This is a genomic window from Ewingella americana ATCC 33852 (genome assembly GCF_000735345.1).
In the GTDB taxonomy this organism is placed as follows: Bacteria; Pseudomonadota; Gammaproteobacteria; order Enterobacterales; family Enterobacteriaceae; genus Ewingella; species Ewingella americana.
This window is the reverse complement of sequence record NZ_JMPJ01000056.1, coordinates 57,672-99,719: the sequence shown is the minus strand read 5'-3', so window position 1 is coordinate 99,719 and position 42,048 is coordinate 57,672. Positions and strand designations below refer to the sequence as shown.

At 55.1% G+C, this 42,048-nt stretch carries 18 protein-coding genes (1 of these 18 cut by a window edge); 8 read left to right on the top strand and 10 right to left on the bottom strand.

Translation table 11 applies throughout. The features are described 5' to 3' along the window. Positions 1-71: 71 nt before the first annotated feature. The 4 genes from yfaE to ubiG all read right to left on the bottom strand — a co-directional run bounded on the left by yfaE (position 72) and on the right by ubiG (position 5,049). Complete coding sequence (gene yfaE, locus GEAM_RS11865) at positions 72-332, bottom strand: class I ribonucleotide reductase maintenance protein YfaE (RefSeq protein WP_034791706.1); 261 nt, start codon at positions 330-332, stop codon at positions 72-74. A gap of 1 nt (position 333) precedes the next feature. Next, on the bottom strand, positions 334-1,464 hold the full coding sequence (gene nrdB, locus GEAM_RS11860; RefSeq protein ID WP_034791704.1) for a class Ia ribonucleoside-diphosphate reductase subunit beta: 1,131 nt from the start codon (positions 1,462-1,464) through the stop codon (positions 334-336). A 73-nt stretch (positions 1,465-1,537) separates the two neighbouring features. Continuing rightward, positions 1,538-3,820 (bottom strand): class 1a ribonucleoside-diphosphate reductase subunit alpha, encoded by a 2,283-nt coding sequence (gene nrdA, locus GEAM_RS11855; RefSeq protein ID WP_034791702.1) that lies wholly within the window; start codon positions 3,818-3,820, stop codon positions 1,538-1,540. Positions 3,821-4,311: 491 nt separating this feature from the next. Next, positions 4,312-5,049, bottom strand: coding sequence for a bifunctional 2-polyprenyl-6-hydroxyphenol methylase/3-demethylubiquinol 3-O-methyltransferase UbiG (gene ubiG / locus GEAM_RS11850; protein WP_034791700.1), 738 nt, complete (start codon positions 5,047-5,049; stop codon positions 4,312-4,314). 281 nt (positions 5,050-5,330) lie between these two features. On the opposite strand from ubiG, the gene gyrA reads away from it, so the two are divergent. Together gyrA and rcsC are read left to right on the top strand one after the other, a co-directional pair. Next, a complete protein-coding gene (gene gyrA, locus GEAM_RS11845) occupies positions 5,331-8,006 on the top strand; it encodes a DNA topoisomerase (ATP-hydrolyzing) subunit A (protein WP_034791698.1) in 2,676 nt (891 codons plus the stop codon). Positions 8,007-8,140: 134 nt separating this feature from the next. Then, positions 8,141-11,011: a two-component system sensor histidine kinase RcsC gene (rcsC, locus tag GEAM_RS11840; protein ID WP_034791696.1), complete on the top strand. Its 2,871-nt coding sequence runs from the start codon at positions 8,141-8,143 to the stop codon at positions 11,009-11,011. Positions 11,012-11,110: 99 nt separating this feature from the next. Here rcsC and rcsB read toward each other — a convergent pair whose 3' ends face one another. From rcsB to GEAM_RS11825, 3 genes are read right to left on the bottom strand one after another with little or no spacing between them, the layout of a single operon-like run. Next, positions 11,111-11,761, bottom strand: a complete 651-nt coding sequence (rcsB, locus tag GEAM_RS11835) for a response regulator transcription factor RcsB (protein ID WP_034791695.1) — start codon at positions 11,759-11,761, stop codon at positions 11,111-11,113. Between the two features lie 4 nt (positions 11,762-11,765). Then, a complete protein-coding gene (gene rcsD, locus GEAM_RS11830; protein ID WP_034791693.1) occupies positions 11,766-14,459 on the bottom strand; it encodes a phosphotransferase RcsD in 2,694 nt (897 codons plus the stop codon). A 21-nt stretch (positions 14,460-14,480) separates the two neighbouring features. Next, positions 14,481-15,656 carry an MFS transporter gene (locus GEAM_RS11825; protein WP_051899492.1) on the bottom strand — a complete coding sequence of 392 codons (1,176 nt, stop codon included), beginning with the start codon at positions 15,654-15,656 and terminating at the stop codon, positions 14,481-14,483. Positions 15,657-16,335: 679 nt separating this feature from the next. Here GEAM_RS11825 and GEAM_RS11820 point away from each other — a divergent pair. The 4 genes from GEAM_RS11820 to GEAM_RS11805 all read left to right on the top strand — a co-directional run bounded on the left by GEAM_RS11820 (position 16,336) and on the right by GEAM_RS11805 (position 36,482). After that, positions 16,336-31,518 (top strand): Ig-like domain-containing protein, encoded by a 15,183-nt coding sequence (locus GEAM_RS11820; RefSeq protein WP_051899491.1) that lies wholly within the window; start codon positions 16,336-16,338, stop codon positions 31,516-31,518. 129 nt (positions 31,519-31,647) lie between these two features. Next, positions 31,648-33,030: a TolC family outer membrane protein gene (locus tag GEAM_RS11815; RefSeq protein ID WP_034791689.1), complete on the top strand. Its 1,383-nt coding sequence runs from the start codon at positions 31,648-31,650 to the stop codon at positions 33,028-33,030. A gap of 48 nt (positions 33,031-33,078) precedes the next feature. Then, the gene (locus tag GEAM_RS11810; RefSeq protein ID WP_072009896.1) at positions 33,079-35,295 is read left to right on the top strand and encodes a type I secretion system permease/ATPase; all 2,217 of its coding nucleotides are present in this window, start codon (positions 33,079-33,081) and stop codon (positions 35,293-35,295) included. Positions 35,296-35,312: 17 nt separating this feature from the next. Continuing rightward, positions 35,313-36,482, top strand: coding sequence for a beta-barrel domain-containing protein (locus tag GEAM_RS11805; RefSeq protein WP_034791687.1), 1,170 nt, complete (start codon positions 35,313-35,315; stop codon positions 36,480-36,482). A gap of 61 nt (positions 36,483-36,543) precedes the next feature. Here the strand turns inward: GEAM_RS11805 and GEAM_RS11800 are convergent, their stop codons facing one another. Then, positions 36,544-38,529 carry a DUF4034 domain-containing protein gene (locus GEAM_RS11800; RefSeq protein WP_034791685.1) on the bottom strand — a complete coding sequence of 662 codons (1,986 nt, stop codon included), beginning with the start codon at positions 38,527-38,529 and terminating at the stop codon, positions 36,544-36,546. 861 nt (positions 38,530-39,390) lie between these two features. Between GEAM_RS11800 and ompC the strand changes: the two genes are divergently transcribed. Beyond that, the gene (gene ompC, locus GEAM_RS11795) at positions 39,391-40,512 is read left to right on the top strand and encodes a porin OmpC (RefSeq protein ID WP_034791683.1); all 1,122 of its coding nucleotides are present in this window, start codon (positions 39,391-39,393) and stop codon (positions 40,510-40,512) included. A 102-nt stretch (positions 40,513-40,614) separates the two neighbouring features. Here ompC and GEAM_RS11790 read toward each other — a convergent pair whose 3' ends face one another. Next, positions 40,615-41,202, bottom strand: coding sequence for a TetR/AcrR family transcriptional regulator (locus tag GEAM_RS11790; RefSeq protein ID WP_034791681.1), 588 nt, complete (start codon positions 41,200-41,202; stop codon positions 40,615-40,617). 125 nt (positions 41,203-41,327) lie between these two features. On the opposite strand from GEAM_RS11790, the gene GEAM_RS11785 reads away from it, so the two are divergent. Beyond that, on the top strand, positions 41,328-41,795 hold the full coding sequence (locus GEAM_RS11785) for a nuclear transport factor 2 family protein (RefSeq protein ID WP_034791680.1): 468 nt from the start codon (positions 41,328-41,330) through the stop codon (positions 41,793-41,795). 8 nt (positions 41,796-41,803) lie between these two features. Here GEAM_RS11785 and GEAM_RS11780 read toward each other — a convergent pair whose 3' ends face one another. Further along, positions 41,804-42,048: the 3' portion of a helix-turn-helix domain-containing protein gene (locus tag GEAM_RS11780; RefSeq protein ID WP_034791678.1), read on the bottom strand. The gene runs 142 nt beyond the window's last position; 245 of the gene's 387 nt are visible here — the last part of the coding sequence; its start codon lies off the right edge, out of view; its stop codon occupies positions 41,804-41,806.

The following is a 42,048-nucleotide window of genomic DNA, read 5'->3' as shown; positions in this document are numbered from 1 at the left end:
TTTGAAGTTGAAGTTGAAGTTGAAGTTGAAGTTGAATTTAAAGCGGCAAAGTGGGGGCCGCAACCCCCACATCAAAACTCCAGTTCAACGTCCCCCACCGGCAGGCAACAACAGGGTAGGACGTCGCCCTCCAGCAGGAATGCCAGAGGTTTCTCACTGTAGGTCACTTCACCGCTGACCAGCCGCATGCGACATGAACCGCAGTAGCCTTCACGGCATTGGTACTCGACTTGAACGTCATGATGCTCGAACACTTCCAGCAGGTTTTTGTGGCCGGCCAGACAGGCCAGCCGCTTACCGTTGGCTGAAAGCGTTACGGTTGACTGACTCATCTTAGAACTCGAAATCGCTCAGGTCGTCAGCATTCATTTCTGAATCAATCTGACCGACCAGATAGGAGCTGACTTCAACTTCTTGTGGCGCAACCTGCACGTTGTCAGACACCAGCCATGCGTTGATCCATGGGATTGGGTTTGTGCGCGTTTTGAAAGGCGCAGTCAGGCCAACCGCTTGCATACGGATGTTGGTGATGTACTCGACGTACTGGCACAGGATGTCTTTGTTCAGGCCAATCATTGAGCCGTCGCGGAACAGATATTCTGCCCAATCCTTCTCTTGTTGCGCCGCCAGCACGAACAGGTCGTGGCACTCTTGCTCGCACTCTTTGGCGATTTCCGCCATTTCTGGGTCATCACTGCCAGAGCGCAGCAGGTTCAGCGCGTGCTGGGTGCCGGTCAGGTGCAAGGCTTCGTCACGGGCGATCATCTTGATGATTTTCGCGTTACCTTCCATCAGTTCGCGCTCGGCGAAGGCGAAGGAGCAGGCGAAGCTGACGTAGAAACGCACGGCTTCCAGCGCGTTCACGCTCATCAGGCAGACGTAGAGTTTCTTCTTCAGCTCACGCAGATTGACCACCACGGTTTTACCATTGACCTGATGGGTGCCTTCGCCCAGCAGGTGGTAGTAGCTGGTCATTTCAATCAGCGTGTCGTAGTAGCCAGAGATGTCTTTGGCGCGTTTCAAGATCTCTTCGTTGGTGACGATGTCGTCGAACACCAGCGCCGGGTCATTCACGATGTTACGGATGATGTGGGTGTAAGAGCGCGAGTGGATGGTTTCAGAGAACGCCCAGGTTTCAACCCAAGTTTCCAATTCTGGAATTGAGATCAGTGGCAGCAGGGCGACGTTCGGGCTGCGGCCTTGAATGGAGTCCAGCAGGGTCTGGTATTTCAGGTTGCTGAGGAAGATGTGCTTCTCATGCTCTGGCAGCGCCTGAAAGTCGATACGGTCGCGAGAAACGTCAATCTCTTCAGGACGCCAGAAGAAGGAGAGCTGCTTTTCGATCAGCTTTTCAAAAATCTCATGCTTCTGCTGGTCGAAACGCGCGACGTTAACAGACTGACCGAAGAACATCGGCTCAAGAAGTTGGTTATTTTTGTTCTGGGAGAAAGTGCTATAGGCCATAACGTCCTCTGAATTCTCAGTAAAAACCCCCTGACGGGGGTTTTAAATAAATTATTTAATTAAAAACAGACAATTAGATTTTGCAGGCGCCGCTTTCACAATCGTCCGCAGCTTCGGCTTTCATGTCTTCCTGCACGTCGTCAGCACCGTCACGGGTGTTCTGGTAGTACAGGGTTTTCACGCCGAACTTATAGGCGGTCAGCAGGTCTTTCAGCAACTGTTTCATCGGCACTTTGCTGTTCGGGAAGCGCGCCGGGTCGTAGTTGGTGTTAGACGAAATCGCCTGATCGATAAATTTCTGCATCAAACCTACCAACTGCAGGTAGCCGTCGTTGTTCGGCATATCCCACAGCAGTTCGTACTGGTCTTTCAGGGTTTCGTACTCAGGAACAACCTGACGCAGAATCCCGTCTTTCGACGCTTTGATGCTGATGTGGCCGCGTGGTGGCTCAATACCGTTGGTGGCGTTAGAGATCTGCGAAGAGGTCTCAGACGGCATCAGGGCAGACAGCGTGGAGTTACGCAGGCCGTGCTCTTTAATGTCATTACGCAGCGCGTCCCAGTCTAAGTGCAGTGGCTCATCACAAATGGCATCGAGATCCTTTTTATAGGTATCGATAGGCATGATGCCCTGTGCATAAGTGGTTTCGTTGAACCACGGGCAGGCACCTTGCTCTTTCGCCAAGTTGTTAGAGGCTTTCAGCAGGTAGTACTGAATCGCTTCGAAGGTTTTGTGCGTCAGGTTGTTCGCACTGCCGTCGGAGTAGCGCACGCCGTTCTTCGCCAGATAGTAAGCGAAGTTAATGACGCCAATACCCAGAGTACGGCGGCCCATCGCGCCACGGTTTGCGGCTTTGATTGGGTAATCTTGATAGTCGAGCAGGGCGTCGAGCGCACGAACCGCCAGCGTTGCCAGCTCTTCCAAATCGTCGAGGCTGTTAATAGCGCCGAGGTTGAAAGCAGACAGCGTACAGAGCGCGATTTCACCGTTTTCGTCGTTAACATCGTCCAGCGGTTTGGTTGGCAGGGCGATTTCCAGACACAGGTTAGACTGGCGAACTGGCGCGATAGCCGGGTCAAACGGGCTGTGGGTGTTGCAGTGGTCAACGTGCTGAATGTAGATACGGCCAGTGGAGGCGCGCTCTTGCATCATCAGGGAGAACAGCTCAACGGCTTTCACTTTCTGCTTACGGATGCTCTCGTCTTGCTCGTATTTCTCGTACAGGCGCTCGAATTCATCTTGGTCTGCGAAGAACGCATCGTACAGGCCCGGCACGTCAGACGGGCTGAACAGGGTGATGTCGCCGCCTTTCACCAAACGCTGATACATCAGTTTGTTGATCTGCACGCCGTAGTCCATGTGACGAACGCGGTTGCCTTCGACGCCACGGTTGTTTTTCAGCACCAACAGGCTTTCAACTTCCAAGTGCCACATTGGGTAGAACAGAGTGGCAGCACCACCGCGCACGCCGCCCTGAGAACAGGATTTCACCGCAGTCTGGAAGTGCTTGTAGAAAGGAATACAGCCAGTGTGGAAAGCTTCGCCGCCGCGAATTGGGCTACCCAGCGCACGGATGCGACCTGCGTTGATCCCGATACCTGCGCGCTGAGAAACGTATTTCACAATGGCGCTGGAGGTGGCGTTGATAGAGTCGAGGCTGTCGCCACATTCGATCAGTACGCAAGAGCTGAACTGGCGCGTAGGGGTACGCACGCCGGACATGATTGGCGTTGGCAGCGAGATCTTGAAGGTCGAAATAGCGTCGTAGAAACGCTTAACGTAGTCCAGGCGGGTTTCGCGCGGGTAGCCAGAGAACAGGCAAGCGGCGACCAGAATGTAGAGGAACTGAGCACTTTCATAAATTTCGCCAGTCACACGGTTTTGCGCCAGGTATTTACCTTCCAGCTGTTTAACCGCGGCATAGGAGAAATTCATATCACGCCAGTGATCAATAAAACTGTCCATCTGCTCGAACTCTTCAGCCGTGTAGTCTTCCAGCAGATGTTTGTCATATTTCCCCATATCGACCATACGATTGACCTGATCGATAAGTTTTGGCGGCTCAAATTGACCGTAAGCTTTTTTACGCAGGTGGAACACAGCCAGACGCGCAGCCAGATATTGGTAATCAGGCGCATCTTTAGAAATCAGGTCCGCAGCGGCTTTAATAATGGTTTCGTGAATGTCGCCGGTTTTAATCCCGTCATAAAACTGAATGTGAGAACGGAGTTCTACTTGCGAAACAGAGACGTTTTGAAGCCCTTCGGCAGCCCAGTCGATGACTCGGTGAATTTTATCAAGGTTGATGCGTTCTTTACGGCCATCGCGTTTAGTAACAAGAAGACTCTGATTCATTAGGGGCTGTACCTTAGAGGTTTATAAAGGGCCTGACGAAACGCAGATTCCCAGTGAAATCTGTCTAATCTGCGCGTTGTGTGCTGCTCAGGATATAAACACTATATATTGTGGGTTTGTTAATTTCTGATGACAAGATAGTGGCTGGGTGTGGCTTTTGCAAGTGAACAAAATGGCCATTTTTGTGGATAAGTTGGGGAGAAATTCTCAGGGCTGGGCTGGAGTGTACGTGGTTGCTGGGGCGGTGAAAGTGTCAATATCTACAATACGATTTTCTTATATTTTTTGAAAACTTGATCGACTGCCGATTTCTTAAACGTTAGAAAAAAACGCTATATTAGTGTTGCTAACTATTCTAAAAAAAGATGTAGCTAACAGACTTCTCGTCAAACTGCTAAAAACTAAGCTTTTACTGTTTGTTACAAGCGCAGAATCTGGTTTAAAAACCATTTTCTGCGCTTTAATACCAGCAGCAGGGCTTAATCTGTGCTTTATTTTTTCTCGTCGGCCAGAGATTGCGTGTGAACCATGTAGTTCACATCAACATTTTTGCCGAGTTTGAAGTGGTCGGTCAGCGGGTTGTAGTGCAGACCCATAATGCCGCGTTCGAACAGGTCGGTGCGGTCAACCATCGCCAGCAGTTCGGACGGTTTGATGAATTTCTTGATGTCGTGCGTGCCTTTTGGAACCATTTTCAGCACGTATTCGGCACCAAAAATAGCCATTAACCACGCTTTGTTATTGCGGTTAATGGTGGAGAAGAACACGTGGCCGCCCGGCTTAACCAGACGCGCACAGGCAGCAACCACGGATGCCGGGTCCGGGACGTGCTCGAGCATCTCCATGCAGGTCACCACATCATACTTTTGTGGGTTGGCTTCGGCGTGAGCTTCCACCGTTTCCTGTACATAGCTGACGTTGACGCCGCTCTCTAGGGCGTGCAAACGAGCCACTTGCAGAGGCTCACCGCCCATGTCCAGACCGGTAACCTTGGCGCCAGCGACCGCCATGCTTTCGCTCAGGATGCCGCCGCCGCAGCCGACGTCGAGGACGTTTTTCTCAAACAGGCCGTCGGCGCGTTCAAGGATATAGTTAAGGCGCAGTGGATTGATGCGATGCAGCGGCTTAAATTCGCCTTCCAAATCCCACCAACGCGAAGCCACGGCTTCAAATTTGGCGATTTCGTCATGGTCGATATTCTGCGTGTTATGGGTCGATGCTGTATTCATGAGCGTGATGAACTCCCTATAGCTTGATAGGGCAGATTATACATATTCCTCAACCGAGGTTCAGTTTTGTCTGTGTGGCGAATGTTTGCGCGAAATGCTGGCGTTTGCCGTGCAAAGAACAGGGGACGACGCCAAAGGTTTGAATCAGGCCGACAATTTGGATTTAAAATAGCGCGAAATAGGGAGGTTCTTTTCCACAGATCTCAGCTTTGTGGTATAGTTTTACACCTTTGCCTATACAGGCACCGGCAATGAATAATCAGTAGAGGGATAGCAGCTCCATGAGCGACCTTGCCAGAGAAATCACACCGATAAACATCGAAGAAGAGTTGAAAAACTCTTACCTGGATTACGCCATGTCCGTTATCGTCGGGCGTGCGTTGCCAGATGTGCGCGATGGTTTGAAACCGGTGCACCGCCGCGTACTTTTCGCAATGAACGTTCTGGGTAACGACTGGAATAAACCCTATAAGAAATCGGCCCGTGTGGTCGGTGACGTTATAGGTAAGTATCACCCACATGGTGATACCGCGGTCTATGACACCATCGTTCGTATGGCTCAGCCTTTTTCACTTCGCTATATGCTGGTGGACGGGCAGGGTAACTTTGGTTCGGTAGACGGCGACTCCGCTGCGGCCATGCGTTATACCGAAATACGCATGTCAAAAATTGCCCACGAACTGTTGGCAGACTTAGAAAAAGAAACCGTCGACTTCGTGCCTAACTACGATGGCACCGAGCAGATCCCTGCGGTCATGCCGACGCGTATCCCTAACCTGTTGGTTAACGGTGCGTCAGGTATCGCAGTAGGTATGGCGACCAACATCCCACCGCATAACCTCACCGAGGTTATCAACGGCTGTCTGGCGTATATCGACGATGAAAACATCAGCATTGAAGGGCTGATGGAACACATCCCGGGGCCTGACTTCCCTACCGCCGCCATCATCAATGGCCGCCGTGGTATCGAAGAAGCCTACCGTACCGGCCGTGGCAAGATCCTAATTCGTGCCCGCGCGGAAGTGGAAGCTGACGCTAAAACCGGTCGCGAAACCATCATCGTTCACGAGATCCCTTATCAGGTGAACAAGGCCCGTCTGATCGAGAAGATCGCCGAGCTGGTGAAGGAAAAACGTCTTGAAGGTATCAGTGCACTGCGCGACGAGTCTGACAAAGACGGGATGCGCATTGTTATTGAAATCAAACGCGATGCCGTGGGTGAAGTGGTTCTGAACAACCTCTACTCCCTGACGCAGTTGCAGACTTCTTTCGGTATCAACATGGTTGCTCTGCATCAGGGCCAGCCGAAGATTCTGGGCCTGAAAGAGATCCTGTCCGCGTTCGTGCGCCACCGCCGTGAAGTGGTGACCCGCCGTACTATTTTCGAACTGCGCAAAGCGCGTGACCGTGCTCATATCCTTGAAGCACTGGCTATCGCTCTGGCAAACATCGATCCAATCATTGAACTGATCCGCGCAGCGCCAACGCCTGCCGAAGCGAAAGCGGGCCTGATCGCACGTTCATGGGATCTGGGTAACGTTGCAGCGATGCTGGCAAGTGCCGGTGACGACGCAGCGCGTCCTGAATGGCTGGAGCCAGAATTTGGTATTCACGACGGGAAATACTTCCTGACCGAGCAGCAAGCACAAGCCATTCTGGATCTGCGTTTGCAGAAACTGACCGGCCTTGAGCACGAAAAACTGCTGGATGAATACAAAGACTTGCTGACGCAAATCGCGGAACTGATCTTGATTCTGGAAAACCCAGATCGCCTGATGGAAGTTATCCGTGAAGAGCTGGAAGCGATTCGTGACCAGTACAACGATCCGCGTCGTACTGAAATCACCGCCAATACCTCCGACATCAACATCGAAGACCTGATCAATCAGGAAGACGTTGTGGTGACGCTGTCGCATCAGGGCTATGTGAAGTACCAGCCTCTGACCGACTACGAAGCGCAACGTCGCGGTGGTAAAGGTAAGTCCGCAGCACGTATTAAAGAAGAAGATTTCATCGACCGCCTGCTGGTCGCCAATACGCACGACACGATCCTGATGTTCTCCAGCCGTGGCCGTCTGTACTGGATGAAAGTCTACCAACTGCCAGAAGCCAGCCGTGGTGCGCGTGGTCGTCCAATCGTCAACTTGTTGCCGCTTGAAGCGAACGAGCGTATTACCGCCATCCTTCCAGTACGCGAGTATGAAGAAGGGCGTCACGTGTTCATGGCAACCGCCAGCGGCACCGTGAAGAAAACTGCGCTGACTGATTTCAGCCGTCCACGCAGCGCGGGCATCATCGCCATCAACCTCAACGAGGGTGATGAGCTGATTGGTGTTGATCTGACTGACGGTAAAGACGAAGTCATGCTGTTCTCTGCGGCCGGTAAAGTGGTGCGCTTCTCTGAAGAAGCCGTGCGTAAGATGGGCCGTACGGCGACCGGTGTTCGCGGTATCCGTCTGGGCGAAGGCGACAGCGTCGTTTCCCTGATCATTCCACGCGGCGACGGTTGTATCCTGACCGTGACGCAGAATGGTTTCGGTAAGCGTACCGAGTCTGCTCAGTACCCAACTAAGTCCCGTGCAACGCAGGGCGTTATCTCAATCAAAGTGAGCGAGCGTAACGGTCCAGTGGTTGGCGCGATTCAGGTTGATGAAGCGGACCAGATCATGATGATCACCGATGCAGGTACGCTGGTGCGTACTCGCGTTTCTGAAGTGAGTACCGTAGGCCGTAACACCCAAGGTGTGACGCTTATCCGTACCGCAGAAGACGAGAACGTTGTTGGCCTGCAACGCGTTGCCGAGCCAGTTGAAGACGAAGAGTTGGATGGCGTAGCAACGGTTGAAGGTGAGCTGGAAGCTGCTCAGGAAGCTGAGTTGCCAGATGAAGCAGAATCAGACGACGACGCTGTCGAAGATGATGTTGACGCTGACGACGAAGACGCTGAAAAAGAGTAAGTTTCAGTCGCTTTGAAACGCTATAGAAGGGCACATCCTATTTGGGTTGTGCCCTTTTTAGTCTCTGCGACAATAGTGTATTCTAACTGTCGTTTTCCGCCCTGTGGTGACTCCGCAATGTCGATGGTAGTCCTTTGAAATATTTAACCTCCTTTAGAACAACGCTGCGCATCTCCCGTTACCTGTTCAGGGTACTGGCGTTTATGCTGTGGTCGCTGGGCGCATTGCTGACGACATTTTACGTCCTGAATATCTTCCACAATAAAGAGTCGGAAATCCGTGATGAGGACAACCTCAATTACGATCAGGCCCAGAGTTACATTAAGAATTCCGCCGACATTATGCGGGATATCAAATACATGGCTGAAAAACGCCTCAGCGATTCGATGAACGGCCTCGACATCATCAACGGCGTCATCAGCAGTAAAAATGTCCAGCCGACTTATCATCCGCTCTATTCAGAATCTGACTGCGGGCAGCTCAGCGATAGCTACCGTAATTCGCTCAATTCACTCGGCAACATGATTCACTATTGGAAAGACAATTTTTCCGATGCCTATGATTTGAATCGCGTATTTTTCATCGGTGGCGAAAGCCTGTGCATGGTCGACTTCGGCCTGAACAGCCAGCCAATCGAGCGCGATAACAGCAGCGTGCTGAAGTCGCTGCATGAGAAGATCCTCAAGTACCGCAATGGCAAGAATCAGGATAAAGAGAACAGTCTGTACTGGGTGTCGTCCGGCCCCAATAAAGACTTGGGCTATCTCTATGTTCTGACACCTATTTATGTCGGGAACAAGCTGGAAGCGCTGATGGGCATCCAGCAGACGCTGCGTCAGGAAGATATGGTCACGGCCTCATCGCTGCACACCGGCGTAACGATTTTGGATGCCGACAACGAACCTTTACTCAGCTTCTCCGAGGGCGGGCGGAGTCCTGCGACTGGTGCATTCCCAGCAGAATCGACCTATTTCGGCTACATGAACGGCTATAACGACTTGGTTTATAAGAAGTCTTTATCGCCGTCGAGCCTCAGCGTGGTCTACTCGTTGCCGTTCAACACGGTGATTGAGCGCTTTAAAATTCTTATCTTTAACGCCGTGCTGCTGAATATCTTCTCAGCCTTACTGCTGTTTATTCTGGCGTGGGTGTTCGAGCGCAAAATCTTCCTGCCCGCCGAGCAAAATGCCTTCCGTCTTGAAGAGCACGAGCAGTTTAACCACAAGATTGTCGCCTCGGCGCCGGTGGGGATTTCCATCCTACGCATCAGCGATGGGGTGAATATCCTCAGTAACGAGCTGGCACACAACTACATCAACATGCTGACGGCAGAAGACCGCCAGCGCATTACGCGCATCATCTGCGACCAGCAGGTCAACTTTGTTGATGTGATAACCAAAGACAACAACAATATTCAGCTGAGCTTTGTTCACTCGCGCTACCGCAATGAAGACGTGGCGATTTGCGTGCTGATCGACGTCAGTGCGCGCGTCAGAATGGAAGAGTCATTGCAGGAGATGGCCAACGCCGCCGAGCAGGCCAGCCAGTCGAAATCGATGTTCTTGGCCACCGTCAGCCACGAGTTGCGTACGCCGCTTTACGGCATCATCGGTAACCTCGATTTGCTGCAAACTCAGGGCCTGCCGCAGGGCGTGGATCGTCTTGTTACCGCGATGAATAACTCGTCGGCGCTGCTGCTGAAAATCATCAGTGATATCCTCGATTTCTCGAAGATTGAGTCCGAACAGCTGAAAATTGAGCCGCAGGAGTTCTCCTGCCGCGAAGTGATCACCCATATTGCCGGTAACTACCTGCCGCTGGTGGTGAAGAAGCACCTTGGGCTTTACTGCTTTATCGAGCATAACGTGCCGATGTCCTTCTTGGGTGACCCGGTTCGTTTGCAGCAGGTGTTGTCGAACATCCTCAATAACGCGATTAAATTCACCGATACCGGCTGTATCGTGCTGCATGCGCGCACCTGTGGTAATTATATGGAGTTCCAAGTTCGCGATACCGGCTGCGGTATTCCAGAGCGCGAAATCACCCGTCTGTTTGACCCGTTCTTCCAAGTGGGCAGCGGCGTGCAGCGCCACTTCCAAGGGACCGGGTTGGGGCTGGCTATCTGTGAGAAGCTGATTAACCTGATGGATGGCGATATCTCGGTGGATTCTGCGCCGGGGTTGGGCAGCCAGTTCACCGTGCGAATTCCGCTGTATAACGCCACTTTCCCATGCGAAAAGCCACTCGATGCGTGGCAGGGCAAAAATCTGTGGCTGGAAATCCGCAACGCGCACCTCGAAAGCTACCTGACCCAATTGCTGCGCCATCAAGGAGCTACTGTCCAGCGCTGGCAGCCTGATTGTATTCTTCAGCCTGAAGATGTGCTGATCACCGACACCCTGCTGATGTACAACGGGGAATTGGCCGCGCAGATTGAATTCAGCATCGACCATATTGGGCCGCCGATGGAAACCCGTCCGGGCTACTGGGTGCACAGCACCTCGACGCCGCTGGAAGTGACCGCGCTGCTCAATCGGATTTATCAGTTGGAAGATGAGTCGGAAGAGGGCGGGTTGAACCTGCCTGCTCTCGGCGCACTGGCTACGCAGGACAACAGCGATATCAACCTGCTGGTGGTCGATGACCATCCAATCAACCGCCGTTTGCTAGCCGATCAGCTCAGTTCTATGGGTTATCAGGTGGTGACCGCCAATGACGGTCTGGATGCGCTGGATGCGATGAACGTCCACCAAATCGACATCGTGCTCAGTGACGTTAACATGCCGAAGCTTGACGGTTACGGCCTGACGCAGAAACTGCGCGAGCTGGGTTACACCTTGCCGGTGATTGGCGTGACGGCCAACGCTTTGGCCGAGCAGCGCCAGCGCTGTCTGGAGGCTGGGATGGATAACTGCCTGTCGAAGCCGGTCACGCTGGAAACTCTGCGCGACACGCTGGCTTACTACAGTAAATCGGTGCGCCGACTGCGCGACGCTAAAGTCTAGCCGCCAGCGTGGGCAACCACGGCGGCGGTAAGATAGGCATTAAAAAGGCACCTCAAGGGTGCCTTTTTGTCGTTTGAAGCCTGTAACTACTGATTAAACTTACTCTTTATCAACCGGCTGAGAACTCACCGAGGAGAGATAGTTCAGTAGGGCGATATCATTCTCTACGCCCAGTTTCAGCATGGCTGATTTCTTCTGGCTACTGATGGTTTTGATACTGCGGTTAAGCTTCTTCGCAATCTCAGTGACCAAGAAACCTTCGGCGAACAGGCGGAGAACTTCGCTCTCTTTCGGCGAAAGACGCTTGTCACCGTAGCCGTTGGCGCTGATTTTTTCCAGCAACTTGGCGACGCTGTCCGGCGTGAATTTCTTCCCTTTCTGCAACGCAGCCAGTGCTTTTGGCAGGTCAGTCGGCGCGCCTTGCTTCAGTACGATACCTTCAATGTCCAAGTCCAACACCGAGCTAAGAATAGCCGGGTTGTTGTTCATGGTCAGAACGATAATCGACAATTGCGGGTAGTGACGCTTGATGTATTTGATAAGCGTAATGCCATCACCATACTTGTCGCCTGGCATAGACAGGTCGGTGATCAGAACATGAGCATCCAATTTGCTCAGGCTATTGATAAGCGCGGTAGAATCCTCGAACTCACCTACCACATTTACCCATTCAATTTGTTCAAGTGACTTACGAATACCAAACAGGACAATAGGATGGTCATCAGCGATAATTACGTTCATATTATTCATGTGATTAGCTACCTTGCTGCAGCAGTCTGGAGACAAAAGAATCAATGTGATTAATGTTATCAGTGATCATCAATACGTCGCCAGCGACGATATGTTGTTCTAACGTTTCACATAGGTGTTTGCCTGGGGTTAAGTTCAGCATGGCGAATACCCCTTTAAGGCGATGCGCGGTTTGGGAAAGCGATGTAAAATCACGACGTTCATTTTCATTGTACAGTTTATCTAGGTCTTCCGGTACTGTCTCGACAAACAGCTGATAGTAATCACTTGATTTTAGCTGTTTTTCATAAAATTCGAGAGAGTCTTCACCGGGTTCTTCGGATGAAATACTGTCATCAGATTCAGCAAATTGCTGCTCGATTAACAGTAGGGTTGCGTCGATCAGCGCACTGCTGATGTTGTAATTGACGCGGATATAATGCTTCTCCAACTGCTGGAAACCGGCTTCATCGCTGGTCAGCAGCAGGGTATATTTATCGCTATTTTGCGGGTTATCGGTCAGCAACACGTCATACTCGCGAGTCACTTGGCGCTCGTCCGCCACGATACACACCGCACCGTAAGCGTTCATTGCGCGGGTCACGATGCCGCGAACTTCCTCTGACGTGATATCCAGCAGCAGCGTCACATCATCAAGCAGCTTTTCGTCTGCCGTCTGATCTTCTTGCTCTTCCAGCGTCTGCTTGATGCGCACCGTGTAGCGGGTGCCGATATCAATTTTGCTGCGAATTTCCAACTGTCCGCCGAGCTTCTTACACAGCTGATTACACAGGAAGAAGGTCAGCCCTGAGCCGTGGTTAAAGCGATCCACCATGGTTTGGCTCAGGAAGGGATAGTTCAGGTTACTCAACTCTTCCTTCGAGATGCCGCTTCCGGTGTCAGTAATGTGAAAAATCAGCTGACCCGGATGCTCAGTGTCATGCTCGGTGGTTAAGGTAATCTTGCCCACCGACGTCGTGACGATGGCGTAATCAATCAGCAGCGACAGCACCTTCTTCAGCGCCTGACCGTCACCCAGCAAATTTAACTCAGGTTCAGGATGGTAATGATTGAGGATCATCAAACCTTTCTGATTAACCTTAGGCAGCGCTTGCAGCAAAAGTTCATCGACCAGCGCCGAAAGTCCGTAAGATTGATGCGATGGCTGCCAATCTTGCGTCTCAAGGCGTGTGAGCAGGGTGATGTTATCCACCAGCGTCAGTGCGTTACGCGACTCATTGAGCAGGCGACCATGCAGGGTTTGGCGCTCGCGCTCGTCCTGACTCTCACTCAGCGACGACACCAACTCATTCAACTCATTCAGCGGCTGGTTCAGCTCAATCCCCAAGTTGTGCAGCATCAGTTTGCGGGCCTGAAGGTTCTTATCGAACTCGCGGCGCGCCTGTTGCAGCGTCTTGTTCACCATCACTTCTTTATCTTGGTCATGCAGCAAGAACAGATAGGTTTCTGGCGAGATTTGGCTGCGCAGCATGCGAATTTCATAGACTTCGTTATTCACCGTGGCCTGAATCACGCCGTGGTGCTGCTCGGCCATATTGGCGATTTTGTTCAGGCTGAGATGCGGCAGCAGCTGGTCAGCAATCTTATTGCTCACCACCACGCTGTGGTTGCTGAAGTTATAGACCAGTAAGCCAATCGGCAGGCTGGAGATGATCTCCTGATTCAGCGCCTGCTGGGTGTGCAGCTGGGCCGCCATATTTTCGCTCGGGCGGATGTACTGATGGCGAATAAAGTAGATGCCGGTCATCGCCAGCGCCAGCAGCAGCAGGTTGATCAGCACCAGCCAGAAGTTGTTGCGGGTCAAATCCACGATAATGCTGACCAGCGGCACGTGGTAGGTGAGTATCAGCGGCGAATTGCTCAACGGCGCGGCGAAGTTAACCGACCAGCCTTGCAGCGTAATACTGCCGCTGGTGTCGGTGCTCTGCTCCGGATCTCCTTCATTAACGGCGTCGCTGCTGTTGGTTATCTGGAAGTTATCACGCGCCATTGACAGCGGGATCAGGTCGGTCATCGGCAGGTCAAAGGCAATCACCGTTGCCAGATGGCCGGGGTTGTTAAAGGTGGTGCGCAGCGAGAAGAAAGCTTCATTGGCAAGACGCGAGTGGCGCAGGTTGGAGTAGCTTTCGCGCTCGTCCAGCGTGTTGGCCTGCTGGAGCATCTCGGCACGGCGTGCCTGCAAGGTATTAGTGAAGTAGTTCTCTTTAAGCCGCGAATCCTGTTGTTGTAGCTGCTGAGTGGTCACCAGGATCATGCTGTTATCCTGACCATTCAAATAGTACATGGAGTAGGGCTGGCTCTTGGCTCCCCACTGGTCGTCAAGATAAGAAGAGATTTTGAGCGTCAGGTCCAGCGTCGAGCTGTCATGGGTACCAAAAATCAGCGCATCGGTTTTTTTATGCGGCTTATTGATGAAGTACATGTCCTGACGAAGGCGAACTTCCTGCCCGGCGGTGGCTTCGGGCGTCAGCGCCGTGCCGGTGAAATCGTCATAAATCTGGTAAGTCATATAACGGTAGTTATCGATGCGTTTTTGCATCAATTCTGCCGTAGTTTGCAGCGTTCTCTCTTTATCTCGCAAATAGGCGTTGGTGTAATTGTAGCCATACATACCCAGCCCCATGGCCAGTAGCAGGATGAACAACCAGAAAAAACGCGTAATGTTAGTCGACGTCAGCGACAAATATTTACTTGGCATAGTGGTGACGCTTTTCCTTGATTATCGAGTCACGGCGCGCGCGCTGGCAGTAACCAGCAGCAGCGAGACGGCTACGCAACTTAGTGCAACCGATAAGCTGCTGAGTTGAGCAATAAAACCAATTAAGGCTGGGCCTGCAAGAATACCGGCATAGCCAAGGGTTGTCACAGAAGCAATCGCCAAATTCGCTGGCATAGCCGTTTGATTGCCCGCTGCGCTGAACATTATAGGCACTAAATTCGAGGCGCCAAAGCCCGTCATAATGAAGCCTATTCCGGCGGCCCACAAGCTTTCAACGTTGACCAGCAGGATAACCCCAATGCTGGCGCACAGGCTGCCCAGCAACAGCACCTTGAAACGCCCCATGATGCTGATAATGCGATCCCCGGTCAGGCGTCCTATGGTCATGGCGATAGAGAACACCGCGTAGCCAATTCCTGCCTGATGATTGCTCACACCGCGCTCGGTGGCGAGGAACAGCGCGCTCCAGTCGAGCATCGCGCCTTCGGTCATAAACATTACGAAGCACAGCAGGCCGAGGAAAATCACCCAGCCGCGCGGCAGAACGAACATCGGTTCGTCGCTGCTATTGCGGGTGTGCTGCCAAAAATGCGGCGTGGTGGGGATCAGCGCCACAATCATCAGCGCGACCACAAGTAAAATTGATTGAAAAGGCGTTAATCCGAGGAATAACAGCAGGGTGACCGCCAGCGCGCCAAAAATGCTGCCGAGACTGAAAAAACCGTGAAAACCCGACATCATCGCGCGGCCGCTGGCTTTTTCGACCACCACGGCGTGGACGTTCATCGCCACGTCAACCATGCCAATCGCCGCACCAAATACCAGTAGCGTCAAGGCCATGGTGCCGACGCCATCCGCCAAGGTCAGGAAAGGGAGATCAAGGCAAAGCATTGTTGCAGCAAGCAAAATGACATTTTTACAGCCCAATCGGCCGGTGAGAAAACCGGTCAACGGCATGGAGAATGTTGAACCCGCGCCGATGCACAGCAGCAACAAACCCAGCGTCCCATCACTGATATCTAAGCGTAATTTGGCAAAAGGCACCAATGGAGCCCACGCCGCCATGGCAAAACCCGACAAAAAAAAGATGATCCGCGTGGCATGTTGCTGAGCAACACCGGGAAGAGGGGCGGTATGAGGGGGCGAAGTGGCTTGTTGGGTGTCGTGGTTAGGCATGATATCGAACGTCCGTGAGATAGAGAAAAACAAAAAATCGTTACAGGACTGTGCTTTATCACATACCCGGTACAAGGTGGCAAATGAACCTTCGAATTTAGGCGGCACATTTTAACAGCGTACTTTTTATCGTGTTATTACCATTAATCCTATTTGTCCGGTTTTGCTGTGTAAATAAAATGTGAAATTTTAGTTTCGATCACATAATCGTTAAGTTTTAGTTATGCTTTTTTAAGATGAGAAACGCTTATTAATTCGAAAAAGTGGCACTTGTTAAAAACCCTTATTTAAGTCAAATTGCTTGTAAATCAGGCGAATAAAGTCAAATTTTCCCGCGTAGCCGACCATTTAAACTTCGTCAAACTTATGTTTCAAAATATTTCGATTCATTTTTCTTATCGTAGTGATAACAATTTTTTAATGTATTTGGGTTAAATCATGCATATAACTTATTGGAGTTAAGGCAAATATAAGCCTGACGTTCTCTATAAAAAACCTGCGAAAAGCAGGCAATAATTTTGACTTTTTTGTCGACTTTACATGCAGCAACCCACACCAGTTGGAAAGTAAATCATTGTTTTCGTGATCATAAAATTCACCGCAGTTCGCTTTCTGACTCTGTCAAAAAGGAACTTTTGCGGTGCGTCTTTACTTACTCTGGGTTCAAGGGGCACACAGCATGGCTCAACAAGGCAATGTCATCGTCGACGTACTTTCCCGTACTAACGGCAGCGTAATTTCCCAGGTGTCCGGCGCCAGCCAGACTGTCAATCTTAACCAACTCAGCATTGTACGTGTCCATGCTACGCGCGCGGCGGTTTTGAGCTACGAGCGCGCGGGGAATGACCTGATCCTGCACATGCAGGATGGCAGCACGGTTCGCTATCACAGCTTCTTCAACACCGACAGCAAAGGCCACCACAGTGAGCTTATCTTCGATGACGGTGTGCACCCGATTGAACATGCCACCTTCGTCGATACCGGCGTTGCTCCGGGATCGGCCGTGGCGGTGGTGCCAGGGTATGAAACAGTGCCAGACGTCGGCGCACTGTTGCTCGACGGTTCCAACTTCGACCCGGCTATTCTCGGCGCATTGCTTGGTGTCGTGGCATTGGGCGCGGGTATTGCCATTGCCGCAAGCAACAGCGGTGGCGGCGGCGGTGGTAGCAGCAACAATGGCGGAGAGCCAGGCCAACCGGGGCAACCGGGCGGTTCCGATAAAACACCAACCCTGACGCTGGCGACCTTCGCCGGCGATAACGTTTTGAATAAAGCTGAAGTGGGCGACTCGCAGGTGTTTAGCGGAACGACGACTAACGTCACCGCCGGGCAGACCGTGACCTTGACCCTGAATGGCAAAACCTACACCACCACCACCGCGGCAGACGGTTCATGGAGCATCACGCTGCCTGCGGGCGACCTGCAAGGCCTGGCAGATGGCACCTATGTGGCTAATGTCAGCGTGACAGGCACCGACGGACAAACTATCACCAAGGGCGTCACCATTGGCGTCGACACTACTGCGCCGGGTGCGGCGACAGACGTGACGCTGGTCAATGACGCAAACCAACCTATCACTGGCCCGACCAATGACAACTCGCCGACGCTGAGTGGTAAAGCCGAGCCGGGCAGCACCGTCACTATCAGCGATGGCGGCACCGTGATTGGTACCGTGCCGGTAGATGGCAATGGCAACTGGACCTTTACGCCGAATCCGCCGCTGGGCGATGGCGATCACAGCCTCACCGCTGAAGTCACCGACCCGGCGGGCAACACCAGCCCACCAAGCACGCCGATTGCGGTGGTTGTCGATACTACGGCACCAGCTGGTGCAACGGATGTGACGCTGGTTAACGATGCAAACCAGCCGATCACTGGCGCGACAAACGATACCACGCCGACCATCACAGGTAAGGCGGAAGCGGGCAGTACGGTTACCGTCCGTGACGGTGACACGGTAATTGGCTCTACCGTTGCCGACGGCAATGGCAATTGGAGCGTTACCCCAACTCAGCCACTGGGCGAAGGCAATCACAGCATTACCACTGAAGTCACTGACCCTGCTGGCAACTCCAGCGGCGTGAGTGCACCTATCGCGGTTGAGATTGACACTACTGCGCCGGGTGCCGCGACAGACGTCACGCTGGTCAATGACGCCAACGAGCCAATCACTGGCAGCACCAACGACAATACGCCAACTCTGAGTGGCAAAGCCGAGCCGGGCAGCACCGTTACCGTCAGCGACGGTGGCACGGTGATTGGTACCGCGCCGGTGGATGGCAACGGCAACTGGACCTTCACGCCGAATCCACCGCTTGGCGATGGCGACCACAGCCTGACCGTGGTGGTTACCGACCCAGCGGGGAACAGCAGCCCGCCAACCACACCAATTGCTGTTGTCGTGGACGCCAGTTCTCCTTCTCCGGCCACCGACGTGCAGATAACCGACGGTGAAAACACGCCTATCGGCACTAACGGCAGCACCAATGACACCAAGCCAACTATCAGCGGCAAGGCCGAAGCCGACAGCGCCATCACTATCCGCGATGGCGACACCGTACTTGGCACCGTCAAAGCCGATGGCAGTGGCAACTGGAGTTTGACTCTGGATCAGCCGCTGTCCGAAGGCCCACACAGCATCACTACTGAAGTCACCGACGCCGCGGGCAACTCCAGCGGCGTTAGCACGCCTATCGTCGTGAACATCGACACCATTCCTCCGGCTGCGGCCACGGCGGTAGAAATCCTTAATGGAGACGGCCTGCCGGTAGACGGCATCACCAATGACACCACGCCAACCGTCAGCGGCAAAGCCGAAGCGGGCAGCAAAGTCATTGTGCGTGATGGCAACACCATCGTGGGTAGCGCCATTGCTGATGAAAATGGTAATTGGAGCGTTACGCTGCAAGATCCGCTGTCGGAAGGCCCACACGGTCTGACCACCGAAGTGCGCGATGCGGCCGGTAACTCAAGCGGCATCAGTGCGCCAATTGCTGTTGAAATTGATACCACCGCGCCGGGCGCTGCGACCGACGTTAAACTGGTGAATAACGATGACTTGCCAATCGACGGCGCAACCAACGACACCACGCCAACCCTCAGCGGCAAGGCTGAAGTGGGCAGCACGGTAACCATTCGCGATGGCGATAAAGTCTTGGCGACCGTGCCAGTTGATGGCGAGGGTAACTGGTCTTACACCCCAGCCGAGCCGCTGGCCGAAGGCCCACACAGCCTGACGACGGAAGTGAAAGACGCCGCCGGTAACTCCAGCGGTATCAGCACGCCAATTGCTGTCGATGTAGATACCATTGCGCCAAACGTCACTATCGATCCAGTGACCGGTGACAATAAAATTTCCTTCAATGAAGCCGCAGGCATTATCACCATTACCGGTACGGCATCGGCTTCTGAAGCGGGTCGCACGCTGGTTCTCAACGTAAACGGTGATCCGCATAACGTCATTGTAGGCAATGACGGTAAATGGAGCTTTGACCTGCCAGCCGGCACGCTGACTGGGACAAATGGCGATATTACTATTACCGCCACGCTGACTGACGCTGCGGGCAACACTGGGACAACCACTGACACCGTACACGTCGCCGCAGACCCGGCGCTTCAGCCTTCACTGACTGTTAACGTCTTTGCGGGTAATGACATCGTGGACGGCGCAGAGATTCAGGTCGATCAGAAACTGACCGGTAGCACCACTAATGTCGAAGCGGGGAACACCGTTACTGTCACCTTTGGTGACAAAACCTACACCGGTATCGTAGGGGCAGATGGTACGTGGAGCGTGACCATCCCGGCCACCGCGCTGCATGATGTCGGTAATGGTTCTGGAGACTTTGACGTCAAAGTCAGTGACAGTTCTGGCAACGAAGCGACCGCAACTCGTCCGTATGAGATTAATGATCAGTTAGGCGGTATCGCCATTGATCCTATTTCCGTGGATGGCAACATCAATGCCATTGAAGCCGCGGCAGGCGTGACCATCAGCGGGACCACTTTCAATGTCCCAGCGGGTCCTGGCGCGATCACCGTTAACATTGGTGGCGTGAATTATCTGGCGGATGTTGCTCCTAACGGCACTTGGAGCATTCAACTTTCTACGGCCGCTATTCAGGCACTGGCCGATGGCAAACAGAATATCGAAGTGAGCGCCACCGATGGCGGCGGTAACCCTATCTCCACCGCCGGCAGCGTCAATGTCTACGTGCACAACCTGCCAGCCCCTACGCTGGACACTCTGTTTGGCGATGGCACCCTGAATGGCAGCGAAGCCGCCGCTGGGCAGACCATCACTGGGAATACCGGAGTCACGGGCGCAGGCCAGAGTGTGACAGTCATTATCGGCGGTCAGCAATTTGCCGCCACGGTGGCTAATGACGGCACCTTCAGCGTCAGCATTCCATCCAGCGTCTTGAGCAGCTTGCCGAACGGCACTGCGCCAATTCAGGTGATTGCGACCGACGTCGCCGGTAACAGCCAGACTATCAATGATAATGTGCCGGTAGATACGTTGGCCCCAACGCTGACCATCAACCCGCTGGCGGGCGATGGGCAAATCAGTCTGGCGGAAGCTGCAACCGCGCTGACCCTTTCCGGTACTGCCTCCATTTCGGAAGCGGGCCGCGAAGTCACCATCACGCTGAACAATGAAACCTATACCGCGACGGTTGGGCCTAACGGGGTATGGAGCGTTGAGCTGCCTGCCGGCGCCTTAAACAACCTCAATGGTGATTTTGTTGTCAATGCAACGCTGAGCGATGCGGCGGGCAACAGCACGACCACCACTAATACCATCCACGTGGTTTCCGACCCGACTATCCAACCGACCATCACCATCAATCCATTTGGTGGCGACAACGCGGTAGACGGTGCGGAAGTCCAAACGGCGCAAGTGCTGAACGGCACCACGGCCAACGTGGAAGCGGGCCAAATCGTTAAAATCACCCTTAACGGCCACACCTACACGGCTGAAGTTCAGCAGAGCGGCAGCTGGAGCGTCATCATCCCGGTTACCGACATGCAGGTGCTGACCAACGGCACGCAGACCATCTCGGTTGAAGTGGCGGACAAGGCCGGTAACTCAGCTTCTGGCACCGACAACTTCACGGTAAATATTACTGAGAACGGTGTGGCAATCGACCCGGTAACGGGCGATAACGTCATCAACGCGGTGGAAACTGAGAACGGAATTCAGGTTACGGGTACGACTTACGGTGTGCCAGTGGGCACCGACGTGGTCGTGACCTTTGGCACTGTGTCGCATACCGTACAAGTGCTGGCCAATGGCCGCTGGTCGGTGAACTTCACCAGCCCAGAACTGGCGGGAATTGACCCAGGCACCACCACGGTAAGCGCGGTCACCAAAGATGCCAACGGCAATACGCTGACCAACAGCGTTTCCGTCGGCGTCGACAACGTAGCACCGGAACCAACTATCAATACACCATTCGGCGACGGCTTCCTGAACATCACCGAAGCAGGCACGGCGCAAACGCTGACTGGCTCCACCGGTAAGGCGGGCGACGGCCAAACCGTTACCGTCACCCTCGGCGGCCATGAGTACACCGCCACCGTCGGCGCCAATGGTAGCTGGACTATCAGTATTCCATCGGCTGACTTGAAAGGCCTGCCAGAAGGCAGCAACCCAATTGTAGTGGTTGCCTCTGACAGCGCGGGCAACAGCACGACGATCAACAGCAATGTGACCGTGGATCTGAGCGCGCCAACGCTGACCGTGAACCCTCTGACCGCCGACGGCATTGTCAGCAGTGCAGAAGCAGCTGGAGCGCTTGAGCTGACAGGTACGGCCTCCGTCAGCGAAGCAGGTAAAACCATCACCGTGACCCTCAACGGCGCGACTTATACCGGCCTTGTAGGCAGTGACGGCAATTGGACGGTGAATATTCCGGCTGGCGTACTGAACGGCGTGGCCAGCGGGCAATATCCGTTGACCGTATCGCTGACTGACGAAGCGGGTAACACCACCACCCAGACCTCCAATGTCACACTGGCGACTGGCGTCGACTCTCAACCAACCCTGACGCTGAACGCCTTTGCGGGTAACAACGTCATCGATGGAGCCGAGCGTCTGGCGGACCAAACGCTGAGCGGTACTACCACCCATGTTGAAGCCGGACAGCAAGTGAACATTACGCTGAATGGCAAAACCTACACTGCGACAGTGGGAGCCAGCGGCGCATGGAGCGTGCAAATTCCAGCGGCTGACCTGACTGCCTTGACCGACGGCTCAATCACCTTGACCGCCGAAGTGGCTGATAAAGCAGGTAACCCGGCGCAGGGCTCTCTGCCACTGACCATTAACACCGAGTTGAGCGGTCTGGCGATTGACCCAATCACCGGCGACAACAAACTGAGCGCGCAGGAAGCGGGCGCAGGCATCAACATCAGCGGGACATCGCACAACGTGGCTGAAGGCGCTAACGTCACTGTCACCTTGAACGGTAAAACCTACATCGCCGCCGTTGGCGCGGATGGCACTTGGACCGTGCCAGTAGGCGCAACCGATCTGGCGCTGCTCGGCGACGGGCCGCTGGCGGTGAAAGTGACCGCGACCGATGCCGCAGGCAATGCGGTTAGCAGCACCGTCACGCTGGATGTCTATACCCATCAACTGCCAACGCCAACTATCAATACACCATTTGGCGACGGCCTGCTGAGCACCGCGGAAGCCGCCACCAGCCAGACCCTGAGTGGTTCGACCGGCATCGTTGGCGATGGCCAAACCGTGACCGTGACCCTCGGTGGTAAGGAGTACACCGCCACCGTCGGCGGCAATGGTCAGTGGACCGTGACCATTCCATCGGCTGATTTGCAGGCGCTACCGCAGAGCGATAACGCTATCACCGTGACAGCCGCCGATGCCGCAGGCAACAGCACGCCTCTCACGTCTAACGTGACGGTCGACTTCACCGCGCCAACGCTGACCATCGACCCAATTTCGGGCAATGGCTACATTGACGCAGCTGAAGCCGCTGCCGCCGTAACGCTGAGTGGTTCCACAGATCCTGCTGAAGCAGGGCGCATCGTAACTCTGACCATTAACGGCCAAACCTATCAGGCCGAAGTGGGGGCAGACGGCAAGTGGACCACCGACATTCCGGCTAACTCGCTGCTCGGCTTAGCCAATGGCCAATACACCTTAACCGCAACCCTGTCTGACGCGGCGGGCAACAGCACCACGGCCACTGAGTCAGTGGGTGTCTTCACCCAGCTGCCAGTCCCTGTGCTGAATACGCCATTTGGCGACGGCGTGCTGAGCAAGCCTGAAGCGGGCGTCGACCAGATTCTGACCGGTAACACCGGTGCAGTCGGCCCAGATCAGAAAGTCACCGTGAACATTGGCGGGCAAGATTACACCGGCACGGTGGGTAATGACGGCACTTGGTCGGTCACTATTCCGGCCAACGCCCTCAATAACCTGACTGACGGCTCCTCGCCTCTGCTGGTTACCGTCACTGACCCAGCGGGTAACACGGGCACAACCACTACCAATGTGACCGTGGACTTGACGGCTCCAACCTTGAGCGTTGACCCACTGACTGGCGATGACAAGCTGAACACCGACGAAGTAGCGACCGGCTTCCTTGTCCAAGGCACCAGCGACACTGGCGATGCAGGTCGTCCAGTCACCGTGTCTATTGACGGCCACACCTACACCGGTGTGATCCAGCCGGACGGTAGTTGGTCTGTGCTGGTACCACCAAATGCGCTGAGCGACCTGACCGTTGGCGACCATCCATACAGCGTTTCTGTCACCGATGCGGCGGGTAACCAGACCGTGGTTGATGGCAGCGTCAATGTAACTGGCGTGCCTAGCCCGCTGTTCCCATCGATTGATGCACCATTCGGCGACACCATCCTTAACGGTATCGAGCTGGCTGAAGTGCAGACGCTGACCGGGACCACTGGCGCGACCGGCACGGGTCAAACCGTGAAGGTGAACATCGGCGGGCTAGACTTTGATGCCACCGTGGGCGCGGATGGTCACTGGACGCTGGACGTTCCGGCCAATGCCTTGGCGAGCCTGCCACAAGGGCCGTTGAGCATTGAAGTCACTGCGACCAGCGCGTCTGGCGCGACTGGCAGCAGCACCATTCAGGCGACCGTCGATACCGTCGCACCTACGCTGACCGTCGACTTGGTGGCGGGTGACGACATCATTAACGCCGCTGAACTGCTGCAACCTCTCACCCTGACCGGGACCGCCTCGGTTAACGATAGCGGCCAGAGCGTTAAAGTGAGTCTGGTGGTGGGCGGCGTGACCTATGAAGGCACCGTCGGCACGGATGGCAAATGGTCAGTTCCACTGCCTAACGACGCGTTGCAAGCTCTGGGCGATGGTCCTCACACCATTACCGCCACGCTGACGGATGCTGCGGGCAACACCACCACCATCAACCATGAATTCACCATTGAGGCTGGCGCGGCTTATACCCCAACGCTTGCCATCGATACGATTTCTGGTGATGACTACATCAACGCCACGGAGAAAGGCGAAGATCTGGTGCTCAGCGGTACCTCGACCAAGCTTGAAGAGGGCCGTGAAGTCACTCTGACCTTCAACGGTAAGACTTACACCGCCGTGGTGGATGGCGAAGGCAAATGGACCACCACGGTTCCGGCTGCCGATCTGGCCGGGCTGGGTGATGGTCAGGCGACTATTACCGCTAACGCCACCAGTCTGGCAGGCAACCCAGCATCGGCGACCCACGAGGTCAATGTACTGGCGAGCGAAGCTAACTTGCCAACCATTACCATTGATAAAGTTGCTGGTGACGACGTCATTAACAGCACCGAGCACAACCAACCTCTGGTGATCAGCGGTACGTCCAACCACTTGGTGGCGGGCGAAACCATTAACATCACCTTGAACGGTAAGCCTTACACCGCGATTGTTGGCGATGACGGCAAATGGAGCACCACCGTTCCTGTCGCCGACGTGCAGGCGCTGCAAAATCAGGAATACACCATTACCGCGACCGGTAATGATGTCGCTGAAAACGTGGCGACCGGCACTCATCAGGTGACGGTAGATACCACGCCTCCGCTGCTGACTATCGTGGTGGATGCGGGTGCTGATGGCATCGTGAACGCGGTGGAAGCGGCGCTCGGCCTGCCAATCAGCGGTACGGCTCCTGAAGGCACAACGGTCACCGTGACTGTCGATGGCAAGCCTTACCCGGTACTGGTGCCAGAAGGCGGCAACTGGACGCTGACTATTCCTGCGGCTGACCTGAAAGCCATCACCACCGATGGCCCACTGGTTATCACCGCCACAGTGACCGATGCACAAGGCAATGTCGCGGACGTGACGGTTAACCCGGCAATCGAGTTGGCAATCAACAACTTGCCAGTCCTGACGCTGGATCCTCTCGAGTTCGTCAATATCACCACGGCTGCCGATGGCTTCACTATCACCGGTACCAGCACTAATTTGCCAAACGGCACGGTGGTGCAGGTGAGTGTCGCGGGTGTACAAGTGACCGGCACGGTAACGGATAACGTATGGACCGCCACCGTGGCACCGGGCCTTATCACGCCACAAAATATCGCTGAAGGCGTAGGCACCGTCACCGTGAGCTACACCGATGCGGCGGGCAACCCGGCCTCGGCTTCGCACAGCGTGACGGTCGATCTGACACCTCCTGTGGCTGCCGTTGTCGACCCGCTGTTTGGCGATGGCGCGTTGAACAAGCTGGAGTCAGGCGTCGACCAAATTGTGACCGGTAAAGTTGCACCGGGCGACAGCGTGGTATTGACGCTGGATGGTAAACCGGTGACGGCGGTAGTGGGTCCGGATGGGACGTGGACGGCGACTATCCCAACAGCCACGCTGCTGGGCCTGACCGACGGCCAAAACACCCTGACTGTGGCAGTGACCGATGCAGCGGGCAACAGCACCTCGAGCGATGTGCCATTTGTTTCCTACATTAATACCTTGCCGACGGCGACTATCACTGACAGCTTTGGCGGCACGATTAACATTGATAAAGCGGCGCTGGGTGGCTCCATCAGCGGCACCACCGGGATCACTTCTGATGGTCAGAAAGTGACGGTGAACCTCAACGGTAAGGACTATACCGCCGACGTGAATTCAGCGACCGGCACTTGGGTTCTGCCGTTGGATGCCGCGACCCTGCAAGGCTTGCCGAATGGCACCTGGACGGCCACCGTAACGGTGACCGACGTTGCGGGCAACTCCAGCACCCAAGCCGAGAACATTTCGGTTCAACTGACACCACCTCCAGTTCCAACCATTGATCTGGTGTTTGGTGACGGCGTGCTCAATGCGGCAGAAGCGGCCGCAGGCCAGACTATTAGCGGCTCAACGGGCATCACTGGCGCAGGCCAAATCGTGACGGTTACCTTCGCAGGAATTGCTGCACCGCTGACCGCTACCGTGGGCGCAGACGGCAAATGGACGCTGGATCTGACAGTTACCCAACTGGCGGATATCGCCGGGTTGGCTACGCACTCCATCACCGTGACCAGCACCGACCAGTACGGAAACAGCAATGTCAGCTCGCCAGAAGTGTTTACGGTTGACCTGAACATTCCTAACCCAAGCATCACCAATCAGCCATTTGGTGCGGATAATGTGCTGAATATCGCCGAAGCGGCGGGGCCTATCACCATTGCGGGCACCACCGGCCTAACTGGCGCAGGCCAAGCGGTTAAAGTGGTGATTGATGTCAATGGCACCAGCTATAACGCCACTGTCTTGCCTGACGGTACTTGGACACTGAACCTGCCTGCGGGCGCGTTAAGTGGCCTGACTGGCGGCGATCACACCATCAACATCACCGCGACCGACGCCAGCGGCAACACCAAAACTGTCCCTGTGGACTTCACCACTGACTTCACACCGCCAGTGGTTGCAGTGACCAACGTCTCCACCGATGGCTACATTAACTTGGCCGAAGCGGCAGCGGGGACGCTTATAAACGGCACCACGGATGGCACCAGCGTCAATGTCAATATCGGTGGCAAAGACTTCATCGCCGCCGTGTCGGGCGGAACCTGGGTGCTGAACTTAACTGCGGCGCAGATAGCGACTCTGCCGCAGGGCAGCCAGACTATTACCGTCACTGCGACAGATGCGTCGGGTAACACCAGCACGGCGATTTCCCACGTGGGTATTGCGACAGACGCTGCTGCTGCGCCAACCGTGACCGTGGGTACTTTTGCAGGTGATAACATTCTGGACTTCGCTGAAAGCCGCACACCGCAAACTATTAGCGGTACCACGGCTCACGTCGAGGCTGGGCGAACTGTTAATGTTACTGTGGGTTCAATCACCGGATTAAGCGCTATTGTTCAGGCTGACGGTAGCTGGAGCCTAACGCTGTCTCCTGCTCAGTTGCAGACGCTAAGTAATGGTGCGACCAACATCACGGCGAACGTGTCTGACCTTGCGGGTAATGCTGCAACGCCAGATATTCATGACATTACAGTCAGCGTGACGCCTCCTGCGGCGTTCCTGACACTTAACCCAATCAGTGTCGATAACATCATCAACTCAACGGATGATGGCGGCTTGATCATGAGCTTTACCGGTCAGTATCTGAATAACCAAACTGTACTGACTCCGCAGTTAATTACCGTGTTCGTTAACGGTGTTCCAGTCGTGGGCACCTTCCCAGCACTGCCAAGCGCGAGTGGTACCTGGACTATTGTCGGGCTGTCGCAATTAGTCACCTTCCCAACGGATGGTAACTATACCGTCACAGTATCTATGACTGGCCTTAATGGCACGACGGCGACAGTGACACAAACCGTTGTAGTCGACCGTACTCCACCAACCTTGACCGTTAGCGCCTTTGCCGGTGATGACGTGCTTAATGGGACAGAAGCAGCTACTAACCAGACTATTAGCGGCACTGCCTCAACCTCGGAAATTGGCCGTACGGTGACGGTGACTCTGAATGGCAAAACCTACACCGCGCTGGTCGGTGCGGGTGGCGCATGGAGCACCACGGTTCCGGCAGCAGACCTGCAAGGGTTGCCACCGGGCACTAACACCATCAGCGCTAGCCTGAGTGACGCGGCGGGTAACACCACCACCACGCCACACACCTTCACCACCAACACCACAGCACCTCTGCTGAGCGTGGGCGTGCTGGCGGGCGACAACGTGCTGAATCTGGCGGAAGGGCTGGTCACTCAGTTGTTGACCGGTACCTCCAGCGCCGAAGCGGGGCAGACCGTCACCATCAAGATTGCTGGCGTCACCGTGGGTACCGCAGTGATTCAACCGGGAGGGGCGTGGAGTGCTGAAATCCTGCCAACGGGCCTGTCTGGCCTGCTGGATGGGCCAAACGTCCTCACCGCGTCGGTCACCGATAAGGCAGGAAACACCACCAGCGTCGATGTGGGTATCAACGTGCTGTTCAACAGCTTGCTGGATCTTGATATCACCAGCGGACTGGTTGGTGGCGTGCTCAACGCGGCTTCCCTGTTGCTGACTCAAACCATTGGCGGCGTCGCCACCAGTGCGGGCGTCGGTGCCAAGGTGTCGGTGGAAATCGGCGGGCAAACGATCACCGCCGATGTGGGTGTGAATGGTCAATTTAACCTGAGCATTCCTCCAACGCTGTTGGCTAACCTGCCAAACGGTCCACTGGCGTTGAACGTCGTGCTGACCGATGCCGCGGGTAATACCAAAGTGCAGGTTATCGACCTCAACGTGGCGAAAATCCTGCCAGTGCTGGGCGACCTGACCTCCGGTTTGGGCAATGTGGATCACATCCTCAACACCGTGGTTTCTGGCGCGGCGCAAACCGTGAGCGGTGCTTTGACCGCGGCCGACGGCACCATTGTTAAGATTGCGGTCGGGGCGCTGACCTTTACCGGAACCGTGGTGAACAACGCCTTCAGCATTGCTATCCCAGCGGGTGCTCTGGCAAGTCTGGCCGACGGTGTGGTGCCGGTAATTCTCACCGCCACCGACGCAGCGGGCAACGTGCTGACTCAGGCGCTGAATCCGCTGACCGTGGCACTGCACAATCTGCCACAAATCGTGCTGGATCCGCTGTTTGGCGATGGCTTGCTGAACGCGGCGGATATCCTGCTGAACCAGACCATTACCGGCGTGGTGAAAAACGTCGCGGCGGGCACCACTCTATCGGTGCAAGTCGGCGCGGGTGCGCCGCTGACCGCGCAGGTTGATGCCACCGGGCACTTCAGTGTCACTGTGCCAGCTAACCTGTTGAGCGGCCTGACCACCGGCAACCTTGGTGTCAACGTATCACTGACTGATTCCAACGGTAACACCACCAGCGTGGGCGCGCAGGCGGCGATTAACGTCACCTTGCCGACCATCAACCTGACGGACGTTCTGCACAATGGCGTGCTGGGTGCGGTGGATGCACTGACGTCGCAGGTCATTGGCGGCGTAGTTACCGGTGTAACGGCGGGTACCACGGTGAAAGTGACGCTGGGAGGCAAAACCTTCCTCGGCGTGACCGATGCGGGCGGCAAATTTGCCGTTACGCTGCAACCGGGCGACCTGAAAGCGCTGGCTGACGGCACCTTGGCTATCGGCGTGTCGGTCGTCAGCGACGCGGGTAACGTCGGTTCGACCAACGTTAATGCCAACGTCATTATCAATAGCCTGCCGAAAGTGGTGCTGGACCCACTGTTTGGTGGCAACGGGGTGCTCAACGCGGCCGAAGCGCTGCTGACCCAAACCATCAGCGGTACCGTGCTGAACGCTACGGCGGGCTCGTCGGTCAAAATCACCTTGGGGCCTTTGGTTCTCAACGGCACTGTCGATGGCACCGGGCACTTCAACGTACAGGTTACGCCGCTGCAACTGAGCCAGTTGCTGGATGGCAACCTCAGCGTTGGCGTAACCGTCACGGATGCCGTGGGTAACACCAGCGGCGTCAACGCGGGTCTGAACGTGGGTATTCACAACCTGCCATCGATTGTTCTTAACCCAATCTTTGGTGACGGCGTGCTGAGCGTGGTTGACCTGCTGACCGGCCAAACCATCAGTGGCGTGGCGACCAACGTCTCTGTCGGTTCTCAGGTACAGATTTCCCTCAACGGGAAAACCTATCTGGCGACCGTCGGCGTGGGCGGGGCATTCAGCGTGACGGTTCCACCGTTGGATCTGAAAGGCATTCTCACCGATGGCTTGCAGAACGTCACCGCGACCTTCACCGATGCGGTAGGCAACGTCGGCACCATCACCAACGCGGTGAACGTTATTGCCAACGCCTTGCCAACCATCACGCTGGATCCATTGTTTAACAATGGCCTGCTGAATGCGGTGCAGGCGCTAGTTACCCAGACTATCAGTGGCAAAACCACCAACGCCGAAGGTTCTACAGTGACGGTGACTATCGGCGGGGCCAGCCTGTCGGCGGTGGTGAAAGCAGACGGTACCTTCTCCGTCAACGTGCTGCCAAGCCTGCTTTCAACCCTGCTTGACGGTACGGTCGGGGTAGGTGTGTCTGTCACCAACGCCGCGAACCACACCGTTGGCGCCAATGCCAATGTCACCGTGGGTATTCATACTCTGCCAACGCTGAATCTGGGCACGCTGTTTGGTGGTGACGGCTTCCTGAACCTTGCTGAAGCCAGCAGCAACACCACGCTGACCGGCACAACTAACGTGCAGAACGGCTCGGTGTCGGTCAACGTCGGTGGGGTGGTCCATACCGGCACCATCACCAACAATACGTGGAATGTCACCTTTACCGCCGCTGAGCTGAAGGGGCTCGCCGATGGCGCAACCACGGTTAAAGTCACTATTACCGATGCGGTGGGTAACATCACCACCCAAACCAGTCCGCTGGTGGTGAAAACTCACGCCTTGCCGCTGGTTTCCCTCGACGGTCTTGGCTCTCTGGGTGGCTTGATTGGTGGCATCCTTGGTGCGGGCCTGACGCTGAAAGGCAGCAGCGCCAACATCGGGCAGGGCGGCATTATTAGCGTCACCTTGCTGGGTACCACCATCGGCGCGGTCGTGCAGGCGGACGGCTCATGGCAGGCGAAGTTCAGCAGTGAAGTGTTTGCGGCTTATAACCTCTTCACTCTGCTGGGCGCATTGACCGGTAACGTGGTTGGGCTTCAAGCGACAGATCTGGCGGGTAACGGCGTCAACCTCCACGTGGGGCTGGCGGCGGGTAGCCCACTTATCTCGCTGCAAGCGCAATCGCTGGATGTGCAGACCACGGACGACACCCACGCGGTAGCGGCGCTGCATACCACCAGCAGCGATAGCTCAACCACTGACACCGTGCATCACGCCACCAGCACCCTGACCGACCCACTGGTCACGGCAGATGCCGGTGCGCAGGCGGCGTCAACTGACACCAGCACCACGGCGCATGACGAAACGGCGTTCTCCATCGGCGGCGTGACGATTGACGTGGCTCATACCCAGCAGGATGTGGTGGGTACTGACGGCAACGACATCATCGTGCTGGATACGCTGGACTTCGGTCACATCGACGGCGGCGCTGGCGTGGATACCCTGCAACTTGGCGGCACCAACCAGCATCTGGATCTCACCCTGTTGGGCTTCAAAGTCGAGCATATCGACATCTTTGACCTCGGTAACTCTGGCACCAACAGCATCACGCTGAACCTGCATGAGTCGCTGACGGTTAAAGACGCACCGAATGATGAAGTGATCATCAAAGGCGGCGAGGGAAGTCTGGTGAATCTGGTCGCAGGAAGCGATGGTGCTTGGACTGAAACCGGACAGCGCACCGTGGATGGCCTGACGTTTGACGTCTACCACAACGCGTCGCTGGCGAGCACCAACACGTTGGGAGACGTCTTGGTTCAGCACGGTCTGCACGTACAACAGCAAAGCTAAGAGTAAAGCCCCCGAGCGCGTATGCGCCGGGGGCATTTTTTTACAATGAGCGTTAGGCAGTAAATGAATTGGTAAGGCCAGAAAAGGCTGAAAAATAATAATAATCCGGCGAGAAAAGTGGTGTCGCTCATGAAAAAGAAACAATCATCGCGGCAATTTGCCGTGGTACTGGGGACGATATGGATAGTTGTTGCTGGTGCAAACAGTGGGAAAGTATTCGCGGCTGAGAAACAGCCAGAGTTTGATTGGCAAGCAGCACCTACCGAGGAGATGAGATCTAGCCTGACTTTACGAGATGCCATACTGCGCGCCTTTGCTCGCAACCCACAGATAGCCGAAGCGGCTGCGCAAATTCGCGTGGGCGCGGGGAACCTTGATGTGGCGAAAAGTGCCTGGTATCCACAAATTTCTTTGCAGGGGACCGCAGGTAAGTCGCGCCAAACCGACTCCTCCGGCACGCTGGATAACAACGCGTCTGGCGGCATTCAGCTCAGCCAGCTGCTGTATGACTTTGGGCGCACCGGCGGCAGTATCGACGAGCAAGAACGCCTCTCCGACTCCTACCGTTACGCCCTTTACGGCACCATGACCGACGTGGCGCTGAGTACGCTGCAAGCCTATCTGCAAGTGAAGCGCTATCAGGCACTGAGCGTGGCGGCTCGCGACAATATTGAATCACTGCAACGCGTGGCGGACACCGCCAAGCTGCGCGCCGACGCGGGGTTAAGCTCGCAATCTGACGTGTTACAGGCCGAAACCCGCATCGCCGGGATGCGCGCCACCGTCGAACAATACCGTGCCCAGCAGCGTTCGGCACAGGCCCAGCTCACCGTACTGACCGGCGTGGTCTCCGACAATCTGCCGGACTTACCGCAAAGCTTACTCAACCAAAAAGTCACACTGAACAAAATCCCCTATGAAAACAGCGCGCTGGTTCGCGCTGCTCAGGCCAAGCAGCAGGCGGCGATTGAGCGGGTGAATCAGGCGGAATCGCAGCATTGGCCGACCATCAAAGTGCAGGCGGGGCGCACCCGTTACCAGAATGCCGCAGGCAGCGGCGGCTCTTACTGGGACGACCAGCTCCAACTGGCTGTGGATGCGCCGGTCTATCAGGGCGGCGCGGTCAGCGCTAAAACCCGTGCCGCAGAGGGGGAGCGTCAGGCGGCGCAGGCTGATGTGGAAAAAGCCAAGCTGGACATCAACCAGAAAGCCTCCACGGCCTATGCCGACATGATTGGCGGCCAACAGCGGCAAGTGGCGGGCGAGGACCAATACTCCAGCGCCACCCACACCCGCAGCGTCTATCAGGACGAGTACAAACTAAGCAAACGCAGCCTGAATGATTTACTCAGCGTCGAGCAGGACGTTTTTCAGGCTGACACCATGCGCATCGGCGCGCTGTACGACGGCTGGGATGCCACAGTGCGCTATGCCGCAGCCGTAGACAATCTGGTGGATATGTTGGGCATCGACCGACAAAAAGAGACCGGTGACACCATTCCCTCTCTCTGACCACTCCTTATAAAACGATTGTCCGCACAGAATGCGTAAAGAGGCGATATGAGTACCGAAACGAACAGTGAAGAAACCCGCTCAAACGCCACGGTCAAGGCTCCACCGCCGTCGATTGATGTCTGGATCAGCGCCATGGTGCGCGTGGCCGAAACCTTTGGTAAACCGTCTGACCCGCTCTATCTGCGCCAGCAAATGCGCTGGTTTGAAAATCAGTCGTTGGGCCGCCAGCTCGACCGCCTCAGCGGCCTGATTGGCCTACAGGTTGGCATGGTCAGCTGGACTAAAGTCCGTTGGCGGCCAGAAGTGCTGCCCGCCATTATCCAGCTGGAGCAGGGCGGCATCGCGGTGATTGAGCGGCTGCACGACGACGGGCAGGCCGACTATTGGCTGACTGACGGCGGCGACCTGCTGCGCTCCACCGAACTCTCCACCTTACTTCAGCAAGGCTCTGGCCCAGTATTCTTAGTCGGCGTCGCGGCGCGCGGTCGCGACCAGCGTATCGACGAGTTTGTGCAGCCCTATAAGAAGCACTGGTTCTGGGACAACTTCCGCGGCCAAGGGCGTAAAATCGCTGAGATCTCGCTGGCGTCAATCATCGGCAACGTCTTGGCGCTGGCCGGTATCCTGTTCTCAATGCAGATTTACGACCGGGTGATCCCCGCCCAGTCGCTGCCCACTCTGTGGGTGCTGTTCTTCGGCGTGGTGCTGGCCGCCGGGGTGGAATACATCATTCGCCTGATGCGCACGCTGGTATCAGACCTGATGGGCAAACGCATCGACCTCAAGGTCTCGTCGCTGTTCTTTGTTCGCGCCATGAACATCAAAAACGATGATCGGCCGAAGTCCACCGGCTCCTTTATTTCACAGCTGCGTGAAATCGATCAGGTGCGCGAACTGCTGACCTCCACCACCGTCAGCGCTGCCGCCGATATGCCTTTCGTGCTGCTGTTCCTTGGCATCATGTTCTTTATTGGCGGGCCGCTGGTGATCATCCCGCTGCTGGCTATTCCGCTGATTGTCATTCCCGGTATTCTGATCCAGTGGCCGATGGCCAAACTGGCAAAAGAGGGGATGCGTGAAGGGGCGCTGCGCAACGCGGTGCTGGTGGAAACCATTGAAGGCATTGAAGATATCAAAGCCTTGCAGGCCGAAGCCTACTTCCAACGCCAATGGGAGCAGACTCACGAAGTCAGCGCGTCGGTCGGCATGAAGCAGCGTCTGTGGGGCGCGCGGCTGACCGGCTGGGCTTCTACCGTCCAGCAATTGACCTACGCGGGCATGCTGGTGGCGGGGGTTTATCTGGTGCTCAGCGGCGATATCACCACGGGTACGCTGGTGGCGAGCAGTATGTTGTCGTCCCGCACCATCGCACCGCTGATGCAGCTGACCATGGTGTTTTCCCGCTGGCAGCACGCCAAAAGCGCCATGAAAGGGCTGGACGATTTGCTGAAAAAACCTATCGACCGCCCGGAAGACGCCGAGCTGTCGCACTGCCCGACCCTGAGCGGCCACTATCAGCTGCGCAATCTGCAATATACCTATGACAAAGAGAATTCGCCGAACGTGCTGGGCATTGGTCAGTTGGAGATCAAACCGGGCGAGCGAGTGGCGATTTTGGGCAAAGTCGGGGCCGGGAAATCGACCCTGCTGAAGCTGCTTTCTGGGCAGGCCGAGGCGTCGCAAGGTAAGGTGATCATCGACGGCGTGGACATGAAACGCATCGAGCCCGCCGACGTGCGCCGCCAGCTTGGCTATCTGTCTCAAGATTCGCGGCTGTTCTTCGGCACGTTGCGCCAAAACCTGATGCTGGGTTACCCGCACGCCACCGATCAGGAAATGCTGCAAGCCCTGAGGATCAGCGGCGCGCTCTCGATGGTGCAGGCCGATGCCTCGAGTCTGGATAAGATCATTAATGAAGGCGGGCGCGGCTTGTCCGGCGGCCAGCGCCAGATGGTGCTACTGAGCCGCATGATCCTGCGCGATCCCCAGGTGGTGCTGTTGGATGAACCTACGGCCTCAATGGATGAACAGCTGGAAGAGTATGTCATTCGCCAAATGCACACGTGGCTGACCGGCCGCACGCTGGTGGTGGTCACCCATCGCCCGGCATTGCTTAAGCTGGTGGATCGCATCGTGGTGATGGACAACGGCCGGGTTATCGCCGACGGTCCGCGCGATCAAATTCTGGGTAACGCGGTCGCTAATACCGCCACCACGCCGGCCGTCGCGGCTGCTTCCGGTAACCAACAGGGCGCAGCCTGAGCGCATAAGGACTGAATATGGCACATTTAACACTGCATGATGATCTGGACGCGCAACAGAAAAAGGTGTCGGGAATTGTCTGGGTTTCCTTGGTTGGGCTGGTGCTGTTTTTTGTCTGGGCCTACTTCGCCACCCTCGACGAGGTGACGGTCGGCACCGGCAAGGTCACGCCATCCAGCAAGGCGCAGCAGATTGACTCCCTCGACGGCGGGGTGATTTTGAAACTGCTGGTGCAGGAAGGCTCCATCGTCAATCGCGGCCAGTTGCTGGCCCAGCTCGACCCGACCCGTTCGCAGTCGAATTATGGCGAGGCGGCTTCCAGAGTGCGCACGCTGCGCGCGTCTTCAGAGCGTTTAAGCGCGGAGTTGACCGGCGCGCCGCTGAAATTCAGCCCGGAAACCATGAAATCGCCGGAGCTGGTCGCCCGCGAGCGCCAGCTCTACTTATCTCGCAAGCAGAACCGCGATGAAACCGTCAGCAACCTGCAACAGTCGCTAAAGCTGGTCAATCAGGAGATAAGCATGACCCAGCCGCTGGTGGCGAAAGGCGCGGCGGGGCAGGTGGAGGTGATTCGCCTTCAGCGCCAATCCAGCGAACTGCGCGGCAAAATTGATGATGCCATCAACCAGTACGCGGTGCGCGCGCGCGAAGAGCAGGTGAAGAACAACGCCGACCTCGACGCCGAGCTGCAAGTGATGGCGGGCAAGGAGGATCAGGTGACGCGCTCCGAGCTGTTCTCGCCGGTTCACGGCATCGTCAAAGATATTCAGGTCAGTACCGTCGGCGGCGTCCTGCAACCGGGCGGCAAGCTGATGGAGATCGTCCCGATAGAAGACCAACTGCTGATTGAAACCCGCATCAACCCGCGCGACATCGCCTATATCCGTCCGGGCCTTGAAGCCACGGTGAAAATCAGCGCCTACGACTCTTCTATTTATGGCGATTTGAAAGGGCAGGTTGAGAGCGTGTCGCCAGACACCTTGCAGGATGAGGTCAAGCGCGACCAGTTCTACTACCGCGTGTATGTCCGCACAGACAAAGCCGTGTTAACCAATAAAGCCGGTCGCCAGTTCCCCATCGTGCCGGGGATGGTGGCCAGCGTAGAGATCAAAACCGGGCAGAAAACCGTACTGGATTATCTGATTAAACCGCTGAATAAAGTGAAAGAGTCGTTGCGGGAAAGATGACTTTTGTTGATTTGAATGGGTTCTGCTCCTCCCCCTGATAAGGGGGAGGAGAAAGAAAGATTTACTCACTCTCCACCCGAACACGATACTTCGCTATCACATCAATTTCTTCCGATTTACGCTTGTCCTGCCACAGATTCATGCGACCGCGCAGCGAACCGTTTAACTCCTCCAAAACCTGACGCGCGGCGTCGGAGCTTGGATCTAGCTCCAACACAAACTCCATAAACTGGCCGGCGATGTGGCGGTTTTTCTTCACGCCGCTGCCCGTCAGCCACGCCATGCCGAGGGTGTAGGCCGCTTCGCTGCGCTCGGGGTGGGACGGATTCATCAAGATCTCTGGCAACCATTGCTCGGCCGCCAAACGCTTATCCTGCTCCGGGCCGAGGTCCAAGGCGCAGCTGGCGCGCCAGTAGGCGGACGAGGCGTGTCCGGCGTCCATTGCGCGCTGATACCACTGCATCGCTTGCTGGTAATCCACTTCGCCGCCAATGCCTTCGCGCAGGGCGTTGGCGCAGGCAAACATGGCCGGAACCAGCCCCGAGCGGGCGGCGCTGAGCACGCACTCCAGCGCATTGCTGTCGCTGTGGAAAACTTCAGGAACCTCCTGATGCCAGCCATTGCGATAGAAGAAATAGAGCTCGTAGGTGTGCAGCGCATTACCGCGCCGCGCCATTTCGGTCATCAGGAAGTGGGCGGCGTCGAAATCATCGTTGATCGCCATGTCGTGGGCGATGGTGATTAAATCTTTGGCCGCACTGTCAGTGCCAGAGAGCTGAATCAGGCGGACTGCGTGGTCAAGCAAGTCATCGCTCAGCTCGGGTTGCTGCGGCAAACCATACAGGCCGTACTGCACCGCGGTGGCGGCATAGGCCACCAGCACCGGATTTTCTGGCTGGTTAATGGCGCGGATCAGCAGGCTGGTCAGCGTCGGTAGCCCCTGCTGTTGCTCATTCGCCAGTACGGCTCTGGAGATAAACATGGCGGCGAAATGGCCCGGCATGGCCTGCGGAGAGACGGCAAACAGCTGGTCATAAATATCCAGCCCGGCCTGATCGTCATCCTGCCAATAGGCGGCGCAGGTGCCGTACAAATCTAATAAACGAATGCGGGTGGCGTCCGGCAACGGCTGAGCCAGCAGGTGGTGCAGCTGGGCTTGCAGGTGCTGGGCGCGCTCGGAGTCTTTATCGGCAATCTCGCCGGAGAGAGCGTCAATCAGGGCGTTGGCGCGGAAATGGTTACGCTCGTCTTCATCAAACTCGGCGCACAGCGGGCCGTCGATAATCGCCATTTGCTGGCTGTCGTCACCGCCCCAGGCGGCAGAGTGGAAAATCAGGTAAGACTCCATGCTGCCGACATCGCTGTGGCGCACCGACATCGCCATGCGCAGCCAATAATCCAGCGCTTCTTCATCGGCTTTGCGGGTCTGTTGCAGCGCGGCGGGCAGGCTTTGCGGCCAGTGAGTGGCAGGCTCGACGCCAATGGCGTGCAGATAACCCACGCCGGTTTGCCACACCTGACTACCCGCAATATTGAATTTTTCATGCAGCGGCAACGGGGATTTTCCAGCGAACAGGTCGCGCAGCCAGTAAGGTTCGCCAAAGCCGCCGCTCAGGTTCATCAGGTGGCGGAAGGCGTGAGTTGGGCGAGGGTGCAGCTCAATGGCGCGCAGGAAAGCCAGCACCGCGTAGTCGCAGCACAGCTGAGCGCCCAGCCACTGGCTGTCTTCGACATGTTCGCCGTTGGCATTACGGATAACCCATGCCTGCTCGTGCCAAAACATCCCTAGCAGCACGTGGGCGTGGTAGCTTTGCGGGCACTGCTGCGCCCAGTCACTGAGGATATCCAGCGGATCAACGGTATGGTTTTCAGCCCCGGCGATCAGCGTACCCGGATGCAGCACCAGACCGTAATCGCTGTGAGTATCAGTTTGGTTCTGCCAACCGCGCATCAGCGACAACAGCCACTCGTCGAGTTTAACAAAACGGCGGGTTGCCAGAAGCATTCTGGCTTTGGAGAGGTTGTCGTGCTGATTCTCTTGTGGCATGAGATTCCTTCAATCCGGGACGTATAAGGGTGGCGATGTCATCAATTTAACGCGCGACGTGCCTTAGATAGGCGACAGTGTATCGGTTGCAAATCATCACATCAGCGAGATTGCTCTTATAGTACCGGATCCGCCTGCCGCGTGACTAATACTGTACAGATAATGAGATTTTTGTGGAGAGCAAACCCGCAAGGTTAATTAACTGACTGTTTTATGGTCATTATTACTGATTATTTTTCTAGCGGATATTAAGAAAATGCTGTCGGAAATGTGAGGATATTAAGTAAATAACGATAAGAAATACGGAAGGAGTATGTAGGAAATAAGGAGTTAATATGTCAAAAGTAAATTATTTGCGAATTCTCATTATTATACTACCGCTGAGAAATAACATTTTCATGGGAATGTCACATTGGGAAACTACCGCATTTTTGGCAAAAAAAAACCGGTCATAAGACCGGTTGTTGTTTCCAGATAATCTGGTAATGAGGGTAATAATTAACAATAATGATGATAGCGAGATAAAGTATATAGATTCCCACTTTTTTTGCTTTATCACTTAGTGCTCTGTTATGTATTTTAGTTTGTTGTTTTGTAAGGTTTTTTCAGTATTTTAGCGATTAGTGCTTTATTTTAACATGTGTAAAGCTAGCGAAAAGTTCCCTTTTATTAATATTTTCTTACATCTAATAATTGTTCAGAAACATTATCATTAATTTGGTATCATTTTCTTTCTGGATTAATTCCCTTTATATCCAGAGAATGGATTTGCCATGTCGAGCATATAATTCGAAACGTTTTACCTTCACCTTGCATTTATCAATCAGTGGCAGGCTCGACACCCTACGAGGATAGCTCAAAATGAAACGTCGTATTCTTTCTCTTATGATCCCGGCTTTATTAGTCGCAGGATCAGCAAGTGCGGCAGAAGTTTATAATAAAGATGGCAATAAACTCGACCTGTATGGTTTGGTCGATGGTTTACACTATTTCTCGAGCGATAAAGGTTCTGACGGCGATCAGAGCTACATCCGTCTTGGTTTTAAAGGCGAAACTCAGATCACTGACCAACTGACCGGTTACGGCCAGTGGGAGTATCAGGTTCAAGCCAATCAGGCGGAAAGCGAAGATAACCGTTCATTTACCCGTTACGGTTTTGCAGGTCTGAAATTCGGCGATTACGGTTCATTCGACTACGGTCGTAACAACGGCGTGCTGTACGACGTCGCGGCGTGGACCGACTTACAGCCTGAGTTCGATGGCTCCACCTATGGCGCGGACCAGTTCCTGTTCCAGCGTACCAACGGTGTAGCCACTTACCGTAACAACAACTTCTTCGGCTTAGTCGATGGCCTGAACTTTGCTCTGCAATATCAAGGCAAAAACGACAGCGGTGGCGGTGAGCCGGGTACGCGTGACGTCTTAACGCAGAACGGCGACGGCTACGGTGCGTCTCTGAGCTATGACATTGGCGCGGGCGTCAGCGTGGCCGGTGCCTTCTTCAACTCTGATCGTACCGATGAGCAGAACTCTGCGCCGGGCATTATGGGGCAAGGTAAGAAGGCTGAAGGTTACAGCGGCGGCCTGAAATATGACGCCAACAATGTCTATCTGGCAGCGATGTTTACTCAGTCCTATAACGCGTCACGCTTCGGTTCTACGGATTCAGAAGCTTACGGTTATGCCAACAAAGCTCAGTCTGTAGAAGCCTACGCCAGCTACCAGTTCGACTTTGGTCTGCGTCCATTCGTGGCCTATAACCAGACTCGCGGCTCTGACTTAGGTACTGACCGTTTGGGTAACAACTACGACGATCAGGACTTGGTCAAATTCGTGGATCTGGGTGCGACGTATTACTTCAACAAAAATATGTCCACTTATGTCGACTACAAAATTAACCTGCTTGATGACAACCAGTTCACCCAAAATGCCGGTATCAATACTGATAACGTCACGGCGGTTGGCTTGGTGTACCAGTTCTAACCTGTTCGCGTGGACCATTGCCACAAGAGACAGGCATTCTCAGACACAGAATGATGCAGTAACAGAAGACGCGGCCTATGCCGCGTTTTTTGTGCCCGTCGCCTAGACTGCTCGCGGAGCAAGCCAGAGCTCCAGCGCCGAGCAGAGTAGGGCCGTCTCCTGCTTATTCTCTCCACCAATCTGCGCGTTGACAATCGCGCCATCCACCAGCAAAGCAATGGCCTGCGCCATAAAATCGGGTGCGGATCCGGGCAGGTAACGCGCAATCTCCTCAGCCATTTGCTGCTTATGCTGCGCCGCGTGGGTGGTGACTTCGGGCAGGGCTTCGGCGAATTCCAGCGCGCTGTTGATAAAAGCACAGCCGCGAAAATCCTCATCACTGAACCACTCTTCCAGCGTTTTTGGCAGCGCCACGGCGAGACGGGCGTTAGGCTGCGCCATATTCTTCTGCAAACTGTTGGCGAACCAGCTCATCCAGCGTTGATGGCGATACTCCAAAAAAGCCAAAACCAAGGCATTCTTGCTGGGAAAGTGGCGGTAAAAGGTCACTTTGGTGACGCCAGCCTGTTTGATGATCAGATCAATGCCCGTGGCGCGAATGCCGTCGCGGTAAAACAGCTGATGAGCCGTCAGCAGGATGCGGTCGCGGGCAGCCAGCGTACTGATATCAGTAGAAGGAGAGAGAGGCATTAGGATTTCCAGTCAGCGATTGATTTCATTTTTCGGCGATGGTCAGTGTAGACAACTCTGTCTACTTGAGCTAGTTTAATTACGTAGACAGAGTTGTCTACATAAATTTCTAACTCGAGGTGCTTATGCCAATTAAACCGCCATTGCCGCCCTTTACCCGTGAAAGCGCGATTGAAAAAGTTCGTTTAGCCGAAGATGCGTGGAACAGCCGCGATCCGCAGCGTGTGCGTCAGGTTTACTCCGAAGACACTCGCTGGAGAAACCGCAGTGAGTTCGCCGAAGGGCAGGACGCCGTGGTGGCATTTCTGGAGCGCAAATGGGCCAAAGAGCTGGAATATCGCCTGATCAAAGAGCTGTGGGCCTTCGACGGCGCGCGCATCGCGGTGCGTTTTGCCTATGAATGGCGAGATGATTCCGGCAACTGGTATCGCAGCTTCGGCAATGAAAACTGGGAGTTTAACGAGGAAGGTCAGATGTTTGCCCGCTACGCCTGCATCAACGATCTGCCGATCAAAGAGAGTGAACGCAAGTTCGACTGGCCGTTAGGTCGTCGCCCGGATGATTATCCTTCATTGAGCGACTTCGGATTCTAACGCCAGATTTAGGCCGTTTTTTGATGAATGATATGCAGCGGCGGGGCGACTTCGAGCTTGATATCGGGATTTTGGCGGAACTCATAAGGCGTGATGTTAAAACGCTTACGGAACATGTAAGTGAAATGCGACTGTGAGCCGAAGCCAAAATCCATTGCGATATCGAAAATCGGCGTGTCACTGCTGCTTAATTGATAGACCGCACTCGCCAAACGGCGCTCACGGATATACTTACCGAGTGAAATGCCGGTAG

Excerpts from the sequence above, each read along its gene's own strand:
- yfaE (WP_034791706.1), bottom strand. The coding sequence starts at position 332 with ATGAGTCAGTCAACCGTAACGCTTTCAGCCAACGGTAAGCGGCTGGCC.
- nrdB (WP_034791704.1), bottom strand. The coding sequence starts at position 1,464 with ATGGCCTATAGCACTTTCTCCCAGAACAAAAATAACCAACTTCTTGAG.
- nrdA (WP_034791702.1), bottom strand. The coding sequence starts at position 3,820 with ATGAATCAGAGTCTTCTTGTTACTAAACGCGATGGCCGTAAAGAACGC.
- ubiG (WP_034791700.1), bottom strand. The coding sequence starts at position 5,049 with ATGAATACAGCATCGACCCATAACACGCAGAATATCGACCATGACGAA.
- gyrA (WP_034791698.1), top strand. The coding sequence starts at position 5,331 with ATGAGCGACCTTGCCAGAGAAATCACACCGATAAACATCGAAGAAGAG.
- rcsB (WP_034791695.1), bottom strand. The coding sequence starts at position 11,761 with ATGAATAATATGAACGTAATTATCGCTGATGACCATCCTATTGTCCTG.
- rcsD (WP_034791693.1), bottom strand. The coding sequence starts at position 14,459 with ATGCCAAGTAAATATTTGTCGCTGACGTCGACTAACATTACGCGTTTT.
- GEAM_RS11825 (WP_051899492.1), bottom strand. The coding sequence starts at position 15,656 with ATGCCTAACCACGACACCCAACAAGCCACTTCGCCCCCTCATACCGCC.
- GEAM_RS11820 (WP_051899491.1), top strand. The coding sequence starts at position 16,336 with ATGGCTCAACAAGGCAATGTCATCGTCGACGTACTTTCCCGTACTAAC.
- GEAM_RS11815 (WP_034791689.1), top strand. The coding sequence starts at position 31,648 with ATGAAAAAGAAACAATCATCGCGGCAATTTGCCGTGGTACTGGGGACG.
- GEAM_RS11810 (WP_072009896.1), top strand. The coding sequence starts at position 33,079 with ATGAGTACCGAAACGAACAGTGAAGAAACCCGCTCAAACGCCACGGTC.
- GEAM_RS11805 (WP_034791687.1), top strand. The coding sequence starts at position 35,313 with ATGGCACATTTAACACTGCATGATGATCTGGACGCGCAACAGAAAAAG.
- GEAM_RS11800 (WP_034791685.1), bottom strand. The coding sequence starts at position 38,529 with ATGCCACAAGAGAATCAGCACGACAACCTCTCCAAAGCCAGAATGCTT.
- ompC (WP_034791683.1), top strand. The coding sequence starts at position 39,391 with ATGAAACGTCGTATTCTTTCTCTTATGATCCCGGCTTTATTAGTCGCA.
- GEAM_RS11790 (WP_034791681.1), bottom strand. The coding sequence starts at position 41,202 with ATGCCTCTCTCTCCTTCTACTGATATCAGTACGCTGGCTGCCCGCGAC.
- GEAM_RS11785 (WP_034791680.1), top strand. The coding sequence starts at position 41,328 with ATGCCAATTAAACCGCCATTGCCGCCCTTTACCCGTGAAAGCGCGATT.